This is a genomic window from Acinetobacter sp. QJM3NY_42, from assembly GCF_056173745.1.
Genome location: NZ_CM149689.1, coordinates 1,211,103 through 1,268,773 on the forward strand (window position 1 = coordinate 1,211,103; position 57,671 = coordinate 1,268,773).

General features: G+C 41.2%; 57 protein-coding genes (2 of these 57 cut by a window edge). 41 read left to right on the forward strand and 16 right to left on the reverse strand.

Annotation, left to right across the window (positions count from 1 at the left end):
- The 19 genes from lpxK to AC0VYT_RS05715 form a co-directional block, all read left to right on the forward strand.
- Window positions 1–440 carry the end of a tetraacyldisaccharide 4'-kinase gene (lpxK, locus tag AC0VYT_RS05625; RefSeq protein ID WP_005014713.1) on the forward strand. It extends 571 nt beyond the left edge of the window, so 440 of the gene's 1,011 nt are visible here — the last part of the coding sequence; its start codon lies beyond the left edge, outside the window; it ends in the stop codon at window positions 438–440.
- A gap of 9 nt (window positions 441–449) precedes the next feature.
- Window positions 450–1,211, forward strand: coding sequence for a 3-deoxy-manno-octulosonate cytidylyltransferase (gene kdsB / locus AC0VYT_RS05630; RefSeq protein ID WP_005014710.1), 762 nt, complete (start codon window positions 450–452; stop codon window positions 1,209–1,211).
- Window positions 1,212–1,228: 17 nt separating this feature from the next.
- Entirely contained in the window at window positions 1,229–2,212 is a 984-nt protein-coding gene (locus AC0VYT_RS05635) for a DNA polymerase III subunit delta' C-terminal domain-containing protein (protein ID WP_005014708.1), read from the forward strand.
- An 18-nt stretch (window positions 2,213–2,230) separates the two neighbouring features.
- Window positions 2,231–2,572, forward strand: coding sequence for a PilZ domain-containing protein (locus AC0VYT_RS05640; protein WP_005014707.1), 342 nt, complete (start codon window positions 2,231–2,233; stop codon window positions 2,570–2,572).
- Window positions 2,573–2,615: 43 nt separating this feature from the next.
- The gene (locus tag AC0VYT_RS05645) at window positions 2,616–3,389 is read left to right on the forward strand and encodes a TatD family hydrolase (RefSeq protein ID WP_005014702.1); all 774 of its coding nucleotides are present in this window, start codon (window positions 2,616–2,618) and stop codon (window positions 3,387–3,389) included.
- Between the two features lie 39 nt (window positions 3,390–3,428).
- A complete protein-coding gene (locus tag AC0VYT_RS05650; RefSeq protein ID WP_005014700.1) occupies window positions 3,429–4,037 on the forward strand; it encodes a TetR/AcrR family transcriptional regulator in 609 nt (202 codons plus the stop codon).
- 14 nt (window positions 4,038–4,051) lie between these two features.
- Entirely contained in the window at window positions 4,052–4,615 is a 564-nt protein-coding gene (locus tag AC0VYT_RS05655; RefSeq protein ID WP_005014699.1) for a prepilin-type N-terminal cleavage/methylation domain-containing protein, read from the forward strand.
- The gene (gspI, locus tag AC0VYT_RS05660; protein WP_005014697.1) at window positions 4,605–4,991 is read left to right on the forward strand and encodes a type II secretion system minor pseudopilin GspI; all 387 of its coding nucleotides are present in this window, start codon (window positions 4,605–4,607) and stop codon (window positions 4,989–4,991) included. Before AC0VYT_RS05655 ends, gspI begins: the two co-directional genes overlap by 11 nt.
- Window positions 4,988–5,623 carry a type II secretion system minor pseudopilin GspJ gene (gspJ, locus tag AC0VYT_RS05665; RefSeq protein ID WP_005014695.1) on the forward strand — a complete coding sequence of 212 codons (636 nt, stop codon included), beginning with the start codon at window positions 4,988–4,990 and terminating at the stop codon, window positions 5,621–5,623. The genes gspI and gspJ overlap by 4 nt, the downstream gene beginning before the upstream one ends.
- A 22-nt stretch (window positions 5,624–5,645) precedes the next feature.
- On the forward strand, window positions 5,646–6,590 hold the full coding sequence (gspK, locus tag AC0VYT_RS05670; protein WP_005014694.1) for a type II secretion system minor pseudopilin GspK: 945 nt from the start codon (window positions 5,646–5,648) through the stop codon (window positions 6,588–6,590).
- Window positions 6,591–6,686: 96 nt separating this feature from the next.
- Complete coding sequence (locus tag AC0VYT_RS05675) at window positions 6,687–7,283, forward strand: 6-pyruvoyl trahydropterin synthase family protein (RefSeq protein ID WP_005014693.1); 597 nt, start codon at window positions 6,687–6,689, stop codon at window positions 7,281–7,283.
- Window positions 7,284–7,327: 44 nt separating this feature from the next.
- Window positions 7,328–8,041: a uracil-DNA glycosylase gene (gene ung, locus AC0VYT_RS05680; RefSeq protein ID WP_005014692.1), complete on the forward strand. Its 714-nt coding sequence runs from the start codon at window positions 7,328–7,330 to the stop codon at window positions 8,039–8,041.
- A complete protein-coding gene (locus tag AC0VYT_RS05685; protein ID WP_005014691.1) occupies window positions 8,038–9,162 on the forward strand; it encodes an enoyl-CoA hydratase/isomerase family protein in 1,125 nt (374 codons plus the stop codon). The genes ung and AC0VYT_RS05685 overlap by 4 nt, the downstream gene beginning before the upstream one ends.
- 3 nt (window positions 9,163–9,165) lie before the next feature.
- Window positions 9,166–9,657 carry a tRNA adenosine(34) deaminase TadA gene (gene tadA, locus AC0VYT_RS05690; RefSeq protein ID WP_005014690.1) on the forward strand — a complete coding sequence of 164 codons (492 nt, stop codon included), beginning with the start codon at window positions 9,166–9,168 and terminating at the stop codon, window positions 9,655–9,657.
- Between the two features lie 82 nt (window positions 9,658–9,739).
- Window positions 9,740–10,174: an SRPBCC family protein gene (locus tag AC0VYT_RS05695; protein ID WP_005014689.1), complete on the forward strand. Its 435-nt coding sequence runs from the start codon at window positions 9,740–9,742 to the stop codon at window positions 10,172–10,174.
- Between the two features lie 10 nt (window positions 10,175–10,184).
- Window positions 10,185–10,868: a (d)CMP kinase gene (cmk, locus tag AC0VYT_RS05700; RefSeq protein WP_005014688.1), complete on the forward strand. Its 684-nt coding sequence runs from the start codon at window positions 10,185–10,187 to the stop codon at window positions 10,866–10,868.
- A 105-nt stretch (window positions 10,869–10,973) separates the two neighbouring features.
- A complete protein-coding gene (rpsA, locus tag AC0VYT_RS05705; protein WP_005014687.1) occupies window positions 10,974–12,647 on the forward strand; it encodes a 30S ribosomal protein S1 in 1,674 nt (557 codons plus the stop codon).
- A gap of 156 nt (window positions 12,648–12,803) precedes the next feature.
- Window positions 12,804–13,109: an integration host factor subunit beta gene (locus tag AC0VYT_RS05710; RefSeq protein WP_005014686.1), complete on the forward strand. Its 306-nt coding sequence runs from the start codon at window positions 12,804–12,806 to the stop codon at window positions 13,107–13,109.
- A gap of 21 nt (window positions 13,110–13,130) precedes the next feature.
- A complete protein-coding gene (locus AC0VYT_RS05715) occupies window positions 13,131–13,496 on the forward strand; it encodes a lipopolysaccharide assembly protein LapA domain-containing protein (protein WP_005014685.1) in 366 nt (121 codons plus the stop codon).
- An 84-nt stretch (window positions 13,497–13,580) separates the two neighbouring features.
- On the opposite strand, the gene AC0VYT_RS05720 is transcribed toward AC0VYT_RS05715, so the two are convergent.
- Together AC0VYT_RS05720 and AC0VYT_RS05725 are read right to left on the reverse strand one after the other, a co-directional pair.
- Window positions 13,581–13,907 (reverse strand): AzlD domain-containing protein, encoded by a 327-nt coding sequence (locus tag AC0VYT_RS05720; protein ID WP_005014684.1) that lies wholly within the window; start codon window positions 13,905–13,907, stop codon window positions 13,581–13,583.
- Window positions 13,904–14,560, reverse strand: a complete 657-nt coding sequence (locus AC0VYT_RS05725; RefSeq protein WP_005014683.1) for an AzlC family ABC transporter permease — start codon at window positions 14,558–14,560, stop codon at window positions 13,904–13,906. The genes AC0VYT_RS05720 and AC0VYT_RS05725 overlap by 4 nt, the downstream gene beginning before the upstream one ends.
- Before the next feature lie 90 nt (window positions 14,561–14,650).
- Here AC0VYT_RS05725 and AC0VYT_RS05730 point away from each other — a divergent pair, with 90 nt between their 5' ends.
- Together AC0VYT_RS05730 and pyrF are read left to right on the forward strand one after the other, a co-directional pair.
- On the forward strand, window positions 14,651–15,199 hold the full coding sequence (locus AC0VYT_RS05730; protein WP_005014681.1) for a helix-turn-helix domain-containing protein: 549 nt from the start codon (window positions 14,651–14,653) through the stop codon (window positions 15,197–15,199).
- 113 nt (window positions 15,200–15,312) lie between these two features.
- Window positions 15,313–15,993, forward strand: a complete 681-nt coding sequence (pyrF, locus tag AC0VYT_RS05735; RefSeq protein WP_005014680.1) for an orotidine-5'-phosphate decarboxylase — start codon at window positions 15,313–15,315, stop codon at window positions 15,991–15,993.
- A gap of 126 nt (window positions 15,994–16,119) precedes the next feature.
- Here pyrF and AC0VYT_RS05740 read toward each other — a convergent pair whose 3' ends face one another.
- Window positions 16,120–17,028: a LysO family transporter gene (locus tag AC0VYT_RS05740; protein WP_005014679.1), complete on the reverse strand. Its 909-nt coding sequence runs from the start codon at window positions 17,026–17,028 to the stop codon at window positions 16,120–16,122.
- Window positions 17,029–17,075: 47 nt separating this feature from the next.
- Window positions 17,076–18,587 (reverse strand): flavin-containing monooxygenase, encoded by a 1,512-nt coding sequence (locus AC0VYT_RS05745; RefSeq protein ID WP_005014678.1) that lies wholly within the window; start codon window positions 18,585–18,587, stop codon window positions 17,076–17,078.
- A gap of 152 nt (window positions 18,588–18,739) precedes the next feature.
- Here AC0VYT_RS05745 and AC0VYT_RS05750 point away from each other — a divergent pair, with 152 nt between their 5' ends.
- The 3 genes from AC0VYT_RS05750 (at window position 18,740) to AC0VYT_RS05760 (ending at window position 23,497) form a co-directional block, all read left to right on the forward strand.
- Window positions 18,740–19,747, forward strand: a complete 1,008-nt coding sequence (locus AC0VYT_RS05750) for a helix-turn-helix domain-containing protein (protein ID WP_005014677.1) — start codon at window positions 18,740–18,742, stop codon at window positions 19,745–19,747.
- A gap of 87 nt (window positions 19,748–19,834) precedes the next feature.
- On the forward strand, window positions 19,835–20,971 hold the full coding sequence (zapE, locus tag AC0VYT_RS05755) for a cell division protein ZapE (protein WP_005014676.1): 1,137 nt from the start codon (window positions 19,835–19,837) through the stop codon (window positions 20,969–20,971).
- Window positions 20,972–21,331: 360 nt separating this feature from the next.
- Window positions 21,332–23,497, forward strand: coding sequence for a malate synthase G (locus AC0VYT_RS05760; protein ID WP_005014675.1), 2,166 nt, complete (start codon window positions 21,332–21,334; stop codon window positions 23,495–23,497).
- 70 nt (window positions 23,498–23,567) lie between these two features.
- Here AC0VYT_RS05760 and AC0VYT_RS05765 read toward each other — a convergent pair whose 3' ends face one another.
- On the reverse strand, window positions 23,568–24,848 hold the full coding sequence (locus AC0VYT_RS05765) for a D-amino acid dehydrogenase (protein WP_005014674.1): 1,281 nt from the start codon (window positions 24,846–24,848) through the stop codon (window positions 23,568–23,570).
- A gap of 253 nt (window positions 24,849–25,101) precedes the next feature.
- Between AC0VYT_RS05765 and AC0VYT_RS05770 the strand changes: the two genes are divergently transcribed.
- On the forward strand, window positions 25,102–26,046 hold the full coding sequence (locus AC0VYT_RS05770) for a LysR family transcriptional regulator (RefSeq protein WP_005014673.1): 945 nt from the start codon (window positions 25,102–25,104) through the stop codon (window positions 26,044–26,046).
- A 52-nt stretch (window positions 26,047–26,098) separates the two neighbouring features.
- On the opposite strand, the gene AC0VYT_RS05775 is transcribed toward AC0VYT_RS05770, so the two are convergent.
- Complete coding sequence (locus AC0VYT_RS05775; RefSeq protein WP_005014672.1) at window positions 26,099–27,226, reverse strand: sigma-54-dependent transcriptional regulator family protein; 1,128 nt, start codon at window positions 27,224–27,226, stop codon at window positions 26,099–26,101.
- Window positions 27,227–27,482: 256 nt separating this feature from the next.
- A complete protein-coding gene (gene lipA, locus AC0VYT_RS05780; protein ID WP_005014671.1) occupies window positions 27,483–28,466 on the reverse strand; it encodes a lipoyl synthase in 984 nt (327 codons plus the stop codon).
- 337 nt (window positions 28,467–28,803) lie between these two features.
- Between lipA and AC0VYT_RS05785 the strand changes: the two genes are divergently transcribed.
- The 7 genes from AC0VYT_RS05785 (at window position 28,804) to AC0VYT_RS05815 (ending at window position 36,666) form a co-directional block, all read left to right on the forward strand.
- Window positions 28,804–29,766, forward strand: a complete 963-nt coding sequence (locus AC0VYT_RS05785) for a thiamine pyrophosphate-dependent dehydrogenase E1 component subunit alpha (protein WP_005014670.1) — start codon at window positions 28,804–28,806, stop codon at window positions 29,764–29,766.
- A 16-nt stretch (window positions 29,767–29,782) separates the two neighbouring features.
- Window positions 29,783–30,802: an alpha-ketoacid dehydrogenase subunit beta gene (locus tag AC0VYT_RS05790; protein WP_005014669.1), complete on the forward strand. Its 1,020-nt coding sequence runs from the start codon at window positions 29,783–29,785 to the stop codon at window positions 30,800–30,802.
- Between the two features lies 1 nt (window position 30,803).
- A complete protein-coding gene (locus AC0VYT_RS05795) occupies window positions 30,804–32,354 on the forward strand; it encodes a 2-oxo acid dehydrogenase subunit E2 (protein ID WP_005014668.1) in 1,551 nt (516 codons plus the stop codon).
- Window positions 32,355–32,363: 9 nt separating this feature from the next.
- Window positions 32,364–33,764, forward strand: coding sequence for a dihydrolipoyl dehydrogenase (lpdA, locus tag AC0VYT_RS05800; RefSeq protein ID WP_005014667.1), 1,401 nt, complete (start codon window positions 32,364–32,366; stop codon window positions 33,762–33,764).
- 76 nt (window positions 33,765–33,840) lie between these two features.
- Complete coding sequence (locus tag AC0VYT_RS05805; protein WP_005014666.1) at window positions 33,841–34,899, forward strand: 2,3-butanediol dehydrogenase; 1,059 nt, start codon at window positions 33,841–33,843, stop codon at window positions 34,897–34,899.
- A gap of 71 nt (window positions 34,900–34,970) precedes the next feature.
- Window positions 34,971–35,756 (forward strand): acetoin reductase, encoded by a 786-nt coding sequence (locus tag AC0VYT_RS05810; protein ID WP_005014665.1) that lies wholly within the window; start codon window positions 34,971–34,973, stop codon window positions 35,754–35,756.
- A gap of 256 nt (window positions 35,757–36,012) precedes the next feature.
- Window positions 36,013–36,666, forward strand: coding sequence for an SOS response-associated peptidase (locus tag AC0VYT_RS05815; protein WP_005014664.1), 654 nt, complete (start codon window positions 36,013–36,015; stop codon window positions 36,664–36,666).
- 6 nt (window positions 36,667–36,672) lie between these two features.
- Here the strand turns inward: AC0VYT_RS05815 and AC0VYT_RS05820 are convergent, their stop codons facing one another.
- The gene (locus tag AC0VYT_RS05820) at window positions 36,673–37,140 is read right to left on the reverse strand and encodes a MarR family winged helix-turn-helix transcriptional regulator (RefSeq protein ID WP_005014663.1); all 468 of its coding nucleotides are present in this window, start codon (window positions 37,138–37,140) and stop codon (window positions 36,673–36,675) included.
- Window positions 37,141–37,603: 463 nt separating this feature from the next.
- Between AC0VYT_RS05820 and AC0VYT_RS05825 the strand changes: the two genes are divergently transcribed.
- On the forward strand, window positions 37,604–38,068 hold the full coding sequence (locus tag AC0VYT_RS05825; RefSeq protein WP_005404184.1) for a hypothetical protein: 465 nt from the start codon (window positions 37,604–37,606) through the stop codon (window positions 38,066–38,068).
- A 941-nt stretch (window positions 38,069–39,009) separates the two neighbouring features.
- Complete coding sequence (locus tag AC0VYT_RS05830) at window positions 39,010–39,399, forward strand: hypothetical protein (protein ID WP_005014660.1); 390 nt, start codon at window positions 39,010–39,012, stop codon at window positions 39,397–39,399.
- Window positions 39,400–39,738: 339 nt separating this feature from the next.
- On the opposite strand, the gene brnQ is transcribed toward AC0VYT_RS05830, so the two are convergent.
- Window positions 39,739–41,040 (reverse strand): branched-chain amino acid transport system II carrier protein, encoded by a 1,302-nt coding sequence (gene brnQ / locus AC0VYT_RS05835; protein ID WP_005014659.1) that lies wholly within the window; start codon window positions 41,038–41,040, stop codon window positions 39,739–39,741.
- A gap of 390 nt (window positions 41,041–41,430) precedes the next feature.
- On the opposite strand from brnQ, the gene map reads away from it, so the two are divergent.
- Entirely contained in the window at window positions 41,431–42,225 is a 795-nt protein-coding gene (gene map, locus AC0VYT_RS05840) for a type I methionyl aminopeptidase (protein WP_005014658.1), read from the forward strand.
- A 385-nt stretch (window positions 42,226–42,610) separates the two neighbouring features.
- Here map and AC0VYT_RS05845 read toward each other — a convergent pair whose 3' ends face one another.
- Window positions 42,611–43,513 (reverse strand): LysR family transcriptional regulator, encoded by a 903-nt coding sequence (locus AC0VYT_RS05845; RefSeq protein ID WP_005014656.1) that lies wholly within the window; start codon window positions 43,511–43,513, stop codon window positions 42,611–42,613.
- 287 nt (window positions 43,514–43,800) lie between these two features.
- Between AC0VYT_RS05845 and AC0VYT_RS05850 the strand changes: the two genes are divergently transcribed.
- Complete coding sequence (locus tag AC0VYT_RS05850) at window positions 43,801–44,127, forward strand: hypothetical protein (protein WP_005404183.1); 327 nt, start codon at window positions 43,801–43,803, stop codon at window positions 44,125–44,127.
- Between the two features lie 14 nt (window positions 44,128–44,141).
- Here the strand turns inward: AC0VYT_RS05850 and AC0VYT_RS05855 are convergent, their stop codons facing one another.
- Entirely contained in the window at window positions 44,142–45,077 is a 936-nt protein-coding gene (locus tag AC0VYT_RS05855) for a LysR substrate-binding domain-containing protein (protein ID WP_005014654.1), read from the reverse strand.
- Window positions 45,078–45,307: 230 nt separating this feature from the next.
- Here AC0VYT_RS05855 and AC0VYT_RS05860 point away from each other — a divergent pair, with 230 nt between their 5' ends.
- From AC0VYT_RS05860 to AC0VYT_RS05870, 3 genes are all read left to right on the forward strand, one after another.
- Window positions 45,308–46,531 (forward strand): acyl-CoA dehydrogenase, encoded by a 1,224-nt coding sequence (locus AC0VYT_RS05860; RefSeq protein WP_005014653.1) that lies wholly within the window; start codon window positions 45,308–45,310, stop codon window positions 46,529–46,531.
- Window positions 46,532–46,745: 214 nt separating this feature from the next.
- Window positions 46,746–48,059, forward strand: coding sequence for an MFS transporter (locus AC0VYT_RS05865; protein WP_005014652.1), 1,314 nt, complete (start codon window positions 46,746–46,748; stop codon window positions 48,057–48,059).
- 37 nt (window positions 48,060–48,096) lie between these two features.
- A complete protein-coding gene (locus AC0VYT_RS05870) occupies window positions 48,097–49,326 on the forward strand; it encodes a CaiB/BaiF CoA transferase family protein (protein ID WP_005014651.1) in 1,230 nt (409 codons plus the stop codon).
- Between the two features lie 65 nt (window positions 49,327–49,391).
- Here the strand turns inward: AC0VYT_RS05870 and AC0VYT_RS05875 are convergent, their stop codons facing one another.
- From AC0VYT_RS05875 to AC0VYT_RS05885, 3 genes are read right to left on the reverse strand one after another with little or no spacing between them, the layout of a single operon-like run.
- On the reverse strand, window positions 49,392–50,003 hold the full coding sequence (locus tag AC0VYT_RS05875) for an OB-fold-containig protein (protein ID WP_005014650.1): 612 nt from the start codon (window positions 50,001–50,003) through the stop codon (window positions 49,392–49,394).
- A 14-nt stretch (window positions 50,004–50,017) separates the two neighbouring features.
- Entirely contained in the window at window positions 50,018–50,326 is a 309-nt protein-coding gene (locus tag AC0VYT_RS05880) for a Rieske (2Fe-2S) protein (RefSeq protein WP_005404182.1), read from the reverse strand.
- A gap of 16 nt (window positions 50,327–50,342) precedes the next feature.
- A complete protein-coding gene (locus tag AC0VYT_RS05885) occupies window positions 50,343–51,347 on the reverse strand; it encodes an adenosine kinase (RefSeq protein ID WP_005014648.1) in 1,005 nt (334 codons plus the stop codon).
- A 346-nt stretch (window positions 51,348–51,693) separates the two neighbouring features.
- Here AC0VYT_RS05885 and AC0VYT_RS05890 point away from each other — a divergent pair, with 346 nt between their 5' ends.
- Window positions 51,694–54,633: an insulinase family protein gene (locus AC0VYT_RS05890; protein ID WP_005014647.1), complete on the forward strand. Its 2,940-nt coding sequence runs from the start codon at window positions 51,694–51,696 to the stop codon at window positions 54,631–54,633.
- A gap of 25 nt (window positions 54,634–54,658) precedes the next feature.
- Complete coding sequence (locus tag AC0VYT_RS05895; RefSeq protein ID WP_005014644.1) at window positions 54,659–55,732, forward strand: phospholipase A; 1,074 nt, start codon at window positions 54,659–54,661, stop codon at window positions 55,730–55,732.
- Between the two features lie 43 nt (window positions 55,733–55,775).
- Here the strand turns inward: AC0VYT_RS05895 and AC0VYT_RS05900 are convergent, their stop codons facing one another.
- Together AC0VYT_RS05900 and AC0VYT_RS05905 are read right to left on the reverse strand one after the other, a co-directional pair.
- Window positions 55,776–57,122: a TrkH family potassium uptake protein gene (locus AC0VYT_RS05900; protein ID WP_005014643.1), complete on the reverse strand. Its 1,347-nt coding sequence runs from the start codon at window positions 57,120–57,122 to the stop codon at window positions 55,776–55,778.
- Between the two features lies 1 nt (window position 57,123).
- Window positions 57,124–57,671, reverse strand: partial view of a potassium channel family protein gene (locus AC0VYT_RS05905; protein ID WP_005014642.1) — the 3' portion only. It continues 103 nt past the right edge of the window; the window shows 548 of its 651 coding nt (coding positions 104–651); its start codon lies beyond the right edge, outside the window — the gene reads right to left on this strand; its stop codon occupies window positions 57,124–57,126.

Sequence of the window (57,671 nt, forward strand, 5' to 3'; positions counted from 1 at the left end):
TGCAGAAAGCTACTGTAATTGAACATGCTCAGCATCCTCAGTCTGTATTTAATATGCATCTTGAGCCTGGACAGCCTTATTTGCTTAATCCTGGTGCAGGAAAAGAGCAGAGATTTGATGCCACTCTGGAATTTCATGCAGTTGTAGGTATCGGTTTTCCTGAGCGCTTTTATCAGACGCTCGCTTCACTGGGCATTAATCGGATTTATCATCATGCCTACGCAGATCATCATGATTACCAGCTTAAAGATCTGGAATTTGGTGACTTGAAACCGCTGATTACTACTGAAAAAGATGCAGTAAAAATCCGCCAACTTCTAAAGAGTGTTCCAGAATTTAAAAGGCAGATTTGGGTCGTGCCAGTCGATGCGATATTATCTTCTGCTTGTTATGCACTGCTGGAACAACAGCTTGGTCAATATGATATACAGATTTCTTAAGGTCTTTTTATGAAACACATCGTCATCCCTGCACGTTATGCAAGTTCACGTCTGCCAGGTAAACCGCTTCTGGAAATTCATGGACGTCCAATGATTTTACGTGTGGTAGATCAGGCCCGTAAAGTTCAGGGATTCGATGATTTATGTGTGGCAACTGATGATGAGCGTATTGCAGAGGTGTGTCGGGACGAAAATGTGGATGTGGTGTTAACCCGTTCAGATCATCCATCAGGTACGGACCGCTTGAGTGAAGTTGCACGGATCAAGGGTTGGGGAAGTGATGATATTATTGTTAATATTCAGGGTGATGAACCTTTATTGCCGGCTCAACTGGTACAACAGGTTGCACAGCTATTAATAGATCAGCCCCAATGTTCAATGTCGACTTTATGCGAGCCGATTCATGAGCTTGATGAGTTTCAGCGTGACAGTATAGTTAAAGTGGTAAAAAGCCTTCATGGAGAGGCTTTGTATTTTAGTCGAGCCACTATTCCTTATGATCGTGATGCTGCCCGGCAGACTATACCGCAGTTACATACGCAGGCTTTTCGTCATCTGGGGCTTTATGCATATCGTGTGAGCCTGCTGCAGGCTTATGTAGGTTGGGATATGGGACCGCTTGAAAAACTGGAAAGTCTAGAGCAGCTGCGTGTACTGGAAAATGGCCATCGTATTGCAATTGCTGTTGCTATGGCTAACTTGCCACCGGGTGTAGATACTCAGGCTGATCTTGATCGGCTAAATGCATTGGATATTTCCTATTTTGAATAACTGCTGGAACAAGTAATATGGAAAATGTTCTTGAGCAATCCCGGATTTATCCTTGGCAGCAGCCAGTATGGGAAACACTGACACGGCGTTTTCCTGACATCGGTCATGGGCTACTGTTTTACGGCAAATCTGGCTGTGGTAAAGAAGCTTTTAGCCGGCATTTTCTCGCCTGGATACTTTGCCAGAATAAGCAAGCTCAAGGACCGTGTGGGGAATGTAGTAGTTGTCAGTGGTTAAAATCAGATACACATCCCAACTATGTACATATTTCGACCGATGAAGAAAATAAAAAACAGAATGCTAAAATTCGCATTGAAAAAATACGCGATTTACAGCCTTTCGTACAGCAAACTGGTGAGGGCTGGCGCGTTATAATGATTGAGCCAGCTGAAGCACTCAATATTGCTGCGGCAAATGCATTGCTTAAAACTTTGGAAGAACCAGGGGAGCGCATTGTCATTATTTTACTGGCTGATCATTATTTAAAGTTACCGGCAACTATTCGCAGTCGACTGCAGCACTATGCACTGGATCGAATCAGTACTGAACAGGCAGAACAGTATATCCGTCCCAACTTGTCTGACCTGAACCAGCAAAATTTGCAGCTTTTAATGAATCTGTCCAGTGATATGCCTTTACAGGCATTAGAGTTGGCTGACTCTGCATGGTTGCCGAAGCGCCAGGAATTTCTTAAAGATTGGGAAAAACTGGTAGCTCAAAAAAATATGCCGGTATTCTTTGCATCAAAATGGCATAAAGAGCTGACATTTCCTGAATTTATCACTATGTTTGAATACTTGTTGTGTGATCTGATTTGTGTCAAGCTAAATCAAAACCTGAAGAATGTTGATCTTAACCTGAAGCCAGTTGCTGAACATTATTCGCTTGATGTTTTGTTCGAAATCTATTCAGATTTGCAAAAATCCAAGCAGCTTACTGAGCAGAATGTACAGGTTAACTTGGTTCTGGATCAACTGTTCATCAGGCTGATGAATGTTTAAGACTTAAGGGGAAAGTCGATGCAACCACGTATGGGCGGTATTATTCAGGTGAATATACCTGACCGGGCAACCTTGCAGGCCAGTTATATGGGTTTTGTTCAGGGTGGTGGTCTGTTTATTCCATCACAACAGCCAGTAAAAATGGGTGAAGAGGTTTTTGTGCTAGCTACTTTGCCTGGACAAGCTCAGAAAGTACCCTTGACTGGCAAAGTCATCTGGATTTCCCGCAAACAGAATGGAATTCGACCTCAAGGTTTCGGAATTCAGCTAAGTGGCGAGAAAGGAATTTATTATAGAAGTGAAGCTGAAAAGCTGCTTGCCGGTAGCCTGACTTCAGATCGTCCGGGTTATACCGTCTAAAACTGTCGATTTTTAAGCTCACTGGTTGTTATAGGAAAAAATTGTGTTTGTAGATACTCATTGTCATTTAACCCTGCTGGACCTGTCGCCTTATGATGGTGATATTGATCTGGCCATTCAGGCGGCAAAAGATGTAGGGGTATCAAAAATGATGAGTATCTCGGTAAATCTGGATGACCACATTGAGCTTTCGCGAATTGCCATCCGTCATCCTGAGTTGGGCTATAGTGTAGGTGTGCATCCTTGTGAAGATGCCACAGTCATGGCGCGTGCTACGACTGAATATCTGGTTGAGCTAGCACAGGCAGAAAAAGTATGGGCGCTTGGTGAAACCGGTCTCGACTATTTTCACAGTACGGATTTTATTGCTGAACAAAAAGAATGTTTCGCCCGTCATATTCAGGCTTCAAAAATAGTAAAAAAGCCAGTAGTTGTACATACGCGCTCGGCTAAGCATGACACGGTTGATATTATTCGTGCCGAAGGTTCTGAACATGGAATTCTGCACTGTTTTACAGAAGATTGGGAAACTGCCAAGGCAGTCCTGGATTGTGGTTACTATATTTCTTTCTCGGGTATTGTATCCTTTAAAAATGCTCAGGATTTGCGAGATGTTGCCAAACAGGTCCCCCTTGACCGTATTTTGATTGAAACGGATAGCCCGTATCTGGCACCAGTACCTTATCGAGGTAAATCTAATGAACCAAAATATGTTCCATATGTAGCCAAAGCCTTAAGTGATGTATATGATAAACCGCTTGAGGAGATTGCTTTCATAACAACACAAAATTTTGAAAACCTCCTTAATTCAAAGTAAATACACATTGAAAAGCAAAAAGAGAGTAATCGGGTGAAGATGGATCGTCAGGCCCAGTTTCGGGCAAGAGAAGCATTAATATTTCAAGTGGCAGAGCAACTCCTGTTAGAAAATGGTGAGTCAGGCATGACACTTGATGCACTGGCGGCAGAACTCGATTTAGCCAAGGGTACTCTATACAAGCATTTTCAAAGTAAGGATGAGTTGTATATTCTGCTTATTATTCGCAATGAGCGGATGTTGCTGGAAATGATTCAGGATGGCGAAAAATCTTTTCCTGAACACTTGGCTTTTTTCATGTTGCATCATCTGCATCATCCGGAACGTACCGTACTTTTTCATCAGATTGAAGAGCGGCTTTCGATTACCGGACAGGGAATCCACCATCTTTTTAGTGAGCTCTATCAGGTCCGTAAACAGCGAATGCGTATTATTATACGCATGACCGAAAATTATTTGGAATCCATTGGCAGTATCATGACAGTGCGTGACTATCTGGCTTCGATCTGGTCACTAACACATGGCGCGGCAGCAATTTTAAATTCAAGTTTTTATCAGCGTTATCTGGGGTCGCGTGATACTTTAAGAGTGGCCTATATTGATCAGGCTTTGGCACTGCCCAAGCAGGTTAATGAACAATATGCCTGACATGGAATAATCTAATGATCCGTTCATCTTCATCTGCTCATTATGGTTTTACCTTAATCGAACTGATGGTGGTCATTGTGATCATTGGTATTACGACATCTCTTGTTGTAATGAATTTGGATGGTATTGATCAGCGCAAAGCAATGCAGGCTAGAGAAGTTTTTTTACTGGACCTGCAGAAAATCAACCGGGAAGCCAATGACCAGGCACGTATACTCGCACTTGAGACGCGATCAGCTACTGATGTAAATACTTTTGTTTATAACTTGCTTGAATATCAAGCTGCGGCTGATATGAAAACTACTACTGGGTTTTTAGCTCCTACATCAGAAAAATGGCAGAAATATAGTGAGTTTCCTTCCCGACATTTGCCCCCAAATGTCAGCTTTAGTATTCAGCCTCTCGATCATGATTTTCAAAACGCCAGTAATGAAGAGTTATTAGGAAGCCGAGCACCTAAACTGATCTGGCTGGGAAATGGAGAAGTGAGGCCTGTACGCATCCAGTTCTATCTGGAGCAAAGGCCGGTAGGCCATGAAATCGAAATTGATTATTTAGGTAAAATTAGTGAAACCTAAAGGCTTTACATTACTTGAAGTTATGGTTGCGCTAGCAATTTTTGCGATAGCAGCAGTTGCTCTGACAAAAGTAGCCATGCAATATACACAAGCCACCTCAAATGCGATTTTAAGGACAAAAGCGCAATTTGTGGGTATGAATGAAATTGCTCTCATGGAAATGAATCAGGCGTGGCTACAGGGAACAGAGTCTAAACAGGTAACATCTCAAGGTGAAACCTGGCAAATTGACAAACAGGCAGCTTCCACCATCAGTCCAAATGTACAGCGTATTGAAGTACAAATTAGTCTGTTTAATACAGAGCAGGGTAAGGTTGAAAATGGAATTGCGACCTTGGTGTTTTTTAATCATCCACTCAAAGAAAATACTTCATGAAATATAAACGGGGTTTTACTCTGGTGGAGCTGTTGGTCGCGATTGCGATTTTTGCAGCACTCTCTGCGCTGGGTTGGAAGGTCTTTGATTATCTGATCAAAGTAAAAGAACGAAATAGTATACATGAGCAAAATCTTGCCCGGTTACAGGAAGCTTATCAGCAAATCTTACGTGACAGCCTGCAGCTGATTCCATTAACTGCAAATAATGGAGGAGAGTTGCGTCCTGCACTTGAATTAAACGATCAGCATTTTATTTTTAGTAAAGCTGGTGTAACTGATCCTTTGGGCCAGGGGCTGGGGCCTTATGAGCGGATCGAATATCAATACAGTAGTGCAGACCAGAAACTGTACCGGTTAAAATATCAAAACCTGAATACTTCAACTGCTATTCAGCCCCAGTCAAGTGTGCTTCTTGATCAGGTCGAGCAATACCGGATTAGCGTCTTAAATCCGGCTGAACTAAACAGATGGCCTGAAGGCGTATTGAATCCTGCTTCCCAATCAGAACAGCTTAAAATTCTACCGCGCGGTTTTAAAATCAATCTGACCATAAATGGAACTGAATACGAATGGATTTACAGCCTTTCAAATACAGGTGATTTAAAAGAAAAAACAATAAATCTATCTTAAAAGTAAAAAACTGGGGATTACTATGCGGCAGCAACAGGGTATAGCACTTATTACTATTCTGATGATGGTTGCCTTGGCAACCATTCTGGCTGCCACTATTGCCAAGCGGCAAAGTCAGACAGCAGATAATACCGCTTACCTGATGCGGCAGGACCAATCTTTACTCTATACTAAAAGTGCTGAAGCATTTTTCTCTGAAATCCTGCGACAAGACAAAGAAAATGCTGGAGATATTGATCATTTACAGGAAATTTGGGCACAGCCTATGCCTGCCTTTCCCGTAGAAGATGGTTATATTTCAGGTCGTTTAAAAGATGAAAGTGGAAAGTTTAATTTAAATAATCTGGTTAAGGCAGATGGTACGGTTAATCCGGATGCTCAGGCCTGGTTTGAGCGCTTGCTGGTCCGTGTTGGTCTGCCTGCCGAACAAAGCCAGGCAGTGATTGACTGGCAGGACCCTGACGATCTGACTATAGGTGCTATGGGCGCAGAAAGCAGTTATTATCAAGGTTTGAATCAACCTCATCTTACTCCCAATACCCGGTTTTTTAGTATTGAAGAGCTGAAGCAGGTAAGAGGGTTCGAAGGAAAAAAATACCAATTGATAGCGCCTTATGTAAGTGCATTACCAGCAGAGACCAAAATTAATATCAATACAGCACCTGCTTTGGTTCTTGCCAGTATGGATGAGAAGCTTGATCTAAATGCTGTCACAGATGCTTTGCAGCGTAAGCAAAGTAATATGGAATACTTTAATGTCACAGGCGATTTGTGGGGACTTGAGCCATTCGATCAGATAAGTGCTACCAACAAAGCACAAGTAAATCCATTGCTGGATATAAAGTCAGATTTTTTTAAAGCTGAAATTGAAGTACGGCTTTCAGAACGTAAACGGCAGTTCACAACATACTTTAAACGCGATGAAAACCAGATCTATGTATATTTTCGAAGTCTTGCCCCATTTTAGACTGCATGAATTGTGAGCAGTTATAAAAATAGCTGCGAACTGCTTTACTTTTGCTTTATAATTAAAAATATTTGCAGTCAATTACCTATTCGGCGCATGTTAATTCGTAAGTTATTTAAGTTTGAAAACGCCCATATCGTGCGAAATTGCACTTCGGATCGCTGTAAGCGTTCGATTCATGGCCATAGCTACAAGGTTGAATTGTTACTCAAGGCTAACCGGTTGGATCATGGACAGATGGTCTATGACTTCGGCCTGTTGAAAGGGGTGATTAAAGATCTTTTCGACAGTTTTGACCATGCCATCTGTTTTTGGCAAAATGATGACCAGGAATATATTGCAGCGTGCAAAAAATTTAGTGCGCGTTGGATAGCTCTGCCTGTTTCACCCTCTGCTGAACAGTTTTCGCGTATTTTCTTCTTTCTAGCCCAGCAGGTTCTAAATTCAACCGTTACCCAGAACGGGGAAGGTGATGTTGAGGTTTACTCGGTAATTGTGCATGAAACAGATACAGGCTATGCACAGAGTTTTCAGGAAGATATAGAAAATAAGCAAATGGGTTTATTACAGCTTGAACAGATCGAATTTTCTGAACAGGTTCAGCAAGAATGGGCCGACCCGACCATGTATGAAAGATTGAAACAGGGTTTAAAATTTGAAAATCCTGGAGTTGAGCTGCAGGTCAAGCTTTAAAACTTCGGATATTTTATTTTGGATAAGACTTTAAGGAAAAAGGCATGCAGTTAACTGAGCAGCAAGATGAAAAATTGAGTAAGGTTCAGTTAGACGAAAGTTGGAAATATGCCTTGGCAGATTTTTTGCTGGGTGCCAAGATGGAACACTTGCGTAACTTCTTGCGAGAAGAAAAGAAAGCTCAAAAAACAATTTATCCCCCAAACCCGGAAATATTTAAGGCATTAAATATGACTCCACTTGACCAGGTTAAGGTCGTAATTCTGGGGCAGGATCCTTATCATGGGCCTAATCAGGCCAACGGGTTGAGCTTTTCTGTACATCGTGGTGTAGGTTTACCGCCATCATTACGTAATATTTTTCATGAACTGCATACTGATCTGGGTGTGCCTGAGCCTCACCATGGTGATCTGACCAAATGGGCAAAGCAAGGTGTATTACTGCTAAATAGCGTATTGACTGTTGAGGCAGGCCAGCCAACTTCTCATCAAAAGCAGGGCTGGGAAGATTTTACCGATTATGTGATTGATGTGGTAAATGAACAGCGGGAACATGTTGTCTTTATTTTATGGGGTGCATATGCACAGCGTAAAGGACAGCGAATTAATCAAGACAGACATTTGGTCTTGAAAGCTGCTCACCCTTCTCCTTTGGCAGCCAACCGTGGTGGTTTCTTCGGTTGTAAAGTATTCTCCAAAACAAATAATTATTTAACACAACATGGCATTGAGCCTATAGACTGGCAGCTGGACGCATGACAAATTCTCCCTTACTAAATTCTTATCATCCTGACTTGGTCGTTGAAGCTGCCGATAATGGCTGGCGTATAGTACGTTTAAATCGTCCGAAATCCTTGCATGCTCTGGATGAATCTATCGTTTCTGCATTACTGAAGGCTTTTGAAGATTTTCAGCATGATGATCAGGTCAAGGCTATCTGGTTAGATTCAACAACACCAAAAGCCTTTTGTGCAGGTGGAGATGTTCGTAAACTACGTCAATTAGTCATTAATCATGAAGTAGATACAGCGAACCGGTTTTTTGAACAGGAATACGCACTGGATTTACTCATTCATAATTATGCCAAACCAATTCTGGTCTGGGGAGAAGGTTATGTTATGGGAGGTGGGCTGGGCTTGTTTATGGCAGCACCGTTCCGGCTGGTCACTCCCTATTCGCGGTTAGCTATGCCTGAGATTAATATTGGTTTATATCCTGATGTCGGTGCAAGCCGTTTCTTGGCAGATCGGGGTCCGATAGGTTTATTTACCGGTCTGACGGGTTCAATTATGACCTCTGCTGGCGCTTATGGCATCGGTTGGGCAACCCATATCTGTGATGCACAGCGTGATGTAGTATTACAAAAAGTCATCAGTATTGATTGGAATCATTATCCTGCGGGAAGTTTCCGTGCGATTGATGATACCTTAAACAGCCTGCACCGACCGGTGGCCCCAGGCCCATTACAGAATTCACTTGATGTAATTCATAGTGTCTGCCGGGGTATAAATTTTGAACAGGACTATCAGGCTATTATTGGTTTAAGTGATGCTCGTAGTGACTGGTTGCGTCAGGCAAGCGAAAATCTGCAAAAGGGCTCGCCTGCCACAGCCGCACTTACTTGGCTGTTATGGCAATGGGGGCGTCAGGTTCATTCTTGGAACGAAGTATTTGAGCTTGAACTTCAAATTTCCAACTGGAAAATCCGCCATCCTGATTTTGTTGAAGGAGTACGTGCACGACTGGTGGATAAAGATTTGTCACCTGAGTGGAAACAAAGTGCCGATTTAAGTCTGCGCAGTATCTTGGGTGATCAACCACCAGTAACCACAAATGAAAGCTGGAACAGACTACTTAAACAATATCAGGTGATTGACTGATATATGCAGCAACATGAATTCGATGATCATTACTGGATGCAGCTTGCCTATGAGCAGGCTGCACTTGCAGCGTCAAAAGGGGAAGTTCCGGTAGGTGCGGTAATTGTAAGTAATAACCAGGTTATTGGTGTAGGACATAATCAGCCAATTTTCAAGCATGACCCAACAGCTCATGCAGAAATACAGGCCCTTCGAGAAGCTTGTCAATTGACACAAAATTATCGACTGCCAGATGATACTACTTTATATGTCACTCTTGAGCCTTGTACAATGTGTGTAGGAGCATTAATCCACGCACGGGTGCAGAGAGTGGTTTTTGGAGCTACTGAGCCTAAAGCCGGATCGCTCGTCAGTGCGCGCCGCTTATTAGAGAGTGGTTATTATAATCATCTATTTCAATTTGAATCAGGCTGTTTACAAGAACAGTGTTCACAACAGCTAAGTGATTTCTTTAGAATGCGACGTGAACAGAAGCGTCAGCAGAGTAAACCCTGAACTAATCTCCATAAAATAGATACCATCATGGTTTCAGAACTCTCCAAATTATCAATTTTCAATAAAAAACACAGGAAAGAAAATGGATTATATTGAAGTAAAAAAACAGTTTAATGCGCCTGTATCCCAAGTCTTTGAATTGCTCTCCAAGCATTCAACATATAATACAGCATTCGCACCTATACAGGTCGTGCGTAGTAAAGACTCAGCTGATCCGCAACGTCCGGACGGGGTCGGATCAGTTCGCCGTATGGGATATGGACCAGTCAAACCTCTGCAAGAAGAAATTACACTGCTTGAAGAAAATAAGCGTATTGAATATAAGATTATTAAAAATCCTTTAATCCGACATCATTTAGGCCGAATTGAGTTTGAAGAGCTGGCAGGAGATAAAACTTTAGTGCGCTACCGGATTGAATTGCAGGCAAAGGCACCGTTTGTCAGTAAATTAATACTTGCACAGCTTAAAGGCGCGATTACACTAGGTCTCTCAAAGTTAGCAAAATCAGTTTCTTGATGGAAAATTAATGACAGTTCAAATTATTACTATCGATGGTCCAAGTGGTTCAGGAAAGGGGACATTAGCAGCGAAGCTCGCCGAATATTATGGTTATCATTTACTTGATTCGGGCGCCTTATATCGACTTTTAGGGCTGTCATTACATAAACGTGACCTGTTTGAAGAATTGGAAAGCAACCTGGCTGTCTGTGCAGATATTGCTGCACAGTTGAATATACGCTTTAAAAGCACTGATCAGGGCACGAAAATCTATTTAGATGATGAAGATGTTACTCAGACTATTCGTACTGAACGGGTTGGAGAATATGCCTCAAAAGTAGCTGCTGTGCCAGAACTGCGCGCAGCCCTGTTTACACGGCAGCGTGATTTTGCACAGCAGCCTGGCCTGGTTGCAGATGGTAGGGATATGGCTACAACAATCTTTCCTGAAGCGCAGGCGAAAATCTATCTGACTGCATCTGCCGAGTCGCGTGCAGAGCGCCGCGTAAAACAGTTGCAGGGTATGGGGCTGGATGTTAAAATAAGCGACATTTTAGCTAATATACAGGCGCGCGACAAAAGAGATATGGAACGTGAAGTTGCTCCTCTTAAGCCTGCACCAGATGCTTATATTATTGATAGCTCAAATTTGAGCATAGATCAAGTGTTTAAGTTGATGGTCGACTATGTCGATGCCCGATTAGCGCATTAAAGAATATCAACAGAAGCATAGCTTGATCAGTTCTTATGGACTATGTGGATGTTTAACTAAACCGGCCTTGTCTGATCCAAGACCGTTGACTTTATCAGGTATATCATGACCGAATCTTTTGCAGCCCTCTTTGAAGAAAGCGAATTAAACCTTAACGTTGAAAAGGGTGCAGTCATCCAAGGTGTTGTAGTAAGCATCGATGCTGACTGGATTACTGTTGACACTGGCCTTAAATCTGAAGGCGTTGTTGACCGTGCTGAATTTTTAAATGACCAGCGTGAACTTGAAGTTCAAGTTGGTGATACTGTAGACGTTGTTGTTGAAGCTCTTGACAACGGTATGGGCCAAACAGTTTTATCACGTGAAAAAGCAAAACGTGCTGAAACTTGGACTAAACTTGAAAAAATCTTTGAAGACGGCGAAATCGTTACTGGTGTTATCTCTGGTAAAGTTAAAGGCGGTTTCACAGTTGATATCGGTCCAGTTCGTGCGTTCCTGCCGGGTTCTCTGGTAGACACTCGTCCGATCCGTGATACAACTCACCTTGAAGGCAAAGAGTTAGAATTTAAAGTAATCAAACTTGATGCTAAACGCAATAATGTTGTGGTATCTCGTCGTGCAGTAATGGAAGCTGAATCTTCAGCTGACCGTGAAGCTCTTCTTGCTCAGCTTGAAGAAGGTCAAACAGTTACTGGTACGATCAAAAATCTTACTGACTACGGCGCATTCGTTGACCTGGGCGGTATTGATGGTCTTCTACACATCACTGATATGGCTTGGAAACGCATCAAGCACCCATCAGAAGTGGTTGAAGTAGGGCAAGAAGTTACTGTTAAAGTGCTTAAGTTTGACCGTGAGCGTAACCGTGTATCTCTAGGCCTTAAACAGCTTGGTGAAGATCCATGGATGGCGATCATGAACCGTTATCCTAAAGGTTCTATCGTTAAAGCTCGTGTAACTAACCTGACTGACTACGGCTGTTTCGCTGAGATTGCTGAAGGCGTTGAAGGTTTGGTACACGTTTCAGAAATGGACCATACTAACAAGAACATCCACCCATCTAAAGTTGTTCAGATCGGTGACGAAGTTGACGTTATGGTTCTTGAAGTGGACGAAGAGCGTCGTCGTATCTCTCTTGGTATTAAACAAACTCGTGCTAACCCATGGGAAGAGTTTGCTAAGAACCACGACAAAGGTGAAAAAGTTTCAGGTACAATCAAGTCAATTACTGACTTTGGTATCTTTATCGGTTTGCCAGGCGGTATTGATGGTCTGGTTCACCTGTCTGACATCTCTTGGAACGAACAGGGCGAAGAAGCAATCCGTCGTTACAAGAAAGGTGACACTGTTGAAGCCGTTATCCTGTCTGTAGATGCTGAAGGCAACCGTATCAGCCTAGGTATCAAGCAATTGAACAGCGATCCGTTCAATGATTTCCTTGCTGCTAACGAACGTGGTGCTTTGGTTAAAGGTACTGTAACTGCTGTTGATGCTCGTGGCGCAACTGTGAAGTTGGCTGACGAAGTTGAAGCTACTCTGAAAGCTTCTGAAATCAACCGTGATCGCGTTGAAGATGCAACTAAATTCCTTGAGGTTGGTCAGGAAGTTGAAGCGAAGATCATCAATGTTGATCGTAAATCTCGCTCTATTAACCTGTCTATCAAAGCGAAAGATGAAGCTGAAGAGAAAGAAGCTGTAGCTAACCTGCGTCAGACTTCAACTAATCAAGACAATGGTCCTAAGACGATTGGTGACTTGATCAAGGCTCAAATGAAGTAATATGTAAAAAAGGACAGAGTAGTGTAACTACTTAGTACTTTTTATACAAATACTGTAAACGGTAGCGTAGTATTAGTGTACTGCGCTACCGTTTTGTATTTAAACAGGTTATTATCTGCAAGAGTTAGAGTAGCTTGATAACTTAAGAGGTCATAGATGACTACTGAAGCACTTAATAAATCCGATTTAATAGAGCGAATTGCACTGAAAAACCCGCATTTGGCTGAACCTCTTGTTGAAGAGGCCGTAAAAATCATGATTGATCAGATGATTGAAGCGTTGTCTACAGACAATCGTATTGAAATACGCGGATTTGGTAGTTTCGCATTGCACCATCGTGAACCACGTGTTGGCCGTAATCCTAAAACTGGTAAAGCGGTAGAAGTTGCAGCGAAAGCCGTACCACATTTTAAACCGGGTAAAGCACTCCGTGACGCAGTAAACGAATCTGCCAATAAATAAACTTAATCATGTGGGGTGTTTATGCGTTATCTCTTAGTCGCCTTATTAATTATTGTATTTGGTTATGCACTTGCACTTGTACTGCAAAATGGAACCGAACTTTCAGTTGACTTGTTATTTACACAAGTTCCAGCTATGCGTTTGGGACTTTTGCTATTATTGACCCTATGCTTGGGAATCATTGCAGGTTTGCTGCTTGGTGTGCAAGTATTCCGCGTATTTCAACGCAATTGGGAGATTAAACGCCTTCGCCAAGACATTGAGCATTTACGTAAAGAACAGATTCATACTGCTCAGCTAGCAGCTGCCGAAGCCGCAGCAAGTGCCCGACATGAAAAAACAGTTTTAGATATTAATCCGGAAAGCCAGAATCGTACACCATTATAATTTTTCTAGTTTAACTCTTATAAAATCCAGATGATTTTATAAGAACCTTAAAAGCTCTTTATTGGAATAAAGAGCTTTTTTTGTTTATGAAAAGCCTATATACCTCAAGATACCTGTAACGGTCATTGCAATCATAATGACTATGATAAAAGAATACTTTTTCCATGCAAATACGACTGCAACTAAAACTCCGACTAATTTACTCATGCCACTAAAATGATCTTCAGTAAATAGTGTATTGAATAACGCTAAGCTAAATAGGAGCACACAAGCAGAGTCTGCAAAGAGCTGTTGATGAGATTGTTTAAATGTAATGCGACTGGCTAAATAAAAACCAGAATAACGAATCAGATAGGTACCTAATGCAAGAATTATAATGGCTATAAATATATAACTTTCACTATATTTCATTTTGTTTTTCGTCCTATTATTAAACCAAACATAGATACCAAAACAGGAAGACCTGTTGGAAGTAAGGGAATAGAGGCTAAGGAAAGTGATGTACCTAGAAATACTCGATTTCGTGTGGTTTTATTCTTGAGCATTGGCAGGATTAAGGCAAAAAGAATGGCTGGAAATGCTGCATCAATACCAAAAATATAGATATCTGGAATATTTTTACTAAGCAGATAACCGATAAATACACCAAGCGGCCAAAGTATGCTGATGCCTAAGCCACACATCCAGTAGACCCACTTTTTCGAATGAGTATTTTTTTGGCTGAGGCCAAACATGACACTCTCATCATTCATAATATGGCAGGCAAAAAATTGATAAGTATTTTTTTCAATAAAAGTAGCAACTGATAAGCCAAAAGGGAAATGCCTTAAATTAATTAATATACCGGTCAATGCAGCAAAGATTGGATTGGCACCTGATGCAATCAAACCAATGAAGGTAAACTCTGCAGCGCCTGCCAATACAAATATAGATAAAGCTAGAGGAATCCATAAAGGTATATGGAAACTGGCTGCAATCGACCCTAAAGAAATGCCTACAATACCGGTTGCCACCGAGATAAGGGTAATAGTTTTAATTAATTTGTTTCGCTCTTCATTGCACATCTTTTGTTTTCTATATCAAACGATCGTACGATATAATAGTTTAATTTTATATCGTTCGTCAAAACGAACATTTGTTTTTTATGGTGAGTTATGACATTACCTATTGAGATTGTGGCTAAAGGATTACAAAGAGAAAGACAAAAAGCGGGATTGTCATTGACAGAGGTAGCCCGCCGCGCAGGTATTGCCAAATCAACCTTGTCTCAACTGGAAGCTGCGCAAGGAAATCCAAGCTTGGAAACATTATGGGCTCTATGTGTGGCTCTAGATATTCCATTTGCAAAATTAATGGAGGCTAATACTGCACAAACACAGGTTATTCGTTTTGGCGAAGGCCCATCCGTCAGTTCTGAAATTGCTCATTATCAGGCAATATTACTGGCAAACTGTCCCACAGGTGCCAGACGAGACGTTTATATCCTTACCACACATCCAGGCGAACCGCGTTGCAGTCAGCCACATCCAATCGGAAGTATAGAACATATTATTATTATGAAAGGTAAGGCTAAAGTAGGCCTGGTTTCAGAACCGATTGTGCTTAATGAAGGGGATTACATTTGTTATCCTGCCGATCAGGCTCATATTTTTGAGGCCTTAGAACATGATACTAGAGCTATTCTGATCTCTGAACAGAGATAAATATGTTTTAGAAAAGATAACCAGGCTTTTTTGCATTATCAATATATTCCTGCTTTGAGCATGGCATGAATCACTTTATAATTGGCCGATTTTTATAAGATGGAATTAAACTTGTGAGTATTATTGTTGCCTTAGATGCAAAAAGCCAATATGACGCCCTGAAAATTGCAGATGAACTTGATCCATCACTGTGTCGTGTCAAGGTAGGCAAAGAGCTTTTTACTCATGAAGGTCCATCAATTGTTAAAACCTTACAAAATAAAGGTTTTGAAGTTTTTCTTGATTTAAAATTTCATGATATCCCGAATACTACAGCTCAAGCAGTGTGTGCCGCCGCTGATCTTGGGGTCTGGATGGTAAATGTTCATGCTTCAGGTGGCCGTAAAATGATGGAAACCTGTGTAGAGCGATTAAAAGCAGGACAGTATCCTACCCAACTGATTGCAGTGACAGTACTAACCTCACAGACACGTGATGATTTGCGTGATATTGGTTTAGATATTGAGCCTTTTGAGCAGGTTAAACGCTTGGCAAAGCTTACTCAGGAAAGTGGTCTGGATGGTGTAGTCTGTTCTGCCCAGGAAGCTCCACTATTACGTAAGGAACTAGGACAAGATTTTGCACTGGTTACTCCCGGTATCCGTCCTGCCAGTTCAAGTGCGGATGACCAAAAACGTATCGTGACTCCAAAACAGGCTATGCTTGATGGTTCAACCCATTTAGTAATTGGGCGTCCAATTACACAATCGACTGATCCTGCCGGAGCCTTAAAAGAAATTCTAGCCAGCTTATAATTGAGTAATCCTAAGTTTAACTACTGCAGACAAAGCTGATCACTAGTTTATCAGCTTTGTTTTTTGGGCATAACCTTCTGAGGATTTAGATCAAGTACAAATAAATTCAAACTTATATTTTTTGTTTTATAAAAATATAAAAAAGCTTATTAGTAGAGGTGCCAGTAAAGTTAAAATTAGACCACTCATCATGGCATGAGGAACATAATGAGTCCCGCAAGACTGTTTGACCATGGCAAGTGTTACATCCATGGAAGTTGCTCCTGCACTAGAAATTGCCGAACGCGGAAAACGCCAACCGATACAATACATCAGTAAAATTGCAAAAACCTCCCGGAACAGATCAGTGAGCAGGGCAATACTGCCAAGTTGTGGAGAGTGAATCTGACTCAGCAGGATGCCAGACATCGAATACCAGCCATAACCTTGAGCTAAGGCCAGAATTTCATTCGCTGTGTAACTCTGTAATAAAGGAATACATAATAATGCAGCCAAGCCAGAACCAATAAAAGCCGCTAATGGAACAACCAAAATTTTCCAGCTTAACCAGGCACGGTCAAAATGGGTATGAGCCAGCTCCACACCAATTAGTAAAATAAAAACCAGTAATAGATACCAGCTGTTAAAAGAATATTCGTTTCCAGATAATTTAATCAGCCAGCCAATGCCTGCACCCGCCATTAGAGCCAGCAGAGCATAACTGATATTCTTAATTGCCTTTAAAAACAGGTGTAAGGAAATTGAGCCTTTGACACTGCTACGGTCTAGCCATTGATAAGCAAATAAACAGACCAAGAAAGATCCTAATGAGGTCAGTAGAGCAATTAATAAGGCAGGTTTTAAAATATATAAAGGATGTTGTAACTGTTGTAGAGCTTGAAAAAGTTCAAGTGATACACTTATTAACAGCAGATAAGAAAAATATGGCAAGATTTTGAAAATAAGTTTTTGTACAGGAACAGGTAATTTTTTTGCGGATAAAAAGCCTAAACCCAAGGCTAAAAAAATTTGTAAAACCAGAATAAGAGAAGTCATGAATAAGCAGATGCAATCAACACCTGCTTATTATGTCAGGGAAAAATTTAAGCTGCACGGCTTATGGTGCTATTTCCTAAAAAATGATAATCCGCCGGATTTACCTTTCGGGTTTCTAGCCAGTATCGCCAGGTGTAAGTAGGCCATAGGGAAAAGTTTTTGCCGCCATTTTGCTGATACCAGCTGGTGCAGCCAGACTGCCAGACTGTACCTTTAAGCATGTCTTGGACTCGATGATTAAATTGATCCTGTACTTCGGCTTTAACGACGACTGCCTGGGTATGAGTTTTTTCAACCAGCTGAATCAATTGCAAGATATGCTCGATTTGAGATTCAATCATAAATAAAACGGAATTATGCGCCAAAACAGTATTTGGACCTAGTAACTGAAACAGATTCGGGAAACCTTTAGTACTTACCCCATAGTAGCTTTCGGCGCCATCTTCCCAAGCCTTTGCTAATGATTGATTATGCTGGCCAATGCATGGAAAATTCTTTAGGTAAACACGGGGATCAGTGATAAAACCTGTACCATAGATCAGGCAGTCAATTCTTCGGGTCTGACCATCCTGAGTAATAATGCTGTCTTCAGTAATCTCCCGAATCTTATCAGTTACAAGTTCAACATTGCTCCGGTTGAAGGTGGGATAATATTTATTTGATACCAAGATGCGTTTACAGCCCATAATATAATCAGGTGTAAGTTTCTTGGCGATAGTTTTATCTTTAACCTGGAGTCGTATAAAAGCGCGGCCTAGTTTTTCTACATAGCGCATAGCAAATGGCTGTACAATTGGAATAACCCGTGATTCATTTGACCAGTACAGCCGGATCCGATGTAATTTCCTGAACCATTCCTGCTGAGCAAAAAGGTTTTTCTCCAACTGGCCATATTTGCGTTCGTCGCGTGGAATGACCCAAGCTGCACTACGCTGCATTACATAGAGCTGTTTGACCTGTGAAGCTATTTCTGGAATATATTGAATGGCGCTGCCACCTGTACCAATCGATGCAACTGTTTTACCTGTCAGATCATATTGATGATCCCATTGTGATGAATGGAAAATTTTCCCATTAAATTTTTCAATACCTTTTATTTTGGGAATCTGCGGTACATGAAGCGGCCCGGAAGCAAAAATGACAAATTGGGCTTCTATATTCTCCTGCCCATCAATTTCAATATGCCACGTATTTAACTGTTCATTATAAAAAGTTCCAGTGACTTCTGTATTGAATTGAATATATTGGCGCAGTTGATACTTTTCAGTAAGATTTTGTATATATTCAAAAATTTCTGGCGCCTCGGCATAACGCTTTGACCAGTCTGTTTTTGGCGCAAAAGACAGAGAATACATGTGTGACTGTACATCACAGGCAGCTCCCGGATAGCGGTTTTCGCGCCATGTGCCCCCTACATCTCCTGTTTTTTCAATAATAATAAAGTCATCAATGTTTTGCTGTAATAACCGAATTGCGGCGGCTAAACCACCAAATCCCGCACCAATAATTGCAACTTTTACTCTGCGTCCAGTTACAGGTTCTATATTATTTTTCTGCATTCTCTGCTAAGTCCGTTCTATTTTTATACAAATTATACAGCTTTGCTTATATTGGCCCATGATAGCAGCAACATAAATATTGATAGATTCGGCAATTAAAAAGATGAGATTTTTATAGTAAAACAGACAGGTCAGGGTAAATTGAATTATTCATGAAGCGTTCTATTCTCGGTTTGATGTATTTAATACAAGGTATGCGTAACGCTGGAATTGATGTTGATTCACGGCTCGCAACAATTGGTATCAAGCCGGATGCTTTGGATCCGACTTCTATTATTCATCCCAGCTTGGAATGGGATATACAAAAAGTTGTGGGTGAAGGGGTAAAGCCTGAAACAGGACTATTTATTGGGCAGCATTACGCGCTTGCCGGTTATGGCCCTTTGCTGATGCTCCTTGTAACCAGTAATAATATCCAGACTGCTCTTGAAAAGGGGATCCAATACCAGGGTCTTACTCACCTATTTGGAACTTTAGGCCTTGAAGTCATGACTCATCAGGTTGCATTGACATATTTGCCAGTAGACCTGAACTCAGATATGGGATTGCTACGTGCCCAATGCGAAATTTCGGGAACTTATAAATTTATTCAAGATATTTATAAAATGATGGGACTGGTTGCACCTACTTTAAGAGTTGAGTTACCTTTTAAAGCACCTGAAGATAAAGAGCAATTACAGCTGTATCAGAATTATTATGGTGCAGATCTGCACTTCGGTTTTAAGCAGGCGAAATTTGGATTAAATTCGCAAGTACTTGAAATCAAAATTCCTTCTGCAGATCCAATTACCCATCGGGTTTATGAAGCTAAATGTATTAGTGAGCTACAACGTTTAAATCATGATGATGCAATACCTTCACTTATTCAGCGTGTACATGACTATTTAGAGCTGCAAAAGGGGGTAATTCCTACTATGGCAGAGACTGCACAAGCACTTGGTATTCCAGAACGTACCTTGCGCCATCAGCTACAACAGTTCAATACCAGTTATAAAGAAATTAGAGAACAGTTGATTAAAAACAAAGCATTAAAACTGATTGAATATAAAGAGTACTCAATTGAGGTTATTGCTGAGTTACTGGGCTATTCAGAACCTGCCGCATTTAATCATGCCTTTAAGCGCTGGTTCGGACAAAGCCCAAGACAATATAGTAAATAGCCTAAGTCAGGTTATGCCAAAGTTTTATATGTTTCACTATATTCTTCGTTATACTTCCCATTAGCCCATAAAACGTATCAGAATTATATGCTAGAGCTTAAATCATCACACAGTACAGCTTTTTCACCCGTCTCTCCAGCCGAGCGTTATTCTCAAGCTTTATCTTCTGGACAATTTTTACCTGATGAAGCACAGGCACAAGCTGTGCAGGAGCTGGACCGGGTCTGGCATGAATTGATTCACCGATATAAGGCTTCTAAAAAAGCATTTCGCCGTTTCCGCCGGCAAACTGCACCGCGTGGTGTATACATGTGGGGTGGGGTTGGCCGTGGAAAAACATGGCTAATGGACCAATTCTTTGAGTCTATTCCATTTCGCCGCAAGTTACGTATGCATTTTCATCACTTTATGCAACATGTACACCGTGAGTTAAATAAGCTGTCTGGCCAGCGTAATCCCCTAGATCTGGTGGCTGACCAGATTTACAAAGATGCAGTTATTATTTGCTTCGACGAATTTTTTGTATCAAATGTCACTGATGCCATGATTTTGAGCGATCTGTTTCAAAAATTATTCCAGCGCGGTATTACGCTGGTAGCGACCTCAAATATTGCACCAGATGGTTTATATAAAAATGGTATTCATCGTGACCGTTTTTTACCTACCATTGAAATGGTCAAAAAAAACTGTGTTGTGTTAAATGTAGATGCTGGAGTAGATTATCGGTTACGAGTGTTAAAACAGGCGCAGCTTTTCAAGGCACCGCTCAGCCACGAAGCACAGCAGTGGATCGCCCAAAGGTTTTCTGCATTGACCCAGACTCAGGTGCAGTCTCAAGAATCAATTATTATCAATAATCGTATTGTAGAGACTATCGGTCATACTGAAGATGTGTTGTGGTGTGAATTTTCAGAGCTTTGCCTTAAGCCTCGCAGCCCGTCAGATTTCATTGAAATAGCCAATATTTATAATACGGTACTGGTCAGTAATGTTCCGCATTTAACTGATCAGATTAATGATGCAACCCGACGTTTTATTTATCTGGTTGATGAGTTCTATGATCGGGGAGTAAAACTTTTACTTACCTCTCAAGATGATATTATTAATATCTACCAGGGAGAGAAGTTGGCGTTTGAAATTGAGCGTACCCGTTCAAGATTGCTGGAAATGCAATCAGATGAGTATCTGCATTCAGAGCACAAGCAAATTCACGGCGCCCAGTAAAATTTTAATCAAGCGTTCTATGGAACGCTTTTTTATTATTTATATTAAATAAAACCGCGCAGTATCGGCATGGTTTTGCTTTAATACGTGTGATCAGTTATTGTAAAAGTTATAAAAGATAGGTAGAAAAGCTGGTACTTAAGTCTAATTTTCGAAACCTCTCTCTTTATCCACTATAAGTAAATTTAAAGCGGCTGAATATAAACGTATTTTAAACTGGCATATATAAAAACTATTGATGTCAATATTTTTTAAACAGAAAATGCTTACTATTTAGGAACGTGATAGTGGTATTCAGCTAAATATAAATCAGTATACTAGAATCTCTTGTGATAAAAAGTAGCAATATCAGGAAAGACAATGACTGCACGTATTCAAAAAGGCAAGTTAGCGATTGCTAAAGAACTCTATGATTTCATCGAAAATGAAGCTTTACCGGGTTCCGGTCTGGACAGTGAAACATACTGGAAAAATTTTGAGCAAGTCGTTGTTGATCTTAGTCCGAAAAATAAAGCGCTTCTTGCAAAGCGTGATGAAATTCAGGCTAAAATTGACGAATGGCATCGCAATAACGAATTTGAACTTGAAGCTTACAAAGCTTTCCTGAAAGAGATTGGCTACTTATTACCAGAAGTAGAAGATTTCCAGATTACCACTGAAAATGTGGATGAAGAAATTGCAGTATTGGCAGGCCCACAGTTGGTTGTACCTGTACGAAATGCCCGTTACTGCCTTAATGCTGCAAATGCCCGCTGGGGTTCTTTATATGATGCACTTTATGGCTTTGATGTGATTTCTGAAGAGAATGGCGCAGAAAAGGGTAAGGGGTATAATCCGGCCCGTGGCGCCAAAGTTATCGAATTTGCTAAAAGCTTTCTGAATGATACTTTCCCGCTTGAGGCAGGCTCGCATCAAGATGCTACACGCTATGAAGTTGAAGATAATCAGCTGGTTATTACTTTAAAAGATGACACTAAAACTACCTTGGCTGAACCGGTTCAGTTTGTAGGTTATAATGGCGAGAAAAGTAATCCGACTGAAATTATTCTAAAAAATAATGGATTGCACGTCATTATCCAGATTGATGCGACTAGTCCGATTGGGCAGACTGATGCAGCTGGTGTAAAAGACCTGGTACTTGAAGCAGCTGTAACGACAATTCAGGATCTGGAAGACTCGATTGCTGCAGTAGATGCAGAGGAAAAAGTAGAAGGCTACCGTAACTGGCTTGGGCTTATGAAGGGTACACTTCAGGAATCTTTCCAGAAAGGTGACAAAACTGTTACCCGTGCTATGAACAAAGACCGTACTTATACAGACCTTGAAGGGAATACGGGTAAAATTCATGGCCGATCATTGATGTTACTGCGTAATGTTGGCCACCTGATGACGAACCCTGCTATTTTGGTAGATGGTGCAGAAATCTATGAAGGCATCATGGATGCACTGGTAACGCCATTACTAAGTATTGCTGATATTCGTGGCGAAAATGAAATCAAGAACTCACGTCAGGGTTCAATGTATATCGTAAAACCAAAAATGCATGGTCCGGAAGAGGTCGCATTTGCGGTAGAACTTTTTGAACGTGCTGAGCAGGCTTTGGGACTGCCGGCAAAAACTCTTAAAATCGGGATTATGGATGAAGAACGCCGTACTTCTGTAAACCTGAAGAACTGTATTGCTCAGGCCAAAGACCGTACCATCTTTATTAATACTGGTTTTATGGACCGTACAGGTGATGAGATTCATACCTTTATGGAAGCAGGTCCATTTGTTCGTAAAGGCGAAATCAAAGGACAAAAATGGTTCCCTGCTTATGAAAACCGTAATGTAATGATCGGCCTGAAAGCAGGATTACGCGGTAAGGCACAGATCGGTAAAGGTATGTGGCCAAAACCAGATATGCTGCTTGACATGTATCGTACTAAGATCGAGCATCCGGAAGCAGGTGCAAGCTGTGCATGGGTTCCTTCTCCAACAGGAGCAGTAATTCATGCAATTCATTATCATCAGTGCAATGTATCTGAGCGTCAGCAAGAATTATTACAGACTGAGCCTTTAGCTCTGGATGATCTGTTGACTCCTCCGCTAGCAGCAAATACAGACTGGACTGAAGAAGAGAAAAAGAACGAACTTGAAAATAACTGTCAGGGTATTCTGGGTTATGTTGTGCGCTGGGTTGACCTGGGTGTAGGCTGTTCAAAGGTTCCAGATATTAATGATGTAGGCCTGATGGAAGACCGCGCAACATTACGTATTTCTTCACAGCACGTTGCGAACTGGTTACGTCATGGTATTGTGAGTCGTGAACAGGTTGAAGAAGTATTAAAGCGCATGGCTAAAATTGTAGACGAACAAAATGCCAATGATCCGCTTTATACTGCAATGTCTGCTGACTTTGAAAATAGTATTGCTTTTAAAGCTGCATCTGACCTGATCTTTAAAGGCGGTGAGCAACCATCTGGTTATACTGAACCTTTACTACACGCTGCGCGCTTAAAACTTAAAGGCTATATAGGTGACTAATCTGAGCCATTAAAAAAAGCCTCTTCGGAGGCTTTTTTATTTAGTTTTTAAATAAATATTTTTCTTATATTCAGGCAGTAGCGACCTGAAAACCTGGACGCTCAGCATAGCGAGCAACCGATAAGTCATCTGCATAAATCGCTGGTCGTTTATGGCTCATGAGGTCTGAAAGCAATTTACCTGAACCACATGCCATGGTCCAGCCTAATGTACCATGCCCAGTATTTAAGAACAGGTTACTCAGGGCAGTTTTACCTACAATAGGCGTACCATCTGGTGTCATGGGACGAAGCCCTGTCCAGAAAGTTGCTTCTTTTAAACGTCCGGCAGACGGATAAAGATCATTCACCACCATTTCCAGAGTTTTTCTGCGTTCTGGAAGCAATTGATAATTAAAGCCTACAATTTCTGCCATACCCCCTACACGAATACGATCATCAAAGCGTGTTACAGCGACTTTGTAGGTCTCGTCCAGTACTGTAGAAACTGGTGCACGCGTAGCATCTTGAATTGGAATGGTCAGTGAATAGCCTTTTAATGGATAGACTGGAATATGAATTAACCCACGTAATAGCGGAGTAGAGAAAGATCCCATTGCAATTACATATTGGTCTGCTTTAACCAGACCTTCACTGGTTTGGACTGCTGTGACTTTATCTGCTTCAACCACCAGTTTTTCAATAGAAACACCAAATTTAAAAATTACGCCAGCAGCTTTTGCCATTTCTGCAAGATGCTGTGTAAATAACTGGCAGTCACCAGTTTCATCATTTGGCAAGCGTAACCCGCCTGTCAGTTTATGACTGGAATATTTTAAAGCAGGTTCAACTTTCATTAAATCTTTCGCTTCGAGCAACTCAAATGGCACACCAGCTTCTTTTAATACTTCAATATCTTTGGCAGCATTGGCATATTGCTGTTCACTACGGAAAAGCTGTAAGGTTCCTTGCTGACGACTTTCATAAGCAATACCTGTAGTCTTCCGTAATTCTTTCAGACAGTCACGACTATATTCAGCAATACGAACCATACGGCTCTTATTTTCCTGATAATGCTGAATATTGCAGTTCTTTAGCATTTGCCACATCCAGGCAATCTGGAAACTGGTTCCATCTGGACGAATAGACAGAGGAGCATGTTTTTGAAACATCCATTTAATGGCTTTAAGTGGCACCCCTGGCGCTGCCCAAGGTGTAGCATAGCCAGGAGAGACCTGTCCGGCATTTGCAGCACTGGTCTCCAGCGCTGCTCCAGGCTGTCGGTCAATTACGGTCACTTCATGCCCTGCTTGGGCTAGATACCATGCAGTTGTGACACCAATTACACCACTTCCTAAAACGACGACTTTCATGATCTTCTCTACTCATTGCAGCCTGAATCTGGCCTGTACATGGAGCTCTACCAAACGCGGTATATATGACTGATTTTTAAAGCAAGCAGTCCGTGGGTAGTAACGGTATAACTGAGTTTCAGGGTAAACATTTAAAATGTGAAAGGGTCACTAAAAAAATCCCTTTTTCCAGTTATGCTCTCAGTTTACATCTGGGGTTTAGTTCTGATAAATTCAAATAAACTTATCTTTAGATATAAAATTACTTACGTAAATGAAAATTAAAAATCTGAACCAGATTACTGATTTTGATATCAAGTTATTGAGAATTTTCAAGACAGTATGCGAATGTGGGAGCTTTACTTCAGCAGAGAGTGTTCTTGGAATTAGCCGCTCAGCCATTAGTCTGCATATGAGTGATTTGGAAAATCGTCTGGGGCTCAGGTTATGCCAGCGTGGCCGTGCCGGATTTTCTCTTACCGATGAAGGTAAGGAAATCTTGAACTATAGTGAAACGCTAATCGCTTCTATTGAGGAGTTTAAGCTTAAGGTTAACCAGATTCATAAAAAGTTAAAAGGCGAGTTTAATATTGGAATTATTAACAATTTAATTAATTTGCCAAAGCCTTATATCACTAATACGCTTGAGCAACTTACCAGTGAAAGCCCTGATGTGCAGATTAACATCAGTATGAGTACCCTAGCAGATATTGAATGCAAGGTGATGGATGGCCGCTTACATGTAGGGGCAGTCCCGATGGTTACTCCATTATCGGGACTGGACTATTTGAATCTTTATGAAGAAAGTTCTTATCTTTATTGTGGAGATCGGCATCCATTATTTTCTTCTACCGAACGATTAAAAGAACAAGATTTAAGCCAGTGGAATGCAGTAATGCCTAACTACAGTATTAATTCACAAGCATTACAGCTCTACCAGCTGCTGCATTGTTCTGCAACTGCAAGTGACCGAGAGGGAATTGCTTTTTTAATTTTAACCGGAAATTTTATGGGATTTTTACCTGATCATTATGCAAGAAAATGGGTAGAAAGCGGTCAGATGAAACCTGTGCTCGAGCAGCGCATGCATTATAGTACACCGATCTGCATGATTACCAGAAAGGGCAGGCGACATAATATGATTCTGGAATCTTTTCTCGAAAAGCTGAAAAATAATATTAATGAGCAGAATAATTCCGGGTTAACGATAACGAACTAGATGGAACCCATATGTCAGCTTAAATAGCAAACAGGATTTGCTATTTCATTGACTATTCTAGAAGTTGTTTTAATTTGACTGCATGAGGACTGTCTTCTGGTAAAAGTTCAAGCAGACGCTCAATTGCATCAGTACGTTCAGGAACACGACTAATCAGGCGAAATAACTGGTCAATGTCTTGCAAGTTATGAATCATATGGCTTAAGCGCGCATCAAAGCAGTCACGCCAGGCACACAGGAAAGGACTTTCTGTCTTACTCAGGAAATTGCCCTTGTACAAGGCCAATACTGTAACAGTAAAGCCCAGATTCAATGCCTGTTCAGCCATAAGAAAATCTGCCTGAACCTCACAGTTCAGTTTGTAAGGGCGTGATTGGATACAGTCGTGTAACAGACTGCGCATCTGGGATAATTCTGCTTTTAGCGTCTTCTGGCTAACCTGCCTGTCTCCATAAAGGGCATAGTGTAATTCGTCCAAACTGATCCCATCTGGACACAATGCCAGAATACACAGTATTTCAATTTGCCGGTGCGTCAGCTGTAAAATATGATGATTAAACTGAACTTTTGAACCACCCAGCACTTTAAGATAAAGCACATTTTGCTGTTCAAGCCGGATGGCGCGTTGCACCAGATCTGCACAGCGCTCTACGGCGAGTACGCCTAAAGAATTATGCTTCTCATACTTGGTTGAAAGGTTAATAATGCCATGGAACTGGCCGCTTTGCGGGTCGATGATGGGCGCTGCGTAGCATACCCAGTCACGCACGCTATTCATCTGGTTTTCATGTGAGTACACACAACTGGCAGCATGGGTATTTAACGCAAGGCCAATAGCATTGGTGCCTACGGACTGGGTAGACCACTGGCCACCTTCAAAAAAATGCACCTGTTCTGCAGAAGAGCGCATAGAGTGACTGCTCCAGGTCCAGAGCAGAGTGCCATGCTGGTCTGTAATTCCGATTGCCATGCTGGCATCTTCTGCAATTCTCAAGAGTTCAGAATGACACTGATCTAATGAGCGACCGAAGAGTGTTTCACGCCAACCATGATCCAGATTCAGTACTGGGGCCGCATCTACTGAAACGGGAGGCACATGATGTGCTACAGCATTCTTTAAAAAAGCTGATGAATAATGAGAAACAGGATTTAACACGGGTAATTTTTTAATCATATGCATATCATGGTCCTTCATGATGAGGCAAAAATGCAGCTACCTGAGCTGGTTACTGTTGTTATTTTCCCCTACCTTAAACCTTGATGCTCTAATCTGCTATCCGACAAAAGGCTGACGCCAGCATACACATCTTTAAACATCAGTCTGGTATATGTACCAATATAGTCAGACTGTTTTTAAAAGAAATGGCCGATTCAGACTGATCTGTTTAAAATAGTTACAGAATATTCCTGCATAAGATCAACCTGTCTGTTTGTATTTAGGGTAACTGCTTTCTGCTGAAAGGTTGCGGTACAGGTTTCCCTAAATATTGCTGATCGGCAAAATAACTGGAACGTACCATAGGCGCACTCCAAATATTTTTAAATCCTAAAAAATCGCCATAACGCTGATAATGCTCAAATTCTTTTAAGCTCACAAAACGATGGATAGGAGCATGAGCTTTAGAAGGCTGTAGGTACTGTCCGATGGTGACCAAATCCACATAATGATCTTTTAAATCATTTAACAGCGCAATAACCTCTGCCTCAATCTCTCCAATACCTACCATCAAGCCACATTTGGTCGGAATCTCAGGACATAAAGTTTTAAATTTCTTTAACAGATTAAGAGAATGCTGATAATCTGATCCAGGCCGCAAGGCCCGGTACAAGCGGGGCACTGTCTCTATATTGTGGTTAAATACATCTGGTGGAGACTGGCTAAGGATAGACAAGGCAAGATCAAGCCGCCCTCTAAAGTCCGGAACCAATATTTCGATCCGGGTATTCGGACAGCATTTACGTATCTCCTGAATACAATCTACAAAATGTTGGGCGCCTCCATCTTTCAGGTCATCCCGGTCTACAGAAGTAATTACCACATAACTTAAATTCAGGTTTGCGACGGTCTCGGCAAGATGCCGAGGCTCAGCCGGATCTAGGCTGTTCGGACGGCCGTGGGCTACATCGCAAAAAGGACACCGTCTGGTACAGATATCACCCATTATCATAAAAGTTGCAGTACCGCTACCAAAACATTCTGGCAGGTTTGGACACGCCGCTTCTTCACATACCGTATGTAGTTTCTGCTGACGCAACAGCCCTTTAATACGGCCAATCTCTTCAGGTTGACTGATTTTTGCCCGTATCCATTCGGGTTTTGTCGGCATAACATCTGTTGCAATAACCTTAACAGGTATACGTGCCAGTTTATCTGCACCCCGAAGTTTTTTTTCATGCTTAAAATTCTGTTGTAAATCCATTTAAATATATCCTGATTTAATAATAAGTCTTAAAATAAATAAAAAAAGATTAATATTTAAAAAAATATTTTTAAAATAAAAATCTAACTTTTAAATAAAATTAGGATTATAAAATATATGAGGTTGGTTAAAGGTTTGTTTTTAAGTTATTGTTTAAAATAATAAAAAATTACATTTATTTTTTAATAAATAAATTATTGTTTTTGAAAAAAATAAGTAAGTTTTATTTTAATGAATAATTTTAGTCTAATATTAATTTTAGAATAAATATATTTAATTGGAGGTGTGAGTTATTCACTGTTCCCTTGATTTTGATCAAGATAAAAAGGAAAAGGATATGCAATTAACGGAAGAAAAATTACTGGCTGCATATAAGAGTATGCGCGATATTCGTGAGTTTGAGGACCGGCTTCACGAAGAAAATACCATGGGTGATATTCCTGGATTTATTCACCTTTATAGTGGTGAGGAAGCAGTTGCAGTCGGTATTTGTGAAAATCTGACCGATAAGGATTACATTACCTCCACCCACCGGGGCCATGGGCACTGTATTGCTAAAGGATGTGATATTCATGCCATGATGCTTGAGATTTTCGGTAAAGATGCCGGCCTGTGTCGTGGTAAAGGTGGTTCAATGCATATTGCAGACCTCGACAAGGGCATGCTGGGTGCAAACGGTATTGTAGGAGGTGGACCTCCTTTAGCAATTGGAGCAGCTTTAACTGCTAAAACTTTGAAAACCGGTGGTATAGGTCTGTCATTTACGGGTGATGGGGGGTCAAATCAGGGCCTCACTTTTGAAGCGATGAATATGGCTGTAGTATTGCAACTTCCAGTCATATTTATATTTGAAAACAATGGCTTTGGTGAAGGTACCGGTCATGACTATGCAGTAGGAAGTAAAGATATTGCTGGTCGGGCAGCAGGTTTTGGTTTACCTGCAGTCAAGGTTGACGGTACAGATTTCTTTGCAGTCTATGAGGCTGCCCAGCAGGCAATTGAGCGAGCCAGAAATGGTGGTGGACCAAGTGTAATTGAAACAATTACCAACCGTTTCTATGGTCATTTCGAAGGTGACCCTGGGTTAATCCGTTCTAAAGATGAAGTGGATTATGTAAAAGAACATCGCGATCCATTAAAAATTTTCCGTGAAAAAGTTAAAGACCAGATTGATCTGGCAAAGCTCGATGCAATTGATGCTGAGTCTAAAGCTAATGTAGACGACGCTGTAGCAAAAGCCCGTGCTGCCAAATACCCAGAAGTTTCCCAGCTTCTGACCGATGTTTATGTCTCTTACTAAAGGAATAGTAAAGCAAATGCCAAATAAAAGTTACCGTAATGCGATTAAAGAAGCGATTGAATTAGAGATGCGCCGTGACCCGACTGTATTTGTAGTCGGTGAAGACGTACGTGGTGGTCATGGTGGTAAAAATACTGAAGATAATGCCCTTGAAGGCTTTGGTGGCGTACTGGGTGTGACCAAGGGTTTATGGTCTGAGTTCGGCTCTGAACGTGTGATCGATACCCCAATTACAGAATCTGCGATTATCGGTATGGCTGCAGGTGCAGCAGCAACCGGTTTACGGCCTGTAGCTGACCTGATGTTTATGGATTTCTATGGGGTATGCCATGACATGCTTTATAACCAGGCTGCAAAGTTCCGCTATATGTTTGGAGGTAAAGCCAAAGCACCTATGGTAGTACGTGGCATGATCGGTGCCGGTTTCTCCGCAGCAGCCCAGCATTCACAGTCACCTTATAATGTCTTTGCTGCAGTACCCGGTTTGAAGGTGGTCGTACCTTCTAGTCCTTACGATGTAAAAGGTCTGTTGATTCAGGCAATTCATGATGATGACCCGGTAGTATTTTGTGAACACAAACTGCTGTATGACATTAAAGGCGAGGTTCCGGATGATGCCTATACCATTCCTTTTGGCGTAGCTAATTACACCCGTGAAGGAACTGATGTCACCATTATTGCTTTAAGTTTAATGGTACACCGTGCCAATGAGGTTGCAGATAAACTGGCAAAAGAGGGAATTTCGGTAGAAGTGGTAGATCCAAGAACTATTTCACCTCTAGATGAAGAAGGTATCCTTGAATCTGTAGCCTCGACTGGCCGTGTAGTAATTGTTGATGAGTCTGCGGCACGTTGTGGTTTTGGTCATGATATTGCTGCCCTGATTGCCCAGAAAGGATTTCATTATCTGAAAGCCCCAATTGAACTGGTGACTCCTCCTCATACACCTGTACCGTTCTCACCTGTATTGGAAAAAGAATGGATTCCGAGTGTAGAGCGTATTGAACAGGCTGTACGAAAAACTTTGGAGGCTTAGGATGAGCGAAATTAAAACACTAGAAATCCCAAAATGGGGATTATCTATGGAAGAAGGAACTATTGCCCAATGGTTAATTCAAGAAGGAAGCCAGTTCAGTAAAGGACAAGAAATTTGTGAAATTGAAACCACAAAAATTGTAAACGTCCTGGAGGCACCTTTTGACGGAACATTGAGAAAAATACTGGCAAAAGATGGTGAAACCCTGCCAGTCGGTGGGTTGATTGCAGTTTGTGCCAATGATGATGTCACAGATGATGATATACAGGCATTTGTACAGTCACTTGATCAAGGGACAGCAGCTTCGGCAAGCTCTGCACCGGACAGTACTCCGGCTGAAGACAAAACCGAACAGACTGCACCAGTAGAGCAGCTGAGTTCATCAACTGTGAAAGCTGAAACATCATCTGCTACCCGGAAAACTTCTCATAGTGCCGGTGACTATATTATTCCTGCGTCTTTACAAGGCTATCAGCCACCAGATGACCTGTTTATTACACCACATGCCCAGAAACTGGCAGAAAAATATAATTTGGATTTAACCAAGGTTACAGGTTCGGGACGCGAAGGGCGTATTAGTATCGCTGATCTTCAGGCAGCAGTGCAGGGCGCAGGTGGACAATGGCCAGATGTTAAGCATCAGGCCAGTACAAAAGCTGCAAAATCTAACGCTGATGACAGTCAGGTTGCTGCTACACCTGTAGCTCGGCGTCTGGCCAAGCAATGGGGCATTAATCTGCATGACTGTCGCGCCTCGGGAACAAGAGGCCGGGTCTGCAAAGAAGATGTTGAAGCAGTGTATAACCGTGAACACAAGTCTGCTCATACAGAAACTTCATTGAATGCAACTCAGCCCGAACAGGCAAAAGTAACCAGTATTCCAATGAATGCCATGCGTAAAGCCATTGCTTCACGTTTACAGGCAGCAAAACGTAATGCGCCACATTTTCGTTTAACTGTTGACTTGAATGTTGAGGCGATACAGACATTACGTGCACAGATTAATGAGTCCGTGCCTCAGGTCAAACTGTCTATCAATGATATGCTCATCAAGGCAGCAGCTGCGGCGTTGATTAAAGTACCTGAAGTAAATGTACAGTTTGATGAAGAGTCACAATCAATTTTACAGTTTGATCAGGCCGATATTTCTGTGGCTGTGGCTATTCCTAATGGCCTTATTACTCCAATTATCAAAGCTGCAAATCAGAAATCGCTTGCTGAGATTTCTGGAAATATGCGGGACTTGGCCACGCGGGCAAAAACTGGAAAGTTAACTCCGGATGAATTTCAGGGGGGAAGTTTCAGTATTTCTAACCTGGGAATGCTGGGTATCAAACACTTTGACGCCATTATCAATCCGCCTCAAGGTGCTATTTTGGCTTTGGGTGCTTCAGAGGCTCGAGCAGTGGTAGAGCATGATCAGATTGTTATTCGGCAGATGGTGACAGTAACTTTATCCTGTGACCACCGGGTGATTGATGGAGCAGTTGGGGCGAAATTCTTGGCCAGCTTTAAAAAGTTTGTCGAGAATCCAGCATTAATACTGGTATAGGAGCTGGACATGACAGGAAATCAGTATGATTTAATTGTTGTGGGTGCAGGTCCGGGTGGATATGTGGCTGCAATACGTGCAGCCCAGCTTGGCCTTAATACAGCAATTATCGAAGAAAAACATCTGGGGGGGATCTGCCTGAACTGGGGCTGTATCCCGACCAAGGCTTTATTGAGTGGAGCTGACTTGGCCTATCAGCTTAAGCATGCTGGAAACTTTGGTTTCACTCTTCCACAAATTGATTTTGATCTGAGTCAACTGGTTAAACATAGCCGCCAAGTCTCGCAGCAACTGGTACAGGGAATCGAGCACCTTCTCAAGAAAAATGGTGTAGAGGTTATATTTGGACGGGCCAAGCTACAGGCGAAAGAAACGCTTGAGGTAATCGATGAGAGCGGTAAAGCACGCACTTTAAAAGCACCTCATATCATTTTAGCAACAGGTGCCAGAGCTAGAACTTTGCCTGGTCTGCCTGTCAATGGCACCGAGATCTGGAGTTACCGGGAAGCGCTAGTCCCGGAACAATTGCCTGAATCTTTACTGGTAGTCGGTTCCGGCGCTATAGGCAGTGAATTTGCCAGTTTATATCATGATCTAGGCTGTGAGGTTACTCTTATTGATGTTGCTCAGCAGATTTTGCCTACTGAAGATGCAGAAGTTGCAGAATATATGCGTAAGCAGTTTGAGCAGCGCGGTATGAAAGTGATTACTGGCTGTTCATTGCAAAATGTCCAGGTTACCGGAGGCCAGGTACAGTGTGAACTTCATAGCTCACAGGGCAAACAAAACCAGGTGTTTGATCGGGTTCTGTCTGCAATAGGTGTACAACCGAATGTAGAAAATCTGGGACTGGAACAGTTAGAAGTAGAGTTTAAGCAGGGTTTTATTCAGGTGGATGAATTCTGCCGCACAAATGTCGTAGGGCTCTATGCAATTGGTGATGTGGCGGGTGCACCATGTCTGGCTCATAAAGCCAGTCATGAAGCTATTCTTTGTGTAGAAAAAATTGCAGGACTCACAAATCTGCACTCTCTAGACCGTACCCAAATTCCTGGCTGTATTTTTACTCATCCTCAGGTTGCCAGTATTGGTTTGACTGAAGCGCAGGCCAAAGCGCAAGGACATCATATCCAGACTGGGAAATTTCCTTTTCAGGCAAATGGTAAGGCACTGGCTTTAAAACAAACAGCCGGTTTTGTAAAAACTGTATTTGATAAAGAGACTGGCGAGCTGCTCGGAGCGCATATGGTCGGTCATGAAGTTACTGAACATATTCAGGGTTTCGCAATTGCCAAATATCTGGAAGCTACCGACGAAAGCTTGGCACAGGTCATTTTTCCTCATCCTACATTATCAGAAGCAATGCATGAATCGGTATTAGCTTCCCTACAGCAGGCAATACATATTTGAAAATATGGAAGAGCTTATCTGGTTTAGCTTGATAAGCTCATTCTTCTTACAGAAAACTGATTAATCAGGAGCGGTAATGAAAGCAGCTCGTTTTTATGATAAAAGCGATATTCGCATTGAAGATATTCCGGAGCCACAAGTTACACCAGGTACAGTCGGTATTCAGGTTGCCTGGTGTGGTATTTGTGGAACCGATCTGCATGAGTTTATGGATGGTCCAATTTTTATTCCGCCTTGTGGCCATCCGCATCCAATCTCGGGCGAATCTGCTCCGGTAACGATGGGACATGAGTTTTCCGGAATTGTATACGCTGTGGGTGAAGGGGTTAATGATATTCAGATTGGTCAGCATGTGGTGGTTGAACCTTATATCATCGCTGACGATGTGCCGACTGGACCTAATGATGCTTATCATCTGTCGAAGAATATGAATTTTATTGGTTTAGGAGGGCGAGGCGGTGGTCTATCGGAAAAAATAGCCGTGCAGCGTCGTTGGGTACACCCAATTTCCAATAAAATACCATTGGATCAGGCTGCACTGATTGAGCCTTTGTCGGTAGGTCATCATGCCTATATCCGTAGTGGCGCACAAGCCGGAGACATTGCACTGGTTGGGGGTGCAGGGCCGATAGGTCTGTTGTTATCAGCTATTTTAAAGGCTAAAGGACTCACTGTTATTATTAGTGAGTTAAGTGCTAAACGTAAAGAAAAAGCAAGAGAGGCTGGTGTTGCAGATTATATTCTGGACCCTTCAGAAGTTGATGTGGTTACGGAAGTCATGAAAATTACTCAAGGCCAGGGTGCAGATGTTGCTTTTGAATGTAGTAGTGTAAATAAAGTACTAGATACTCTCGTAGCTGCGATGAGGCCGGCTGGTGTACTGGTCATTGTATCAATCTGGAGTCATCCGGCCACAGTAAATGTTCACAGTGTTGTTATGAAAGAACTTGATATCCGTGGCACCATTGCTTATGTCAACGACCATCAGGCAACAATCAAATTGGTGGAAGACGGTAAAATTAATTTGGAACCTTTTATTACACAGCGCATTCAGCTCGATGACTTGGTTTCGCAGGGATTTAAAACCCTGATCCATAACAATGAGTCAGCTGTTAAAATTATTGTCCATCCCTAAATACTCAGAAAAAACAAGCAGACGTTTTAATTGCTTATCAATAATTTAACAACAATACATAAGGAAAAATAATGAATAAAGGATTAATGAATAAAGTCGCCGTTGTAACAGGCGCAGCGCAAGGTATAGGTCGTGGTATTGCTCTAAGACTGGCCCAGGAAGGTGTACATGTAGCCTTGGTAGACCTGAATGAACAACGACTTAATGAAGTAAAACAGGAAATTGAAAATTTAAAGGTAAACGCCAGTATTTTTGTTGCTGATATCAGTCAGCGTGATCAGGTGTATGCCAGTATTGAACATGCCGAGCAGTCTTTAGGCGGTTTTGATATTATGATCAATAATGCTGGAATTGCTCAGGTTCAGCCTCTTGATGCAGTGACACCTGAAGAACTGCAAAAAATTAGCGATATTAATATTGGTGGAGTTCTGTGGGGTATTCAGGCCGCAGCTCGAAAATTTAAAGCGCGCCATCAAAAAGGTAAAATCATTAATGCAGCTTCTATTGCAGGGCATGAAGGTTTTGCCATGTTAGGAGTATATTCGGCAACAAAATTCGCAGTCCGTGCTTTAACTCAGGCCGCAGCCAAGGAATATGCTTCACATGGCATTACGGTAAATGCATATTGTCCGGGAGTAGTGGGCACAGATATGTGGGTAGAAATTGATAAAAGATTCTCTGAAATTACCCATATCCCAATTGGTGAAACATACAAAAAATATGTGAGTGGTATTGCACTGGGGCGTGCACAAACACCTGAAGACGTGGCTGCGCTGGTTGCTTTTTTATCGAGTGAAGATGCCGATTATATTACCGGGCAGGCAATTTTAACAGATGGAGGTATGGTCTACCGCTAGTAAAATATACACTGTGTGATTCTTAAAAATGTATGAATATAATCAGGCTTCTACTTAAACATATTAAATAATAAAAGGCCTGAGTATATAGAATATAACACTATCTTATTTGTACTCAGGCCTGTATTTCCTTAAGTTTTTTTAAGATGTTTTTGTCAAATTCTGCTGTTTATACATAATATTATCCAGCCACTAGTCCATTGAAATACTAAAATTTATCACTATATATGACCTATAGTTTTTTAAATTTTCGCCTATGTGTGCCAATTTTAAACCTGTTACGCGTGTTCAGGTGCATAAACTTCAGCTACCGGATGTTCCTTTCGATTATCTCGAAGAAGTGTATCCAGCCTATAATTTGCCTTTACTATTTAAGTCAGAATATGGCTTGGAATGGCGTAGCGTAATGTTCGGACTGGTGCCAAAGTGGGCTCAGGATAAAAGTTCGGCTAAACGGACCTATAATGCCCGAAATGAAACTTTATTTGAAAAGCCAAGTTTCCAGGAGGCTGCATTTAAAGGTAAGTTTGGAGTTATTCCGGTGACCGAATTTTATGAAGCAAAATATATTGATGGTAAGGCTCAGCGTTGGGGAGTACGTCGCAAAGATGGCCAAGGCTTTTTTATTGCTGCCATTTATGAAATCTGTAAAATCAATGATGAAGTGATTCGCTCAGCCAGCATGATCACGATGGATGCAATAGACCATCCGATGATGAAGGAGTTTCATGAACCAGGAAATATCAAACGTTCAGTGATTGTAATTCCACATGAACGTCTGGATGAATGGCTGAGTGTAGGACCTGCTAACTTCAAATCATTTATTGAAGGTTTTCCTGTTGAAGAGTTTGAGTGTTCTCATGTACCCAAGCCTAAAGTGGAAACGCCCCAGTTAAACTTTTTTGACTGATGAAAGTTAATTTGAAAGATTTTTAAATAAGTGTTTAAGGCTTTCAATTAGTTTTTCAATCTGTAATGGAGTAAGCCCTTCAAAAGACTGTTCGAGTACTACTCCAGTAAGATCATTAATTTTAGCAGTCATTTCTTTGCCATATTCAGTAAGATTTACCCGTGTAATACGGCCATCCTCTTCACATGAATAGGTATCGACATAGCCTTCAGCTTTCAGGCGGTAAACAATTTTGGTTGTAGTCGACATTTTTGAAATGATCATCTCTGAAAGATCAGAAACACTGGCATGCGGTTTAGACTCGAGTGCTAGTAGAATACGTCGCCGTGAGTTATCCAATCCATAACGCTTTAAGACATTGTCCATATTCTGCACATATTGTGCATGTACTTGAGTAATCCAATAGAATGGAAAGTCTTCAAGATTAAAATCCCCAGTGTTTGAAGGCAAAAACCGAGCATATTTTTTATTCATACGAGAATAACCCTAATTTTAATTATTTTTACAAAGTAAGTTTATTGTAAAACAATTGTTTTATACAAGAGAGTGGCTAAGTTTATTTTAGTATAAAAACTTTTATGAGCCCTTCACTGAGTTTGATATTTTTAGATTGACAATTGTTAGAACGACAAAGTGTAGCATTTGAGCAGTATTTTGATGAGATTTATAAGAAAAATGGCAAAACTACTTTAAAAGCTGTAAGGAATGATTTTAATCCAAGTGTATTCTTTGAGATTTTTCATTAAGATTTAAATAGCAAATAAAGTAGCTCAGCTATTTTGTAATTTCTGCCTCATTGATCAGTTTTACTTTAAAATAAAATTTTGTATTGGGTTTGAGAATTACCAGTAATGTGATTCTTAACAAAATGAGTGACTTCATTTAATTTTATGTCTATAAAGAGAAGCTCTAGAAAAACAAATTATTAGAACATTCAATGAACATGGATCAACTTACTTTCGCAACTAAACTTGCCATTCTGTTTAGCGGTATCTATTTATGGATTGGTATGCTAACAGGACTCTGGAAATATTATCAGATCAGGAAATCTGCGCATGCACGTGCTCATCCATATGTGGATATAGCTCACCGAAGTAGTTTGCTCTATGCTCCAGCAACACTCATTCTGGCTACACTGGGGCATTTTACCATCTGGTCTGACTATGCAGTTCTCACCTGTATTGGGATCAATATATTATTTTTCAGCCTTTCTATATTAAGTTATATTTTACATGGAGTTTTAAAAGATACTGTTAATCAGTTTCAGGTGCCGCATCAACTTGGTAAATGGTATTTACCCAAAATTTTGATGACAATATTTATGTTTTTACTGGTAATTGGAGAATTAGTAGCAAGTGGTTTTCTAATAATAGGGACTGCGTATTATTTTGGATTTATCTAAACAAGCCTAAACGCTAAAAAATAATTTTTTATTATATAAGGATGGATGATTGCTCATCCATCTCTTAATTGTTTTTATACTTAAAATATTTACGACACTTGTGGTCAATAAGCGCCCAGATCGAGAACAGGGCAGAGACTATTAAAGCATAGAGAAAGTGTTCTAGCTTCAAATTGCCATTAATCACCCCATGAAAAAGCAGAGTTAACATGAGGGCTACTGTAGTAACAACATAATTGACAAAATTTTTATCGTTCTTAAAAACTTTGGCGAAAGAACGCTTGTTTAGGGGTAAAGAGTGCATCTTCGGTCCTCCTGTCGTGCGCGACAAAACCTAATTGTTTTAATCAGAAATCTAGTTTTTAATGTTTTACTGCTTATTTCCGAGTATTTCAATAGGTGATAGCATTATTTTTTTATCATTATTTTTCTTTATAACGTATAAGGTAATTAATGTATTGAATAAATAAATATAAGAATGGTTTTTGTGTAAATTTTTTTGATCACATTACTACCTAATTTTATATGATAAATCTCATTTTTTTAATCAAAATTTAAATAAAACAAAAATTTATAATAAATTGAATTTCTAATGTACTATAAGAAAAATAATTTTAAATTGGCATTTTGAAAATTAATTTAGCTCAACTGATCTTAAGTAAAATCTGAATATAAATCTGACTTTTTAATTTAAAATGTTTAAACGATTCTTAAGATTGTATATTTTATATACTTTAAGTAATAAAATATTTCAAGTCATGAGGTAAAATTTTAGTTTCTATTGTAGCTACTACAATTGGCTGCGTTATTTATTAAGGACTATTATATAGCGTTCTTAATAGCTGATTTTATTACAAGTTTTTAACAATTAATAATTTTTTTCCTGAAAAAAATATGCTTAGATCAAAAGTATCTGAAGACAAGAGAAAAGGATAAATAATATGAATAAGTTAATGGCAACTATGGGCTTAATTGCCGTATTTGGAATCACAGGATGTGATAACCGTGAAACAGGAGCGACTGCTGGAGAACATTTAGGTAAAGCGGCCGAGCAGGCGGGTTCAGATATTAAAGATGCAACTTTAGCAGCAGGTGCTGAAGCAAAAGAAGCTGCTGACGATGCAGCAGTCAAGATGGATGCGGCGGCAGAAAAAGCTGAAGTTGAAGCTCGTGAGGCAACCGCAGATGCTCGTGAAGCAACCGCAGAAGCTGCAGACCGAGCGGAACAGAAAGCTTCAGAGGTGGAAGCAGATGCCCGTAAAGCCACAGCAGATGCTGCTGACTCTGTAGAAAAGACAGCTTCACGTGTGGAAGCAGATGCCCGTAACTAAAATTTTTTTGCTATGTAAAAGCCAGCACTGTCTGGCTTTTTTATATTTTTAAAATTGCAGAATACTTAGAGTTTATGAGACAGGTGAAAGATCAGAGATAGATAAAATTTTTATTAAAATTAAATAGATAAAGAAAGATGGAAATAAAAAATAACAGACTTTATGATAATTCTTAAAGGTTAAAATAGCATAAGCCAAGTTTCTATATATAAAAATAAAACTATAAGCATCGAATTCTAGTAAGAGGTGTAAACAAAAAATGCCAGTTGGGTAAACTCGGCATTTCTGATCACCAGTAAAATCAGCTCTGGGTAAGAATTGATTTTAACGACTCATAAGTTAACTGTTTGAATGTTTAACCCGGTCGACAATAATAGAAATGACTAGAACAATTAATGACGGGATAAGCCATGCAAGATTTTGTTCATTGAGTGGTAAATGTTGAACAGCATTTGGTAACAGATCAGAGAATCCAGCTACCTTGATTCCATCGATTATTCCAAAAATGAAAGCCATTGCTGCTACAGGCGTAATTACATAGCCCGGTTTTTTCCAGAATTTCCAGAAAAAGCTCAGCATGATCACTACAATTGCAGGTGGATAAATAGCACTCAAAACAGGAACAGAAACAGCAATCAGCTTAGTTAGTCCAAGGTTTGAAATTAAAACCGAGAATAGAACTAAAATAAGCACCAGAATCTTATAAGGAATCTTGGTAAGTTGAGTAAAGTATTCTGCACAGGCACAGGTCAAACCAATCGCCGTAACTATACAAGCTAGAAAAATGAGCAGACTCAGAAAGAGTGAACCTAAATCACCAAAAGCATGCTGTACATAAGCGTGTAGAATCTGTGCCCCATTGGCTGCGTTAGGGGCTGCTTCATGACTTCCTAACCCCAATTTGAACAGGCTGAGATAAACTAGGGTCAGACCTACACCAGAGATCAGACTTGCAATCACTGCATATTTGGTCACGAGTTTACTATCGGTTACACCACGTGAGTGGATCGCTTGAATAATCACAATACCAAAAACTAAAGCACCCAGCGTATCCATGGTCAGATAACCATTAACAAAGCCTTCAGATACTGGGCTATTGATATAATGGTTAATAGGAGCGGGAATAAAACCTGCCGGTATACAGAACGCAGCAATTCCAAGAACTGCTAACGCAGCAATTTTCATAGGAGCAAGAACATGACCTATCGTATCGAGTAATTTATTTGGATATAACGAGACCAGTCCTACTATCGCAAAATAAATTAGACTGTAGATCAGTAAACTGCTACTTGAAGTACCGAAATAAGATGAAAAGCCAATTTCATAAGACACTGTGGCTGTACGTGGTGTAGCAAACAGAGGTCCTACTGACAAATAGCACACCACAGTTAAAACCAAACTGGCTATACGGCCAAGCGGTGAACTTAATATTTCAATTGACCCTTGCACACGCGATAGAGCAATAATGGTAATTACAGGCAAACCGACTGCTGTAATGAGAAACCCGAGGGCTGCCCACCAGACATGTTCACCTGCCTGCTGTGCAACAATAGGTGGAAAAATGATATTACCGGCGCCAATAAAAAGCGCGAAGGTCATAAAACCTAGAGCAATAATATCCCGAGTACGAAGATTATTCATATCATATAAAGGGAGAGGGGCTGTAAAAGAAGCAGCGATTCTAATTTAAAAAATAAATTTTGTGTAATTTCTCTAATATAAATTATGAAGAAAGCTGATGATAAAAATTTTTCAAAAATATATTTTATTTCCAATGTTATAATTAATTATTTGAAAACAATTGTCTTATACAAAATAACCAGATAAAAATTTCTAAGGGTACAAATTTTTTATATCGGAAAAAAATAATTAAAAGAGTAATTTTTATGGCTAAAAAACAGCCAGTCTAAAAATTTTATAAACAGAATAATCAATTGATATCGTTTCTGATGACTTGAAGTGCCAGTCTTAATCAGGAAATTTTATATAAAAAACGTTATACTTGAGTCACTAACCAGAGAGGATAGGTCAATGAGAGCTTCAGCTGTAACTATCAAGACAGAACAGGATATTGAAAAATTACGTATATCCGGGCGTTTGGCTGCACAAGTTTTGGAAATGATAGAGCAGTATGTCAAGCCAGGCGTTTCGACCGAATATCTCGATGATATTTGCTATGACTATATCGTAAATACTCTAAAAGTCATTCCTGCAAATGTGGGCTATCATGGTTTTACTAAGACCACCTGTATTTCACCAAATGAAGTGGTCTGTCATGGTATTCCTTCAGCGCGGACTATTTTAAAAGATGGCGATATTATCAATATTGATGTAGCAGTAATTAAAGATGGCTACTATGGAGATACCAGCCGAATGTATTATGTAGGGCAAGTCAGCCCTCAAGCTAAACATTTGGTAGAAACAACCTATGAAGCAATGGTAGCAGGAATTCATACAGTCAGACCCGGTGCCACATTGGGTGATATTGGCTATGCGATTCAAAAAGTCGCCCAGCGCGAGGGCTATACCATCGTACGTGAGTATTGCGGTCATGGAATTGGAAAAACTTATCATGAGCAACCTAATGTACTGCACTATGGTCAACCTGGACAAGGGTTGATACTGCGTAAAGGTATGGTGTTTACCATTGAGCCTATGGTGAATGCAGGTAAGGCACGTGTCAAAGAATTGAATGATGGCTGGACTGTGATTACAAGTGATAGGTCGCTTTCTGCGCAGTGGGAACATATGGTGGCGGTAACTGATAATGGATTTGAACTCTTAACACCATGGCCAGAAGGGACAGGTTCATATCCCAAAATTTAATTTTGTTTAAAAAGTAATCAAACAGTTTAATTTTATGGAAATTTAGATAAAAATTTCCATAAATTTTTATTTATTTATTTGAATTAGTATTGTATCTATTTGTAATTTTTTAAAAATATATTATATATACAACAACATAAATATAACAATTGATAGAAAATAAGTAACTTTTAAGATGTTTTATGTATTTGTTTTTAATTGGTTATTTGTATATTATTGTTTTTAGATTCTATCGCTGTAGTTTCTTTTTAGTTGTTCGTTTTTATAAGCTTACCTTTCTACAGGGTAAGCTTTTTTTTATCCATAAAATTTATTTCAATATTCAGCCGGACGACGCATAACAAAAATTTTGTCTCTTGAGTGTATTGAGCTCACAGATAGCTAGTTAATGGGCTTTGTATAAATGCTCAACCAAATACTCAATAAAAACCCTAACTGAAGGAAGCTGACCACGACGTGATGGGTAAACAGCATGGAAAACTCCATGGGGTGTGTTCCAGTCAGGAAGAACGCGAACAAGTTCTCCGTGTCTAACCAGATCAGCAGTTACACTGTCGGGGAGTAAAGCGATACCGCAGCCCTGACGTGCCAGTTGTGCCAGCATCATCAGGTCTGAACCCATGACGACAGGATTAATTTTAAATTTTCGCGATTTATTTTCCCGGTCATGCAGGGTGAGCTGCTGGTCCAGGTGATCATCAATCATGCTCAGGATTCTATGTTCTGCTAACTGGTCAGGATGGGTTAAATTGCCATATTCGTTGAGGTAAGCCTGACTGGCAACCAAATGCTGTTCAATTCGTTGAAACTGGCGAATAATCAGATTAGGGTCATTGTCCAGATTAAAACGTACCCTTAGAGCAACATCAATCCCTTCATTAATCACATCAATGCGGCGATTGGTGACACTAAGCTGAACCTTGATCTCTGGATACTGTTTTAGAAAGTCGGGTAGAATCTTCGCAATTTCATTTTGGGCTATACTGACCGGTAAACTGACTTTAATCACTCCACGCGGTTTACTGCTTAAATGATCTATCAGGTCATGGGCAGCCTGTGCTGCATTCATCATGTCCTGTGCATGCTGATAGATATCCATACCAATATCAGTGACAGCAAAATGTCGTGAGCTTCGTTGAATGAGGCGCACGCCAAGACGTTCTTCCAGATTATATACCCGCCGGCTGAGTTTGGATTTGGGAATATCAGTTGCGCGCTCAGCTGCACTAAAACCTCCATGCTCGACAACTAAGGCAAAGCAGTAAAAATCATCCAGATCAGTCAGCATGCAGATTTCCGTTAAAGATTATGAAAAGATATCGTTGTAGCCCGCTGTATTTTATAGCGGATTTACTTCAAGAGTTCTATTTTAAATTGCAGGTTTACTGCCATTTCAAGTTATATCTAAATAGTTAATTTAAAGGAGCTTATCAGGCTATCTGTTATCAAATTAAATTTTTTCATTTTAAACACATAATAAAATTCTACTATTTGTATCGCTATCCTCTTGATGCCCTCTATATATTGTTCTTTAAAATCTTTTACAATAGTTAAAACACACACCTGATGAACGCAATGACCTATCAATTAATTCAACTTGATGACCCGATGCAGAATGTTAGCTGCCCTTATTGCCAGCAGCATATTATTGACTGGCAGCAGGAACAATATATACAGCCTTGTCAACACACTTTATTTATAGCGATGGATTTGGGCTTTGAGTTTATTGCTGATCATTTTGAAGCCAAAATGTCTCGAACAGTAGATATAATTCATGAAGACCCAGAAATGAATATCTTTCAGGAAATTACTGCTACGGACTGGCCTGATTTAATCGTTTATAAAGCTGATCTTGGTGTAGAGGGGCTTTACCGTTATATTGGTTTATCTCAAGTGGCTTAAATAAAGCTAACGGTTTAATCTGTCCGGGTTTCCTGTTCAAGCCATTGAATAAATTTATGAATTAATGGGTTAGGCTGCTGCTGGGAATATACAAAATAATAGGATCGGGCACCTTTGAGTTTAATATCAGAAGCAATAACCAGCTCACCCGAACCGAATTCTTTTTCTAGTAGCATCTGTGGAATTAACGCAACGCCCATATGATGAGACGCCGCTACAGCCAGCATTGAAAATAGTTCATGTCGCTGACCTTCCATAGCATAAGGATAATCTGCTCCAGCAACTTCAAACCATTCTTTCCAGATGTATGGCCGGGTTGTCTGTTGCAACAGGGGCAGGCTGGCAATTTGCTTGACGGAAAGTGTGCCTTGAAATGGGCCGGATACAGGCTTGAGTTCTGGGAAATTCCGATAAATCAGGTCTGGTGAACATACTGCAACTACATCTTCATGCATCAGGTAATGCGCTTGTGTACCCGGCCAGTTTTGTACCTGTGTTTCGGTTCCTGCATAAATAGCAGCATCAAAAATATGGTCACTAAATAAAAATGGTTTGGTACTGGTTTCCAGATGTACATTAATTTCAGGATAAAGAGTATTAAAGCGATGTAGGCGAGGTACCAGCCAGCGTGTAGCAAACGTTGGTACAACTCCTAGTTTGAGTGTTCCGCCTAAGCCTTTATGCGACATCAGGTCCAGAGTACTTTGTTCCAGACTGAGTAGATGAGTGCGGATATCTTTATAGTACTGTTCACCTGCATGCGTTAACTCAACTCCATGTCTTGTCCGGTTAAATAATGGAAGATCCAGATATTCTTCAAGTTGCTGGATCTGACGTGAAACTGCACTCTGCGTGACAGAAAGTTCTTGTGCAGCATGAGTATAACTACGATGCTTGGCTGCTGCTTCAAAGCAGATGAGTGTCTGTAATGAAGGAATCATTCTGCGCATAAAATTCTCCCGAAGAGCGAGATAAAATAAAAAGTTCCTAGCCAGTCTGTAATTTTTGCCAAGACTTGAGCTATCAGGGTAATTACTCTTCTTATCTGTAAAAAAAACTTATAACACGATACAAGATATGCGTAAAAGGAATATCTGAATGAAAAATTATCGTTTGAAGCCTGTTCTGAACAGGAATAGCATGAAATCAATATAAGATATTCAGCAAGGCAAAGGGCGCAATGAATCAGATGATCAACACTGAAAAAAAAGCTAAAGTTCATTTTAACTGGCAAGATCCGTTTTTATTAGAACAGCAACTGAATGAAGAAGAACGTATGGTTCGCGATACAGCTGCTGCATATTGCCAAGATAAGCTTATGCCACGTGTTTTGGAACAGTTTCGTCATGAAAAAACCGATCCTGCTATTTTTCGTGAAATGGGTGAGCTAGGACTACTCGGGCCAACTATTCCTGAACAGTACGGTGGTGCCGGTTTAAATTATGTCAGTTACGGTCTGATTGCACGTGAGATTGAGCGAGTGGATTCAGGCTATCGTTCTATGGCCAGTGTACAAAGTTCATTGGTGATGGTGCCAATTAATGAATTTGGCAGTGAAGAACAAAAACAGAAGTACTTACCAAAACTGGCTACAGGTGAATTCATTGGCTGTTTTGGTCTGACTGAACCGGACCATGGTTCTGACCCGGGCAGCATGTCAACTCGTGCTAAAAAGGTAGAAGGTGGATATCGCCTCTCAGGCGCAAAAATGTGGATTACCAATAGCCCGATTGCTGATGTATTTGTTGTGTGGGCAAAAGAAGTTTCTACTGACGGAAATGTTGGCCCAATTCGCGGTTTTATTCTAGAAAAAGGTTGGGAAGGGTTATCTGCACCGGCGATACATGGCAAGGTAGGCTTGCGTGCATCGATTACTGGCGAAATTGTTATGGATAATGTGTTCGTACCAGAAGAAAATGCATTTCCAGAAGTACAGGGACTACGCGGCCCATTTACCTGCCTGAATAGTGCCCGTTACGGCATTGCCTGGGGGGCCATGGGAGCTGCTGAATTTTGCTGGCATACGGCGCATCAGTATACGATGGACCGTAAACAATTTGGCCGCCCGCTTGCGGCTAACCAGCTGATCCAGAAAAAACTGGCAGATATGCAAACTGAGATTGCCCTTGGTTTACAGGTAGCTTTACGTTTTGGTCGTATGAAAGATGAGGGGATTGCTTCAGTTGAAGGCACTTCATTGATTAAGCGTAATAACTGCGGTAAGGCACTTGATATTGCCCGTTTGGCACGTGACATGCTGGGTGGTAACGGTATCAGTGATGAGTTTGGGGTAGCGCGTCATCTGGTTAACCTGGAAGTTGTAAACACCTATGAAGGTACTCATGATGTACACGCCTTGATTTTGGGTCGTGCCCAAACTGGTATAGCTGCTTTTTCAAACTAAACCATTCCAAGAAATTTGCTGAAGATGCCTGAGTGCATCTTCATGGCGAAGCTTTGCCTGAAAATGAACCTGACACGGACTTAAGGATTCATCATGAGCTTCTCTTGGCAAGGATTCCATACACGGATATGTACTTAAAGAAAAATAATAAAAGTCTTCAATGGAACACAAGATAAGACATCGATGACTCATTTGAGAAAATGAGGAATATTAAATGAATAATGAAGTACAAGTAGCGATCAAGCCTATAAAAGGAAATCTACCGTCTAATCTGGGTACTTATGAAAAAATAGGACCGCATACCTGGAAATTTGCACTGTTATTTACTTATTTTGCCATGGTGGTCGATGGTATCGATATTATGTTGCTCTCTTACAGTTTGACCAGTCTGAGAGCTGATTTTGGTCTGAGCGCTTTTCAGGCAGGAGCCTTAGGTAGCGCATCACTCGCTGGTATGGGGGTTGGTGGTGTGTTAGGTGGATGGGCCTGTGATAAATTTGGTCGGGTACGTACCATTGCTCATTCAGTGACCTTCTTTTCAGTTGCTACCTGTTTGCTCGGATTTACTCAAACCTTTGAACAGTTTATGGTATTGCGTTTTATCGGTGCTCTCGGGATAGGCGCATTATATATGGCTTGCAATACCCTGATGGCTGAGTATGTGCCAACAACTTACCGTACCACCGTACTCGGAACATTACAGACCGGGCAAACTGTGGGCTATATCGTAGCCACTTTATTGGCCGGCTCTATTATTCCTGAACATGGCTGGCGGGTTTTATTTTTTATTACCGTTATTCCGGCATTTATCAATATTTTCTTGCAGCGTTTCGTGCCTGAACCTAAATCATGGCAACTCAATAAAATTGCAGTGCTACAGGGAACTGCTCAAGTCCAGGATCAAGAAGTAGCACCAAAAAGCGGCAGTATCTATAAACAGATTTTTAGAAATTTTAAACATCGAAAAATGTTTTTACTGTGGATGACGACAGCATTTTTTCTGCAATTTGGCTATTACGGTATTAATAACTGGATGCCTAGCTATCTGGAAACTGAAGTTCATATGAATTTTAAAAACCTGACCAGCTATATGGTGGGTTCGTACACTGCAATGATTCTTGGGAAAATTCTGGCAGGCTTCTTGGCTGACAAGTTTAACCGTCGGTCAGTTTTCGTATTCGGTACTATTGCCAGTGCAATCTTCCTGCCGGTCATTATTTTCTTTAATACCCCAGATAATATTTTATATCTGCTTATTACCTTTGGCTTTCTTTATGGCATTCCGTATGGAGTCAATGCGACCTATATGGCGGAGTCGTTCTCAACGGATGTGCGTGGTACAGCCATTGGTGGTGCCTATAACATTGGACGTGTTGGGGCAGCAATTGCACCTGCAACGATTGGTTTCTTAGCCTCGGGCGGTACTTTTACGATGGCATTTATTGTCATGGGAGCAGCTTATTTTATTGCAGGCGTATTACCGGGACTGTTTATTCGTGACCGACAATATGATCCACAACAACAGTAAAAGGCAAGCATAAATTCTTTGATATAAGGAGACAAACATGGGTGCATTGCAGGGAATAAGGGTTCTGGACCTGAGCCGTGTACTGGCCGGACCATGGTGTGGACAGATTTTGGCAGATCTGGGAGCAGAAGTAATTAAGGTTGAACGACCAGGTACAGGTGATGATACTCGTATGTGGGGGCCACCCTGGATGCCTGATCAAAACGGAGAACAAACTCGTGAATCGGGATATTTCCAGTGTACCAACCGTAATAAACACTCAGTCGCTATTGATATGGCCACTCATGAAGGCCAGGAGCTGATCCGGGAGATGGCTAAAACAGCCGATGTAGTAATTGAAAATTATAAGGCAGGTTCACTGGTACGTTATGGACTGGATTATGACAGCCTTAAGGTTTTAAATCCTCAACTTGTATATTGTTCAATCACTGGTTTTGGTCAGGATGGACCACGAGCTGCTGAACCTGGCTATGATTTTATTATACAGGGTATGGCCGGCCTGATGAGTATTACTGGGGAACCAGACAGTATACCAGGTGGTGGTGCACAGAAGGTAGGCGTTGCAGTGGTAGATCTTCAAACCGGGTTATATGCCACAATTGCGATTCAGGCTGCATTACTGGCGCGTCAGCACACTGGACGGGGACAATACATTGATATGTCTTTACTGGATGTGCAGATTGCCGGTCTGGCAAATCAGGGGATGAATTACCTGAGTTCAGGTAAAGCGCCCCAGCGTATGGGAAATACACATCCAAATATTGTTCCCTATCAGACTTTCAGGGCGAAAGATAAAGAGTTTATTGTAGCCTGTGGAAATGATAGGCAATTCAGGGAACTATGTATTGCTATTGACCGGAAGGATTTATTAGGGCGCTCTGAGTTTTTAACCAACCAGAGCCGGGTAAAACACCGGCATGAACTGGTGGGTATACTTTCAGATTATTTTCTGCAAGAAAATGCCCAGTATTGGGTAGAGCGAATCCATGCAGTGAAAGTACCAGTCGGTATGATAAATTCGATAGAAGAGGCATTTGCCGAGCCGCAAGTGCAGGCAAGACAGATGCTGGTCAAGCTGCCCCATGTGCTTAATCCTGCATTCAGAGTTATAGGCTCGCCAATCAAATTATCAGATACACCAGTAGAATACTGGCAAGCACCACCACGACTGGGTGAGCATACTGGCCAGATTCTCCGAGAGTTTAAAACCGAAGAGCAATTACAGCTTTTGCGTGAGAATAAGGTCATTGATGGACTGGACTTGTAATTTTATTACCATGCAGTGGTAGAAGAATTATATATATTTTACTTTTTAAATGGTTTATCAGGACTCTATAATTCCGGATTGAACAGGCGGTTTGATTCGGAAATTTTCTTGGCCATATAATGTGATTTTTTAAACCGAATCAAGATTACTTGTGACTGAAATTCCAATTCACCAAATTCTGGCTCAACCTGTACATAATGTAGCTGTCCAAACTCATCTCTGACTCTGGCCTGGGCTGAGAACCCTGGTCTTGCGCTACCACTAGAGATCGTTGCCAGTCGTCCCAGCAGGCTGGTATTTTTTTGGTTCAGCTTGGGTTTAATCACCTGATCCAGGCAATGGATCATGAACATGGTAAAGAAAATTGCAATAATCAGAGCAGGTAAAATAATATAAAAAGGTGAAATCAGCTGCTGTTGATTGGCGAAGTAAACGAACTGCAAAAAATACCCTGCAAAGCTAAAGTTCATGAGCAAAAATACAAAGATCAAAACCTTAGAAAACTTTACATCGAAGAGGGGGGAGTTCGAGATCCAAACCGGTATAAAGCGTTTGAGTAAATCGCTGGGCCGAAAACCGAACTGCATGCCGATAGTTTCTGCCATGCTGAGCAACACTAAAGCCAATAAACTGACATTAAATGGCATCAAATAATAATTAAGCAGCAGCGCAGCCATGACAGAACCTTTAATTAATCTTCTAGATAAATGCCGCCGTCAGAATGGACCTTAATGGCAACTTTCTCAAGCGACTGACCCTGACAAGGACCAGAAATACACTCTCCTGTCTCGACCAGGAACAATGCACCATGAGTCGAGCATTCTATGAATTCCTGATCACGGTCGAGAAACTGGTTCTCTAAAAATTCAAGCTCGGTTTGCAGATGCGGACAAAGATTCTGGTAAGCATAAAAACATCCATCGCGCTGGGTGATAAAAATATTATCACCATTAGCCGTTTCATAGCTGCGGGCTTCACGTTCTGGTATATCTTCAGTCAAGCATATTCTTTCCATATTATGGAGTTTCCTGTTTAAATTTTTGCAAGAGCTGACGGTATTGCTCCAGAGTTAACCGGGGGCCAAAATTTGCAACCACCTCACTAGAAATTAAAATAGCCAGCTCTGCCGCAGTTTTTATATCCATACCTGCATTCATAGCATAAAGTAGAGCGCCAGCAAATGCATCACCTGCGCCATTGGCATCTACAGCGATTACGCTACGACCTGGTACCTGCAAGTGCTGTTCGGCTGTAGCAAGTATTGCACCCTGTGCGCTGCGGGTAATAACAACATACCGACTTTTAAATTTCAATTTTTCTAAGGCCTGCTCTGCAGTTGAGGCGCCGGTATACATCATGGCTTCATGCTCATTACAGAATAGCAGGTCTACACCGTCATCAATCATTTCGTCCAGCCCTTCACGTGCATACTGCACCATAGCCGGATCAGATAAAGTCAGCGCAATTTTTACCCCATGTGTACGGGCAATACGACGTGCTTCACGTACAGCGGCACGTGCAGTGGGGCTGGTTGACAGATAACCCTCAATATATAACCACTTTGCAGTTTGAAGAGGCGAGAAATCAATCTGGGTTTCCGAGAGTTCAGCAGTAATCCCAAGATAGGTTTGCATGGTACGTTCAGAATCTTCACTGATGAGTACCATGCAAGTACCGGTTACACCATCACTAATTGACTTGGCACTGGTTTTTACATCGGCTGCATTTAAACCGTTAAGATAGACTAGGCCAAGCTCATCATTACCTACACGACAGGCATAAAATGCTTTACCGCCTAGGGCGCTAAATGCCACCGTTGTATTGGCTGCTGAGCCACCGCTTGCCTGACCTTTATAAACTTGGGTTGCTTTCAGATTCTCATATAAGGCTGACTGAACATCACCTTCGGCCAGTTGCATGGTACCTTTTTGCAGATTCTGCTGAGTGAGGAATTCATCAGTAACTCTAAATTCTTGGTCAATTAATGCATTGCCAATTGCAAAAAGGTCAACAGTCGCCATGTTTCTCGCCATTTATCATATAAAAAAACAAGTTTACCTTAATGCTTATGTTTCTTATAGATTAATGAATAAAATTCAATACGTTTATTAAAAGAGGGGGTGCGTTCTTCATTCCTCCCTATTGAAATAGAGGGTTAGCAACTATTTTACTTTAGCTGAACTGGAATTAGGACCATACTGAATCTAGCCATCTTGAAACCTACTGTTTATTTGAGACAAGGTTGAAAAAACCGATCATGCCATCATTAAAAATCTATTGTTTTAGTCAGGTTTAAAACGTGAATTGTGACTAAAACTATAGGTATAATGCAATTTATTGAATATTTTAAAAGTATGAGGAGATCACATGACTGTCGATGTCACTGAAACCATTAATCAAACTGTTCATCCCGCGTTTCAGTTGGTACGTCAACACCATGTCGAGGCCCTAGACATTTTAGTGTCTGAATACAAACACAAGGTTACAGGGGCGGTGCATTACCATCTAGCCACTGACTATGATGAAAACGTATTCTTGGTAGCTTTTCGTACCCAGCCCATGGATTCAAAAGGTACTGCTCATATTTTGGAGCATACTGCTTTATGTGGCTCAGAAAAATTTCCGGTCCGTGATCCATTCTTTTTAATGATCCGCCGTTCATTAAATACTTTCATGAATGCTTTTACAGCGGCAGACTGGACAGCCTATCCGTTTGCGACCCAAAACAAGAAAGATTTTCAGAACCTGTTATCTGTTTATCTCGATGCAGCCTTTGCTGCAAACCTGAATCCTCTGGATTTTGCTCAGGAAGGTATTCGGGTAGAGCTCGAAGATGACCAGCCTGTCTATAAAGGCGTGGTTTTTAATGAAATGAAGGGGGCGATGAGTTCACCTTCAGATCAGTTGTATCATCAGCTGGCAGAACATTTATTCCCACAAACCACTTATCATTATAATTCAGGTGGTGATCCTAAAGACATTCCTGATCTGACTTATGAGCAGCTAGTCGATTTTTATAAGTCGCATTATCATCCAAGTAATGCAGTCTTTATGACTTTTGGTAATCTTTCGGCGTATGAGTTGCAGGAACAGTTTGAAACACTGGCTTTAAACAAGTTTAAACCTGGAAAAACACTCTATTCTACTCCGGAAAAACGCCTGTCAGCCCCTATAGAGGTTACTGAAACTTATGCAGTAGATGGCGATGAGCTAACAGATAAAACTTATCACGTATTGGGCTGGTTGTTACCTCAGGCTAGTGACATCAAATTGCGTTTAGGTATGCGTCTGGTTGAAGGCATATTACTGGAAGACTCGGCTTCACCCTTACGGCATTATCTGGAAACCTGTGGATATGCACAGTCTACAGGCCCGTTTATGGGAGTAGATGACAGCAACTTTGAGATGACTTTTTATTGTGCAGTGCAAGGTTCTAATCCGGAGCATGCACAGACATTTAAGGAAGGCGTACTTAATATCTTGCAGGAAGTGGCATCAAAACCTGTAGAGTCAAAACTGATTGAAGCAATTTTGCATCAGATCGAACTGCATCAGCGTGAAATTGGTGGTGATGGTACACCTTATGGCCTCAGTCTAATCTTGAATGGTTTGAGTAGTGCTATTCATCACAATGACCCAATTCATGTATGGGATGTCGACAGCGCGATTGAACAGGTAAGAGAAGAACTAAAAGATCCAATGTGGCTGTCTAGCCTGATCCAGACTTATCTGCTTGATAACCCGCATCGTGTTCAACTGACGCTGGTTCCTGATGCTGAAAAGTCTCTAAAGGATGAGCAGGCTGAAAAAGCTCGTCTGGCTAAACTCGCTGAGACATTGTCTGAAGCAGACCGTAAACAGATTCTGGAAAATACAGAAGCATTGAAGCAACGTCAGAATATGGAAGATGATCTGGACCTGTTACCTAAAGTAGGTTTGGAGGATGTGCCTGAAGAGCTGCACATTGTACAGGGTCAGCTGCGTGAAATTATCTGTAATAATCTGGATACCCCTTTAAATCTTTACCATGCTGGAACAAATGGTATTTATTATCAGCAGGTGCTGATCCAGATTCCTGACGAGATAATAAATTCACCTTACTTTAACTTGCTGTCAGTCCTGATGGGTGAGGTGGGTGCAGGAGAGTATGGCTATCTTGAACTGCAACAGCTGCAAACTGCAGTGAGTGGTGGGTTAGGCATGGGTGCTTCATTACGCAGCAAAGTTAATGATAAAGGTCGTATAAGTGCCTGGCTGACATTAACCACTAAGTCACTGGTTAATAAATTTGATGCGATCCATCTACTTAAGCTAGCTTTTGAGCAGCTTCGTTTTGATGAAAAAAGCCGTATCATAGAACTTCTGCAACAGCGTAAAACCCGTTGGCATTCACGGATTTCCGGCTCAGGACATAGTTATGCGATGCAAACAGCGTCACGTAACATGAGTGCACTGGCTCGTCGTGATTACCATACGACAGGACTGGGTGCGCTCAACTGGATGACAGATCTGGTCAGCAAGATTGAAAAAGATGAGGCAGAGTATCATCGCCTTATTGATGAGTTGAAGTTAATTCATCGCAAATTATTACAGGCTCCTAAACAGTTTTTACTGGTGTGTGAAGAACACCAGACTGAACGCTTGTTGGAAGAAATCCAGGAAGTATGGAATAAACTGGCTGTAGATCAAACTCAAGCTGAGCTGACTCAGGTTAAATTCGAAGATAATAACGCGGATGAAGCCTGGTTAATCCAGTCTAATGTTCAGTTCTGTGCCTCAGCTTATCAGGCTGTTGAAGTCTCCCACCCGGATGCTGCACCGTTAATGGTATTGGCTGCATACTTGCGTAACGGCTTTTTGCATAGCGCTATTCGTGAAAAAGGTGGGGCTTATGGTGGAGGAGCCAGCTATGATGGTAATGCTTGCAGTTTCCGTTTCTATAGTTATCGTGATCCACGTCTTGCAGAAACTTTCAACGACTTTGATTCAAGCTTGAACTGGTTATTTAATGCTGAACAAAAACCACACCAGTTAGAAGAAGCTATTCTTGGTTTGGTCGCCAGTATGGATAAGCCGGGTTCTCCAGCGGGTGAAGCTATTACAGCATGTTATGCATTACTGCATGAACGTACGCCAGCCTTTAGAAAAATCTTGCGTCAGCGTATATTACAGACTACTTTTGATGATCTGAAACGGGTTGTAAATATTTATCTGACCGGTCAGAAACCGGTTAGAGCGGTGGTTGCACCATTTGCAAAGCGTGATGAATTAGTACAACTCGGTTTTGAAATTAAACAAGTCAAATAAATAAAACTGAAAACTGGAGAATAAAATGTCGTTCAAAGCCTTTGAACGGCCCTCACTTCAGCTGGGTATCCTTGCGATACTTGGCGTGGTGGTGGTGTCTACAAGCCATGCGGAAGATCCTGCGGCGGCTAAACCTGCGAGTGCACAAGCGTGTGTAGGACTTGCTTCCAATGCAGATCGTCTGGCCTGTTATGATGCATTGTTTGTGGTACCCGAAGCAGAAAAACCCTTAGTGGTGGCTCAACGCAAAGCAGTAGAAGATCCGAAAATTGATCCGAATGTTTCATTGCTGGACCGCCGTTGGGAGCTTTCTCCAGAAAGCAAGCTCGGTACATGGAATATTCGTGCGCACCAGCCAGTCTATTTGCTGCCAGCTTATTGGACCAGCGATAAAAATGAAACACCTTCGAGTCCAAATCCTGAAAATACAGTCTCTGCAGAAGATGCACAGGACCTTAAGTCAATTGAAGCCAAGTTCCAGATTTCCTTTAAAACCAAAGCGGCAGAAAATATATTTGGTGATAATGGCGACCTATGGTTAGGTTATACCCAGTCGTCACGCTGGCAGGTATATAACGAAGATGAATCCCGTCCGTTTCGGGAAACTAATTATGAGCCTGAAGTCAGCCTGATGTTCCGCACGAATTATAATTTGCTAGGTTTAAACGGCCGGTTACTGGGTTTGACTTTTAATCACCAGTCTAACGGCCGTGCAGATCCTTTATCGCGTAGCTGGAATCGTATCATTATGAATGTCGGGCTTGAGCATGAAAATTTTGCTCTTATGCTGCGGCCTTGGTACCGTATTGAGGAAAATGCAAGTGATGACAACAATGCAGATATTGATGACTATATCGGCCGTGGAGATTTAACGGCCTTCTATCGCTGGAAAGATCACGATTTCTCTTTGATGTTGCGGCACTCTCTAAAAGGAGGCGATGACTCACATGGTGCTGCCCAATTTGACTGGGCATTCCCGATTAGCGGCAAATTGCGTGGACATTTTCAATTGTTTGATGGTTATGGCGAGAGCTTGATTGATTATAATCACCGTGCTACCTATGTGGGTCTGGGTGTTTCACTCATGAACTGGTACTAGAGCCCTACTGTAAAAAACCACTCTCAAGAGTGGTTTTTTTAATTTAACCGATCTGGATATCGGTTGGCGGGTGCTTAAGCCGGCTCTTCTTTGGAGTTGCAATCAGATATGCTAATGTTAAAGGACCAAGCCGTCCGGCATACATCAGGAAAATAAGGATCATTAAGCTGCCAGGACTCAGTTCACTGGTAATCCCGCGCGATAAACCTACAGTACATGCAGCAGAGACAATTTCGAATAGCAGATCCAAAAAGTTTTGCCGGGGTTCCAGCAGAAGAATCAGGAAAAATCCTCCAAAGATTAAAATGCAGGTAATCATGGCGACGGCCAGTGCCTTCACTGTGGTTTCCTGTGAGATTGAATGGTTAAAAGCACGGACTTCCTCATTACGGCGCAAGAAAGAAATTACGCTGAGCAGTAAGACTACAAATGTACCTACTTTAATACCACCCGCCGTGCTGAGAGAGCCACCTCCAATAAACATCAATAACATCACCACTAACGTCGAAGTACTCGTCATTGAACCTGTATCAATGGTATTTAGGCCAGAGGAACGTGGCGCAGTGGCCTGAAACCAAGCATGTACAGCCTGTTCACCCAGATTTAGCTGACCGAGCGTCTGATAATTGGTTGCTTCTAACATCCAGATCACTATAAAAGCCAACAGATTGATAATGGCAATGGAACTCAATACCAACTTGCTGTTGGCGCTAAGTTTGCTCCAGCTTTTGGAGCGTTTTATATCCATGAGTACAATAAAACCGATTCCCCCAATGATATAGAGCAGGCTAATAACCAAGTAAACCAGATATTGCCCTTCAAAGCTCATCAGGCTATCGCCAAAAATAGAAAAACCGGCATTGTTAAATGAAGAAATACTGTAAAAAATTGCATAATGCAGGCTAGTTGGAAAGCCGTATTCAGGCGTAAATAATACCGTTAATATGACTGTGCCGATGAGCTCAAAAAATAAAGTATAGAAAAAAACGCCTTTGGCTACAAAAGTGACCTTAGACAGATTGGTTTGTCCGGTAGCAGTTTGTGCCATCATCTGCTGTCTGAGACGTACTTTAGGAGAAAGGCTCAGTGCTGCCAGAATGGCAAAGGTCATAAAACCTAGGCCCCCGCTCTGAATAAGGAGCAAGAGTACTGTCTGGCCAAAACCTGTTAGAGAGTCATGAACACTGATGGTGGATAAACCAGTAATCGTGACTGCCGATGTAGCAGTAAATAATGCATCCATCCAGCTCAAATGGCCGTGGTGAGAGATAGGCAGGCGCAACAACAGGGTTCCAACCAGAATGAAACTTAAAAATCCTAAAGCCAGAAGTGTAGGAGGGCTCAGGTTAACAGTTCGTTGTGTGAGATGTCTAAAATTAGGAAAATGCATATTAGAGAAAACGCATTGAAAGTCTTTGGAGCTGCTCCAGAGAGCCTTCTATGATTAAAATATCTCCATACTTTAAAGTGAAATCTGGAGCAGGCTCATAAAAAATTTCTTTGCCGCGCTTTAAAAGCAGCAGATGAACTTTTGCGACCTGGTTAATCAGGCCAAACAGATGCACACCTTCAAGTTTATTTTCAATATTGATCCGAACTATAAAATGATCATCCTCAAGTGCCATGTAACGGCTGACCATAGGATAATTTAAAGCTTGGGCGACCCTGACCCCCATATCTTCTTCAGGGTGAATGATCTTGTCGATGCCTAAATGACTCAGAATCATATGATGTGCCTTGGTCTTGGCTTTCACCCAGATCTTGTTTACCCCCATGTTTTTCAGGTGTAGAACACATAAAATACTGGCTTCAATATCCTCACCAATTGCCACTACGACAGCATCACAATCCTGAATATTAAGCTCTTCGAGCACATGTTCATCAGTCGCATCGGCAATCACTGCATGTGATAACTGGTCACCAATATTTTCAACGTGAC

What these genes read in the sequence shown, in the direction of transcription:
- AC0VYT_RS05865 (WP_005014652.1), top strand. Translation starts at nt 46,746, where the DNA reads ATGAATAATGAAGTACAAGTAGCGATCAAGCCTATAAAAGGAAATCTA.
- cmk (WP_005014688.1), top strand. Translation starts at nt 10,185, where the DNA reads ATGACAGTTCAAATTATTACTATCGATGGTCCAAGTGGTTCAGGAAAG.
- AC0VYT_RS05900 (WP_005014643.1), bottom strand. Translation starts at nt 57,122, where the DNA reads ATGCATTTTCCTAATTTTAGACATCTCACACAACGAACTGTTAACCTG.
- AC0VYT_RS05815 (WP_005014664.1), top strand. Translation starts at nt 36,013, where the DNA reads ATGTGTGCCAATTTTAAACCTGTTACGCGTGTTCAGGTGCATAAACTT.
- AC0VYT_RS05790 (WP_005014669.1), top strand. Translation starts at nt 29,783, where the DNA reads ATGCCAAATAAAAGTTACCGTAATGCGATTAAAGAAGCGATTGAATTA.
- AC0VYT_RS05710 (WP_005014686.1), top strand. Translation starts at nt 12,804, where the DNA reads ATGACTACTGAAGCACTTAATAAATCCGATTTAATAGAGCGAATTGCA.
- AC0VYT_RS05695 (WP_005014689.1), top strand. Translation starts at nt 9,740, where the DNA reads ATGGATTATATTGAAGTAAAAAAACAGTTTAATGCGCCTGTATCCCAA.
- AC0VYT_RS05795 (WP_005014668.1), top strand. Translation starts at nt 30,804, where the DNA reads ATGAGCGAAATTAAAACACTAGAAATCCCAAAATGGGGATTATCTATG.
- AC0VYT_RS05725 (WP_005014683.1), bottom strand. Translation starts at nt 14,560, where the DNA reads ATGTGCAATGAAGAGCGAAACAAATTAATTAAAACTATTACCCTTATC.
- AC0VYT_RS05720 (WP_005014684.1), bottom strand. Translation starts at nt 13,907, where the DNA reads ATGAAATATAGTGAAAGTTATATATTTATAGCCATTATAATTCTTGCA.
- AC0VYT_RS05650 (WP_005014700.1), top strand. Translation starts at nt 3,429, where the DNA reads ATGGATCGTCAGGCCCAGTTTCGGGCAAGAGAAGCATTAATATTTCAA.
- AC0VYT_RS05860 (WP_005014653.1), top strand. Translation starts at nt 45,308, where the DNA reads ATGAATCAGATGATCAACACTGAAAAAAAAGCTAAAGTTCATTTTAAC.
- AC0VYT_RS05845 (WP_005014656.1), bottom strand. Translation starts at nt 43,513, where the DNA reads ATGCTGACTGATCTGGATGATTTTTACTGCTTTGCCTTAGTTGTCGAG.
- AC0VYT_RS05685 (WP_005014691.1), top strand. Translation starts at nt 8,038, where the DNA reads ATGACAAATTCTCCCTTACTAAATTCTTATCATCCTGACTTGGTCGTT.
- brnQ (WP_005014659.1), bottom strand. Translation starts at nt 41,040, where the DNA reads ATGAATAATCTTCGTACTCGGGATATTATTGCTCTAGGTTTTATGACC.
- AC0VYT_RS05675 (WP_005014693.1), top strand. Translation starts at nt 6,687, where the DNA reads ATGTTAATTCGTAAGTTATTTAAGTTTGAAAACGCCCATATCGTGCGA.
- AC0VYT_RS05825 (WP_005404184.1), top strand. Translation starts at nt 37,604, where the DNA reads ATGAACATGGATCAACTTACTTTCGCAACTAAACTTGCCATTCTGTTT.
- AC0VYT_RS05655 (WP_005014699.1), top strand. Translation starts at nt 4,052, where the DNA reads ATGATCCGTTCATCTTCATCTGCTCATTATGGTTTTACCTTAATCGAA.
- gspJ (WP_005014695.1), top strand. Translation starts at nt 4,988, where the DNA reads ATGAAATATAAACGGGGTTTTACTCTGGTGGAGCTGTTGGTCGCGATT.
- AC0VYT_RS05760 (WP_005014675.1), top strand. Translation starts at nt 21,332, where the DNA reads ATGACTGCACGTATTCAAAAAGGCAAGTTAGCGATTGCTAAAGAACTC.
- AC0VYT_RS05820 (WP_005014663.1), bottom strand. Translation starts at nt 37,140, where the DNA reads ATGAATAAAAAATATGCTCGGTTTTTGCCTTCAAACACTGGGGATTTT.
- rpsA (WP_005014687.1), top strand. Translation starts at nt 10,974, where the DNA reads ATGACCGAATCTTTTGCAGCCCTCTTTGAAGAAAGCGAATTAAACCTT.
- AC0VYT_RS05770 (WP_005014673.1), top strand. Translation starts at nt 25,102, where the DNA reads ATGAAAATTAAAAATCTGAACCAGATTACTGATTTTGATATCAAGTTA.
- AC0VYT_RS05850 (WP_005404183.1), top strand. Translation starts at nt 43,801, where the DNA reads ATGACCTATCAATTAATTCAACTTGATGACCCGATGCAGAATGTTAGC.
- AC0VYT_RS05855 (WP_005014654.1), bottom strand. Translation starts at nt 45,077, where the DNA reads ATGCGCAGAATGATTCCTTCATTACAGACACTCATCTGCTTTGAAGCA.
- AC0VYT_RS05890 (WP_005014647.1), top strand. Translation starts at nt 51,694, where the DNA reads ATGACTGTCGATGTCACTGAAACCATTAATCAAACTGTTCATCCCGCG.
- AC0VYT_RS05810 (WP_005014665.1), top strand. Translation starts at nt 34,971, where the DNA reads ATGAATAAAGGATTAATGAATAAAGTCGCCGTTGTAACAGGCGCAGCG.
- AC0VYT_RS05805 (WP_005014666.1), top strand. Translation starts at nt 33,841, where the DNA reads ATGAAAGCAGCTCGTTTTTATGATAAAAGCGATATTCGCATTGAAGAT.
- AC0VYT_RS05635 (WP_005014708.1), top strand. Translation starts at nt 1,229, where the DNA reads ATGGAAAATGTTCTTGAGCAATCCCGGATTTATCCTTGGCAGCAGCCA.
- AC0VYT_RS05785 (WP_005014670.1), top strand. Translation starts at nt 28,804, where the DNA reads ATGCAATTAACGGAAGAAAAATTACTGGCTGCATATAAGAGTATGCGC.
- lipA (WP_005014671.1), bottom strand. Translation starts at nt 28,466, where the DNA reads ATGGATTTACAACAGAATTTTAAGCATGAAAAAAAACTTCGGGGTGCA.
- gspK (WP_005014694.1), top strand. Translation starts at nt 5,646, where the DNA reads ATGCGGCAGCAACAGGGTATAGCACTTATTACTATTCTGATGATGGTT.
- ung (WP_005014692.1), top strand. Translation starts at nt 7,328, where the DNA reads ATGCAGTTAACTGAGCAGCAAGATGAAAAATTGAGTAAGGTTCAGTTA.
- AC0VYT_RS05765 (WP_005014674.1), bottom strand. Translation starts at nt 24,848, where the DNA reads ATGAAAGTCGTCGTTTTAGGAAGTGGTGTAATTGGTGTCACAACTGCA.
- AC0VYT_RS05750 (WP_005014677.1), top strand. Translation starts at nt 18,740, where the DNA reads ATGAAGCGTTCTATTCTCGGTTTGATGTATTTAATACAAGGTATGCGT.
- AC0VYT_RS05895 (WP_005014644.1), top strand. Translation starts at nt 54,659, where the DNA reads ATGTCGTTCAAAGCCTTTGAACGGCCCTCACTTCAGCTGGGTATCCTT.
- AC0VYT_RS05870 (WP_005014651.1), top strand. Translation starts at nt 48,097, where the DNA reads ATGGGTGCATTGCAGGGAATAAGGGTTCTGGACCTGAGCCGTGTACTG.
- AC0VYT_RS05715 (WP_005014685.1), top strand. Translation starts at nt 13,131, where the DNA reads ATGCGTTATCTCTTAGTCGCCTTATTAATTATTGTATTTGGTTATGCA.
- AC0VYT_RS05875 (WP_005014650.1), bottom strand. Translation starts at nt 50,003, where the DNA reads ATGGCTGCGCTGCTGCTTAATTATTATTTGATGCCATTTAATGTCAGT.
- tadA (WP_005014690.1), top strand. Translation starts at nt 9,166, where the DNA reads ATGCAGCAACATGAATTCGATGATCATTACTGGATGCAGCTTGCCTAT.
- AC0VYT_RS05885 (WP_005014648.1), bottom strand. Translation starts at nt 51,347, where the DNA reads ATGGCGACTGTTGACCTTTTTGCAATTGGCAATGCATTAATTGACCAA.
- AC0VYT_RS05775 (WP_005014672.1), bottom strand. Translation starts at nt 27,226, where the DNA reads ATGCATATGATTAAAAAATTACCCGTGTTAAATCCTGTTTCTCATTAT.
- AC0VYT_RS05730 (WP_005014681.1), top strand. Translation starts at nt 14,651, where the DNA reads ATGACATTACCTATTGAGATTGTGGCTAAAGGATTACAAAGAGAAAGA.
- map (WP_005014658.1), top strand. Translation starts at nt 41,431, where the DNA reads ATGAGAGCTTCAGCTGTAACTATCAAGACAGAACAGGATATTGAAAAA.
- AC0VYT_RS05830 (WP_005014660.1), top strand. Translation starts at nt 39,010, where the DNA reads ATGAATAAGTTAATGGCAACTATGGGCTTAATTGCCGTATTTGGAATC.
- zapE (WP_005014676.1), top strand. Translation starts at nt 19,835, where the DNA reads ATGCTAGAGCTTAAATCATCACACAGTACAGCTTTTTCACCCGTCTCT.
- AC0VYT_RS05740 (WP_005014679.1), bottom strand. Translation starts at nt 17,028, where the DNA reads ATGACTTCTCTTATTCTGGTTTTACAAATTTTTTTAGCCTTGGGTTTA.
- lpdA (WP_005014667.1), top strand. Translation starts at nt 32,364, where the DNA reads ATGACAGGAAATCAGTATGATTTAATTGTTGTGGGTGCAGGTCCGGGT.
- AC0VYT_RS05640 (WP_005014707.1), top strand. Translation starts at nt 2,231, where the DNA reads ATGCAACCACGTATGGGCGGTATTATTCAGGTGAATATACCTGACCGG.
- kdsB (WP_005014710.1), top strand. Translation starts at nt 450, where the DNA reads ATGAAACACATCGTCATCCCTGCACGTTATGCAAGTTCACGTCTGCCA.
- AC0VYT_RS05745 (WP_005014678.1), bottom strand. Translation starts at nt 18,587, where the DNA reads ATGCAGAAAAATAATATAGAACCTGTAACTGGACGCAGAGTAAAAGTT.